The 55,394-nt window shown below is 70.4% G+C and carries 55 protein-coding genes and 1 pseudogene; 30 read left to right on the plus strand and 26 right to left on the minus strand.

The features are described 5' to 3' along the window. The first annotated feature begins 214 nt into the window (after nucleotides 1-214). Genes H4281_RS44190 through H4281_RS44205 form a run of 4 tightly spaced genes read left to right on the plus strand, consistent with a single transcriptional unit; the run spans nucleotide 215 to nucleotide 4,080 of the window. On the plus strand, nucleotides 215-1,123 hold the full coding sequence (locus H4281_RS44190; RefSeq protein ID WP_182896810.1) for an ABC transporter ATP-binding protein: 909 nt from the start codon (nucleotides 215-217) through the stop codon (nucleotides 1,121-1,123). After that, nucleotides 1,120-1,893 (plus strand): ABC transporter permease, encoded by a 774-nt coding sequence (locus H4281_RS44195; RefSeq protein WP_182896811.1) that lies wholly within the window; start codon nucleotides 1,120-1,122, stop codon nucleotides 1,891-1,893. The genes H4281_RS44190 and H4281_RS44195 overlap by 4 nt, the downstream gene beginning before the upstream one ends. A gap of 34 nt (nucleotides 1,894-1,927) precedes the next feature. After that, entirely contained in the window at nucleotides 1,928-2,623 is a 696-nt protein-coding gene (locus H4281_RS44200) for a response regulator transcription factor (RefSeq protein ID WP_182896854.1), read from the plus strand. 17 nt (nucleotides 2,624-2,640) lie between these two features. After that, nucleotides 2,641-4,080 carry a sensor histidine kinase gene (locus H4281_RS44205; protein WP_246412824.1) on the plus strand — a complete coding sequence of 480 codons (1,440 nt, stop codon included), beginning with the start codon at nucleotides 2,641-2,643 and terminating at the stop codon, nucleotides 4,078-4,080. On the opposite strand, the gene H4281_RS44210 is transcribed toward H4281_RS44205, so the two are convergent. Both H4281_RS44210 and H4281_RS44215 read right to left on the minus strand, forming a co-directional pair. Then, nucleotides 4,061-5,005 carry an oxidoreductase gene (locus tag H4281_RS44210; protein WP_182896812.1) on the minus strand — a complete coding sequence of 315 codons (945 nt, stop codon included), beginning with the start codon at nucleotides 5,003-5,005 and terminating at the stop codon, nucleotides 4,061-4,063. The two genes, H4281_RS44205 and H4281_RS44210, sit on opposite strands and share 20 nt — an antisense overlap. A 19-nt stretch (nucleotides 5,006-5,024) precedes the next feature. Beyond that, nucleotides 5,025-5,546 (minus strand): hypothetical protein, encoded by a 522-nt coding sequence (locus H4281_RS44215; protein ID WP_182896813.1) that lies wholly within the window; start codon nucleotides 5,544-5,546, stop codon nucleotides 5,025-5,027. Between the two features lie 132 nt (nucleotides 5,547-5,678). On the opposite strand from H4281_RS44215, the gene H4281_RS44220 reads away from it, so the two are divergent. Together H4281_RS44220 and H4281_RS44225 are read left to right on the plus strand one after the other, a co-directional pair. Then, entirely contained in the window at nucleotides 5,679-6,299 is a 621-nt protein-coding gene (locus H4281_RS44220) for a TetR/AcrR family transcriptional regulator (protein ID WP_182896814.1), read from the plus strand. A gap of 25 nt (nucleotides 6,300-6,324) precedes the next feature. After that, nucleotides 6,325-7,260, plus strand: coding sequence for an LLM class F420-dependent oxidoreductase (locus H4281_RS44225; protein WP_182896815.1), 936 nt, complete (start codon nucleotides 6,325-6,327; stop codon nucleotides 7,258-7,260). A 64-nt stretch (nucleotides 7,261-7,324) separates the two neighbouring features. Here H4281_RS44225 and lipB read toward each other — a convergent pair whose 3' ends face one another. The 7 genes from lipB to lpdA all read right to left on the minus strand — a co-directional run bounded on the left by lipB (nucleotide 7,325) and on the right by lpdA (nucleotide 14,525). Next, nucleotides 7,325-8,068, minus strand: coding sequence for a lipoyl(octanoyl) transferase LipB (lipB, locus tag H4281_RS44230; protein WP_182896816.1), 744 nt, complete (start codon nucleotides 8,066-8,068; stop codon nucleotides 7,325-7,327). Beyond that, nucleotides 8,065-8,694: a phosphatase PAP2 family protein gene (locus tag H4281_RS44235; protein ID WP_182896817.1), complete on the minus strand. Its 630-nt coding sequence runs from the start codon at nucleotides 8,692-8,694 to the stop codon at nucleotides 8,065-8,067. The genes lipB and H4281_RS44235 overlap by 4 nt, the downstream gene beginning before the upstream one ends. After that, nucleotides 8,691-9,569 carry a TIGR01777 family oxidoreductase gene (locus H4281_RS44240; protein ID WP_182896818.1) on the minus strand — a complete coding sequence of 293 codons (879 nt, stop codon included), beginning with the start codon at nucleotides 9,567-9,569 and terminating at the stop codon, nucleotides 8,691-8,693. The genes H4281_RS44235 and H4281_RS44240 overlap by 4 nt, the downstream gene beginning before the upstream one ends. Nucleotides 9,570-9,584: 15 nt before the next feature. Continuing rightward, nucleotides 9,585-10,070, minus strand: a complete 486-nt coding sequence (locus H4281_RS44245) for an ArsR/SmtB family transcription factor (RefSeq protein WP_182896819.1) — start codon at nucleotides 10,068-10,070, stop codon at nucleotides 9,585-9,587. A gap of 5 nt (nucleotides 10,071-10,075) precedes the next feature. After that, nucleotides 10,076-11,185: a serine hydrolase gene (locus H4281_RS44250; protein WP_182896820.1), complete on the minus strand. Its 1,110-nt coding sequence runs from the start codon at nucleotides 11,183-11,185 to the stop codon at nucleotides 10,076-10,078. Between the two features lie 111 nt (nucleotides 11,186-11,296). Then, a complete protein-coding gene (sucB, locus tag H4281_RS44255) occupies nucleotides 11,297-13,096 on the minus strand; it encodes a 2-oxoglutarate dehydrogenase, E2 component, dihydrolipoamide succinyltransferase (protein WP_182896821.1) in 1,800 nt (599 codons plus the stop codon). Between the two features lie 55 nt (nucleotides 13,097-13,151). Then, nucleotides 13,152-14,525, minus strand: a complete 1,374-nt coding sequence (lpdA, locus tag H4281_RS44260) for a dihydrolipoyl dehydrogenase (RefSeq protein ID WP_037809512.1) — start codon at nucleotides 14,523-14,525, stop codon at nucleotides 13,152-13,154. 193 nt (nucleotides 14,526-14,718) lie between these two features. On the opposite strand from lpdA, the gene H4281_RS44265 reads away from it, so the two are divergent. After that, nucleotides 14,719-15,066, plus strand: a complete 348-nt coding sequence (locus tag H4281_RS44265; protein ID WP_182896822.1) for an oxidoreductase — start codon at nucleotides 14,719-14,721, stop codon at nucleotides 15,064-15,066. A 458-nt stretch (nucleotides 15,067-15,524) separates the two neighbouring features. Here H4281_RS44265 and H4281_RS44270 read toward each other — a convergent pair whose 3' ends face one another. Both H4281_RS44270 and H4281_RS44275 read right to left on the minus strand, forming a co-directional pair. Continuing rightward, a complete protein-coding gene (locus H4281_RS44270; RefSeq protein WP_182896823.1) occupies nucleotides 15,525-16,508 on the minus strand; it encodes an SMI1/KNR4 family protein in 984 nt (327 codons plus the stop codon). Nucleotides 16,509-16,585: 77 nt separating this feature from the next. Continuing rightward, nucleotides 16,586-18,088 carry a leucyl aminopeptidase gene (locus H4281_RS44275; RefSeq protein WP_182896824.1) on the minus strand — a complete coding sequence of 501 codons (1,503 nt, stop codon included), beginning with the start codon at nucleotides 18,086-18,088 and terminating at the stop codon, nucleotides 16,586-16,588. A gap of 102 nt (nucleotides 18,089-18,190) precedes the next feature. On the opposite strand from H4281_RS44275, the gene H4281_RS44280 reads away from it, so the two are divergent. Next, nucleotides 18,191-19,048 carry a sulfatase gene (locus H4281_RS44280; protein WP_182896825.1) on the plus strand — a complete coding sequence of 286 codons (858 nt, stop codon included), beginning with the start codon at nucleotides 18,191-18,193 and terminating at the stop codon, nucleotides 19,046-19,048. After that, entirely contained in the window at nucleotides 19,041-19,667 is a 627-nt protein-coding gene (locus tag H4281_RS44285; RefSeq protein WP_182896826.1) for a ribonuclease FAU-1 family protein, read from the plus strand. Before H4281_RS44280 ends, H4281_RS44285 begins: the two co-directional genes overlap by 8 nt. A 1-nt stretch (nucleotide 19,668) precedes the next feature. Here H4281_RS44285 and H4281_RS44290 read toward each other — a convergent pair whose 3' ends face one another. Next, the gene (locus H4281_RS44290; protein WP_043827642.1) at nucleotides 19,669-19,971 is read right to left on the minus strand and encodes a hypothetical protein; all 303 of its coding nucleotides are present in this window, start codon (nucleotides 19,969-19,971) and stop codon (nucleotides 19,669-19,671) included. Nucleotides 19,972-20,067: 96 nt separating this feature from the next. On the opposite strand from H4281_RS44290, the gene H4281_RS44295 reads away from it, so the two are divergent. Then, a complete protein-coding gene (locus H4281_RS44295) occupies nucleotides 20,068-21,171 on the plus strand; it encodes a branched-chain amino acid aminotransferase (protein ID WP_182896827.1) in 1,104 nt (367 codons plus the stop codon). A gap of 64 nt (nucleotides 21,172-21,235) precedes the next feature. On the opposite strand, the gene cobT is transcribed toward H4281_RS44295, so the two are convergent. Next, nucleotides 21,236-22,306 (minus strand): nicotinate-nucleotide--dimethylbenzimidazole phosphoribosyltransferase, encoded by a 1,071-nt coding sequence (gene cobT / locus H4281_RS44300; RefSeq protein WP_182896828.1) that lies wholly within the window; start codon nucleotides 22,304-22,306, stop codon nucleotides 21,236-21,238. A 79-nt stretch (nucleotides 22,307-22,385) separates the two neighbouring features. Here cobT and H4281_RS44305 point away from each other — a divergent pair, with 79 nt between their 5' ends. Then, nucleotides 22,386-23,078, plus strand: a complete 693-nt coding sequence (locus H4281_RS44305) for an IspD/TarI family cytidylyltransferase (RefSeq protein WP_182896829.1) — start codon at nucleotides 22,386-22,388, stop codon at nucleotides 23,076-23,078. Here the strand turns inward: H4281_RS44305 and H4281_RS44310 are convergent, their stop codons facing one another. Then, a complete protein-coding gene (locus tag H4281_RS44310) occupies nucleotides 23,079-24,068 on the minus strand; it encodes an aldo/keto reductase family protein (protein WP_182896830.1) in 990 nt (329 codons plus the stop codon). Between the two features lie 54 nt (nucleotides 24,069-24,122). Next, nucleotides 24,123-24,782: a DUF3043 domain-containing protein gene (locus H4281_RS44315; protein ID WP_182896831.1), complete on the minus strand. Its 660-nt coding sequence runs from the start codon at nucleotides 24,780-24,782 to the stop codon at nucleotides 24,123-24,125. A 144-nt stretch (nucleotides 24,783-24,926) separates the two neighbouring features. On the opposite strand from H4281_RS44315, the gene H4281_RS44320 reads away from it, so the two are divergent. After that, nucleotides 24,927-25,304 (plus strand): HesB/IscA family protein, encoded by a 378-nt coding sequence (locus tag H4281_RS44320; protein WP_037809530.1) that lies wholly within the window; start codon nucleotides 24,927-24,929, stop codon nucleotides 25,302-25,304. A 99-nt stretch (nucleotides 25,305-25,403) separates the two neighbouring features. Here the strand turns inward: H4281_RS44320 and H4281_RS44325 are convergent, their stop codons facing one another. Then, entirely contained in the window at nucleotides 25,404-25,589 is a 186-nt protein-coding gene (locus H4281_RS44325) for a hypothetical protein (RefSeq protein WP_182896832.1), read from the minus strand. A 155-nt stretch (nucleotides 25,590-25,744) separates the two neighbouring features. Here H4281_RS44325 and H4281_RS44330 point away from each other — a divergent pair, with 155 nt between their 5' ends. After that, nucleotides 25,745-26,734 (plus strand): carbohydrate kinase family protein, encoded by a 990-nt coding sequence (locus H4281_RS44330; RefSeq protein WP_182896833.1) that lies wholly within the window; start codon nucleotides 25,745-25,747, stop codon nucleotides 26,732-26,734. 97 nt (nucleotides 26,735-26,831) lie between these two features. On the opposite strand, the gene asnB is transcribed toward H4281_RS44330, so the two are convergent. Beyond that, nucleotides 26,832-28,766 carry an asparagine synthase (glutamine-hydrolyzing) gene (gene asnB, locus H4281_RS44335; protein ID WP_182896834.1) on the minus strand — a complete coding sequence of 645 codons (1,935 nt, stop codon included), beginning with the start codon at nucleotides 28,764-28,766 and terminating at the stop codon, nucleotides 26,832-26,834. Between the two features lie 212 nt (nucleotides 28,767-28,978). Here asnB and ctaC point away from each other — a divergent pair, with 212 nt between their 5' ends. Together ctaC and H4281_RS44345 are read left to right on the plus strand one after the other, a co-directional pair. Next, entirely contained in the window at nucleotides 28,979-29,926 is a 948-nt protein-coding gene (gene ctaC / locus H4281_RS44340; RefSeq protein ID WP_182896835.1) for an aa3-type cytochrome oxidase subunit II, read from the plus strand. Nucleotides 29,927-29,958: 32 nt separating this feature from the next. Then, nucleotides 29,959-30,381, plus strand: a complete 423-nt coding sequence (locus tag H4281_RS44345) for a cytochrome c oxidase subunit 4 (RefSeq protein ID WP_037809532.1) — start codon at nucleotides 29,959-29,961, stop codon at nucleotides 30,379-30,381. Nucleotides 30,382-30,392: 11 nt separating this feature from the next. Here H4281_RS44345 and H4281_RS44350 read toward each other — a convergent pair whose 3' ends face one another. Then, nucleotides 30,393-31,301: a DMT family transporter gene (locus H4281_RS44350; RefSeq protein WP_182896836.1), complete on the minus strand. Its 909-nt coding sequence runs from the start codon at nucleotides 31,299-31,301 to the stop codon at nucleotides 30,393-30,395. An 83-nt stretch (nucleotides 31,302-31,384) separates the two neighbouring features. On the opposite strand from H4281_RS44350, the gene H4281_RS44355 reads away from it, so the two are divergent. Next, entirely contained in the window at nucleotides 31,385-32,344 is a 960-nt protein-coding gene (locus H4281_RS44355) for a GlxA family transcriptional regulator (RefSeq protein WP_182896837.1), read from the plus strand. 108 nt (nucleotides 32,345-32,452) lie between these two features. On the opposite strand, the gene trpD is transcribed toward H4281_RS44355, so the two are convergent. The 3 genes and pseudogenes from trpD to H4281_RS44370 form a co-directional block, all read right to left on the minus strand. Next, nucleotides 32,453-33,499: an anthranilate phosphoribosyltransferase gene (gene trpD / locus H4281_RS44360; RefSeq protein WP_182896838.1), complete on the minus strand. Its 1,047-nt coding sequence runs from the start codon at nucleotides 33,497-33,499 to the stop codon at nucleotides 32,453-32,455. 5 nt (nucleotides 33,500-33,504) lie between these two features. Next, nucleotides 33,505-33,918 (minus strand): hypothetical protein, encoded by a 414-nt coding sequence (locus H4281_RS44365; protein ID WP_009074814.1) that lies wholly within the window; start codon nucleotides 33,916-33,918, stop codon nucleotides 33,505-33,507. 61 nt (nucleotides 33,919-33,979) lie between these two features. Then, a pseudogene (locus H4281_RS44370) lies at nucleotides 33,980-34,406 on the minus strand (ribonuclease E inhibitor RraB). A gap of 107 nt (nucleotides 34,407-34,513) precedes the next feature. Here H4281_RS44370 and ctaE point away from each other — a divergent pair. From ctaE to qcrB, 4 genes are read left to right on the plus strand one after another with little or no spacing between them, the layout of a single operon-like run. Beyond that, nucleotides 34,514-35,140 carry an aa3-type cytochrome oxidase subunit III gene (gene ctaE / locus H4281_RS44375; protein WP_067577952.1) on the plus strand — a complete coding sequence of 209 codons (627 nt, stop codon included), beginning with the start codon at nucleotides 34,514-34,516 and terminating at the stop codon, nucleotides 35,138-35,140. 55 nt (nucleotides 35,141-35,195) lie between these two features. Continuing rightward, on the plus strand, nucleotides 35,196-36,014 hold the full coding sequence (gene qcrC, locus H4281_RS44380) for a cytochrome bc1 complex diheme cytochrome c subunit (protein WP_037809539.1): 819 nt from the start codon (nucleotides 35,196-35,198) through the stop codon (nucleotides 36,012-36,014). Beyond that, nucleotides 36,011-37,162 (plus strand): cytochrome bc1 complex Rieske iron-sulfur subunit, encoded by a 1,152-nt coding sequence (gene qcrA / locus H4281_RS44385; protein ID WP_182896839.1) that lies wholly within the window; start codon nucleotides 36,011-36,013, stop codon nucleotides 37,160-37,162. The genes qcrC and qcrA overlap by 4 nt, the downstream gene beginning before the upstream one ends. Next, on the plus strand, nucleotides 37,159-38,817 hold the full coding sequence (qcrB, locus tag H4281_RS44390) for a cytochrome bc1 complex cytochrome b subunit (RefSeq protein ID WP_182896840.1): 1,659 nt from the start codon (nucleotides 37,159-37,161) through the stop codon (nucleotides 38,815-38,817). The genes qcrA and qcrB overlap by 4 nt, the downstream gene beginning before the upstream one ends. Nucleotides 38,818-38,896: 79 nt before the next feature. Here the strand turns inward: qcrB and H4281_RS44395 are convergent, their stop codons facing one another. The 4 genes from H4281_RS44395 to H4281_RS44410 all read right to left on the minus strand — a co-directional run bounded on the left by H4281_RS44395 (nucleotide 38,897) and on the right by H4281_RS44410 (nucleotide 42,099). Further along, nucleotides 38,897-39,349 carry a GNAT family N-acetyltransferase gene (locus H4281_RS44395; RefSeq protein ID WP_182896841.1) on the minus strand — a complete coding sequence of 151 codons (453 nt, stop codon included), beginning with the start codon at nucleotides 39,347-39,349 and terminating at the stop codon, nucleotides 38,897-38,899. After that, complete coding sequence (locus tag H4281_RS44400) at nucleotides 39,346-39,831, minus strand: GNAT family N-acetyltransferase (RefSeq protein WP_312872295.1); 486 nt, start codon at nucleotides 39,829-39,831, stop codon at nucleotides 39,346-39,348. Before H4281_RS44400 ends, H4281_RS44395 begins: the two co-directional genes overlap by 4 nt. Nucleotides 39,832-39,864: 33 nt before the next feature. Further along, nucleotides 39,865-40,149, minus strand: coding sequence for an Lrp/AsnC family transcriptional regulator (locus H4281_RS44405; protein WP_009074830.1), 285 nt, complete (start codon nucleotides 40,147-40,149; stop codon nucleotides 39,865-39,867). Nucleotides 40,150-40,380: 231 nt separating this feature from the next. After that, nucleotides 40,381-42,099, minus strand: coding sequence for a DEDD exonuclease domain-containing protein (locus H4281_RS44410; protein ID WP_182896842.1), 1,719 nt, complete (start codon nucleotides 42,097-42,099; stop codon nucleotides 40,381-40,383). 120 nt (nucleotides 42,100-42,219) lie between these two features. Between H4281_RS44410 and H4281_RS44415 the strand changes: the two genes are divergently transcribed. The 4 genes from H4281_RS44415 (at nucleotide 42,220) to H4281_RS44430 (ending at nucleotide 47,723) form a co-directional block, all read left to right on the plus strand. Continuing rightward, the gene (locus H4281_RS44415; RefSeq protein ID WP_182896843.1) at nucleotides 42,220-43,617 is read left to right on the plus strand and encodes an NYN domain-containing protein; all 1,398 of its coding nucleotides are present in this window, start codon (nucleotides 42,220-42,222) and stop codon (nucleotides 43,615-43,617) included. Nucleotides 43,618-44,155: 538 nt separating this feature from the next. Next, nucleotides 44,156-44,434: a hypothetical protein gene (locus H4281_RS44420; protein WP_182896844.1), complete on the plus strand. Its 279-nt coding sequence runs from the start codon at nucleotides 44,156-44,158 to the stop codon at nucleotides 44,432-44,434. Nucleotides 44,435-44,863: 429 nt separating this feature from the next. Further along, entirely contained in the window at nucleotides 44,864-45,925 is a 1,062-nt protein-coding gene (locus H4281_RS44425) for a C40 family peptidase (protein WP_182896845.1), read from the plus strand. 640 nt (nucleotides 45,926-46,565) lie between these two features. Then, on the plus strand, nucleotides 46,566-47,723 hold the full coding sequence (locus tag H4281_RS44430; protein WP_182896846.1) for a glycosyltransferase family 4 protein: 1,158 nt from the start codon (nucleotides 46,566-46,568) through the stop codon (nucleotides 47,721-47,723). Between the two features lie 6 nt (nucleotides 47,724-47,729). Here H4281_RS44430 and H4281_RS44435 read toward each other — a convergent pair whose 3' ends face one another. Next, the gene (locus tag H4281_RS44435; protein WP_182896847.1) at nucleotides 47,730-48,344 is read right to left on the minus strand and encodes a nucleoside/nucleotide kinase family protein; all 615 of its coding nucleotides are present in this window, start codon (nucleotides 48,342-48,344) and stop codon (nucleotides 47,730-47,732) included. A 53-nt stretch (nucleotides 48,345-48,397) separates the two neighbouring features. Here H4281_RS44435 and H4281_RS44440 point away from each other — a divergent pair, with 53 nt between their 5' ends. From H4281_RS44440 to H4281_RS44465, 6 genes are all read left to right on the plus strand, one after another. Beyond that, nucleotides 48,398-48,805, plus strand: a complete 408-nt coding sequence (locus H4281_RS44440) for an SRPBCC domain-containing protein (protein ID WP_182896848.1) — start codon at nucleotides 48,398-48,400, stop codon at nucleotides 48,803-48,805. A 24-nt stretch (nucleotides 48,806-48,829) separates the two neighbouring features. Further along, nucleotides 48,830-50,059: a cytochrome P450 family protein gene (locus H4281_RS44445; RefSeq protein WP_182896849.1), complete on the plus strand. Its 1,230-nt coding sequence runs from the start codon at nucleotides 48,830-48,832 to the stop codon at nucleotides 50,057-50,059. Between the two features lie 45 nt (nucleotides 50,060-50,104). Then, nucleotides 50,105-51,391, plus strand: coding sequence for an adenosylmethionine--8-amino-7-oxononanoate transaminase (locus tag H4281_RS44450; protein ID WP_182896850.1), 1,287 nt, complete (start codon nucleotides 50,105-50,107; stop codon nucleotides 51,389-51,391). 140 nt (nucleotides 51,392-51,531) lie between these two features. Beyond that, the gene (locus tag H4281_RS44455) at nucleotides 51,532-53,706 is read left to right on the plus strand and encodes a SulP family inorganic anion transporter (protein ID WP_182896851.1); all 2,175 of its coding nucleotides are present in this window, start codon (nucleotides 51,532-51,534) and stop codon (nucleotides 53,704-53,706) included. 85 nt (nucleotides 53,707-53,791) lie between these two features. Then, nucleotides 53,792-54,517 carry a dethiobiotin synthase gene (bioD, locus tag H4281_RS44460; protein ID WP_182896852.1) on the plus strand — a complete coding sequence of 242 codons (726 nt, stop codon included), beginning with the start codon at nucleotides 53,792-53,794 and terminating at the stop codon, nucleotides 54,515-54,517. A gap of 237 nt (nucleotides 54,518-54,754) precedes the next feature. Continuing rightward, on the plus strand, nucleotides 54,755-55,294 hold the full coding sequence (locus H4281_RS44465) for a DUF2567 domain-containing protein (protein WP_446680400.1): 540 nt from the start codon (nucleotides 54,755-54,757) through the stop codon (nucleotides 55,292-55,294). Nucleotides 55,295-55,394: the final 100 nt, after the last annotated feature.

Below are 55,394 nucleotides of genomic sequence, written 5' to 3' on the forward strand. Positions count from 1 at the left end.
AATCCACGACGGCTTCTTCTCAATCGGCGTCTCACTGTTGCGCACCTCAAGCCGCAACAACTTCCGCCCCTCCGGTGCAGCACTCACGATCTCCACCCTACGCCGAGGTTTTCCTGTGAACGGGACCCAATCCACCCCGTGGACGGCCGGAACGCACAGGGTTCTCCCAGAAGCTCAGCGGATTCGCCCGGAAGGGCCCGGCACGCTCGCCGGCATGACAGCGATCGAAGTACGCGGGCTCACGAAACGGTACGGGCCCGACACCGTGGTGGACGATCTGTCGTTCACCGTCGAGCCCGGGCAGGTCACCGGGTTCCTCGGGCCGAACGGGGCGGGCAAGTCCACGACGCTGAAGATGATCACCGGACTCGCCGTCCCGACCCGCGGATCGGTGACGATCGGCGGACGGCGCTACCGGGACCTCGAAGTGCCGCTCACGGAGGTCGGCGCGCTGCTCGACGCGGGCGCCGTGCACGGGGCCCGCAAGGCACGCGACCACCTTCTCGCGCTCGCGGCCAGCAACCGGCTGCCCCTGAGCAGGGTCGGCGACGTGCTCGCCCGCACCGGTCTGGAGAGCGCGGCCGGGCGGAGGGCAGGAGGGTTTTCGCTCGGGATGCGGCAGCGGCTCGGCATCGCGGCCGCGCTGCTCGGCGACCCCCGGGTGCTGATCTTCGACGAACCGGTGAACGGCCTCGACCCCGAGGGCATCCGCTGGATCAGGGACTTCATGCGCTCGCTCGCCCGGGACGGCCGCGCGGTGCTGGTGTCCAGCCATCTCATGAGCGAGATGGCGCAGACCGCCGACCGGCTGGTCGTCATCGGCAGGGGAAAGCTGCTCGCCGATACCGCGACTGCCGAACTGGCTGGTCAGACGGGCACGGTGCTCGTCCGCGCCGCTGATCCGGACGGGTTCGCCCGCCATCTGCTCGCCGCCGGAGCCACCGTGCGGGACGGTGCCGGGCGCGCGCTGGTCGTTTCCGGCCTGACCAGCGACGAGATCGGAAAACTGGCTGCGTACCACGGGGTCGCTCTTGGGGAGCTCACGCCGCAGCGGGTTTCGCTCGAGGACGCGTTCCTCGCGCTCACCGAGGACAGCATCGAGTACCAAGGGGTCGCCGCATGATGGTCTCCGGCACGCTCCGGTCGGAGTGGATCAAGCTCCGCAGCCTGCGTTCCACCTGGTACACCGTGGCGAGCCTGTTCGCCGCCGGGCTCGGTATCACCGCGCTCGCGACCGCTTCGGCGGGCGCCGAGTACGCCAAGGCGACGGCCGCGGAACGCGCGGCTTGGGATCCGACCAGCCTCAGCTTGAAGTCCTTTATCGTCGCGCAGCTGATCATCGGGGTGCTGGGCGTCCTCATCGTCACGTCCGAATACGCGACCGGGTTGATCCAGATGTCGCTCACGGCGACTCCTCGGCGGTCTCGGTTGCTGGCGGCGAAGGTGGCGCTCGCCGCAGGCGTCGCTGTCGTGGCCGGGCAGATGTTGATGTTCGCTGCTTTCCTGATCGGGCAAGGGTTTCTCGCCGGGCAGCAGTTGCCGCACGTGAGCCTCGGCGACCCTGGCGTGTTCGGCGCGGTGGTGGGCGGCGGGCTGTATCTCGCCGCGATCGCGTTGCTCGCGGTCGGCCTCGGCACGCTGATCCGGGCGACCGCGGGTGCGCTGGCCGCGCTGGTCGGGATCGTGCTGCTGGTGCCCGCGGTAGCCGACCTTTTCCCGGCCTGGATGCAGTGGCTGTTCACCTTCTGGCCGTCCAAGGGCGCGGCGGCGATCTTCTCCGTCAAGCTCGATCCGGCGTACCCGAATCCGTGGCTCAACCTCGCCGGTCTCTACGTCGGCGTGGCCGTGGTGCTGGCTGTCGCGTTCGCGGCGTTCCGCAGGCGGGACGTGTGACCGTGGTCTCCGTACGCTGGCGTTCATGGCAGGGATGACGCCCGCTCGGCTGCTGGTGGTCGACGACGAGGCCACCGTGCGGCAGCTGTTGTCCGCGGCGCTGCGGTTCGCCGGGTTCGAGGTGAGTTCCGCGGCGACTGCGGGCGAGGCACTCACTTCCGCTGCTGAGGAGCCGCCTGACCTGGTGCTTCTCGATGTGATGCTGCCGGACGCGGACGGTTTCGAGGTTGCCCGGCGCTTGCGCGAACGGCATCGGCCCGGCCACAGCGGGCCGGTGCCGGTGCTCTTCCTCACCGCCCGCGACCGGCAGGCGGACAAGGTCGCCGGACTGTCCCTGGGCGCCGACGACTACGTGACCAAGCCGTTCGATCTGGAGGAGCTGATCGCGCGGATCCACGCGATCCTCCGGCGCACGCAAGGACATCAGGTGGTGGTGACGGTGGGCGAACTGGTGCTCGACGCGGAAGGACACCAGGTGACGCGGGCCGGGCAGCCGGTCCGCGTCTCGGCCACCGAGTTCCGGCTGTTGCGGTACCTGATGGAGAACGCCGGGCGCGTGGTGTCGAAAGCGCAGATCCTCGACCGGGTGTGGCAGTACGACTTCGGCGGCGACGCCAGCATCGTCGACACCTACATCTCCTACTTGCGGCGCAAGGTCGACACTGGCGAGCCCAAGCTGATCCACACCGTGCACGGCGTCGGGTACGTGATTCGGGAACCGCGGCGGTGAGGCATCCGCTGCGCCGGATGTCGTTGCGCACCCGGCTTCTGCTGATCACGGCGGGTCTGCTGCTGGCGGGGCTCACGCTGATCAGCGCGGTCGTCTCGGACAGCCTGGAGCGCTATCAGCTCGACCGGATCGACACGCAGCTGCGCGGTTTCACCGAGCTGATCGCGCGCGTGCCGTCCGGCGGGCTGCCCGCGGGCGACCCCCAGACGTCGGTGCTGGACCCGGCGCTGGACCTGATCGGCGCCCCGTACGTGGTCTATCTGGGCGCGAACGGCGCGGTGACCGGCGGGATCCATTCCTCGCGGCTGGCGGCGGAAACCCTGCCCGCGCCCGAGGATCTGCGGTCGATCCCGGTGCACGGCCCGCCCGTCGACCTGCGGGCCGCGAACGGTTCGGAACGCTGGCGTGCGGTCGCGGCTCCGGCTCCGGGCGGGACGGTGATCGCGGCGGCTCCGCTCGCCGAGGCGGACGCCCTGATCTCCCGGTTGCGGATCAGCAGCGTCGTCACCGGCTCCGTGCTGCTCGTGCTGCTGACCGGGGCCGGCTGGTTCGCGCTGCGCGGCGGGCTGCGTCCGTTGCGCCGGATCGAGCACACCGCGGCGGCGATCGCGGGCGGCGACCTCAGCCGCCGAGTGCCCGGGATCGCCGCGCCGGGAACGGAAATCGGCCGTTTGGCGGGGTCGCTCAACACCATGCTCGGACAGCTGGAGCGCGCCTTCGCCGACCGGACGGCCTCCGAGACGCGGATGCGGACCTTCGTCGCGGACGTGAGCCACGAACTGCGCACACCGCTTTTCGGGATCAAGGGCACCGCCGAGCTGTACCGGATGGGCGCGCTGCCGGAACAGTCCGATGTGGACGAAGCCATGCACCGGATCGACCGGGAAGCGGTCCGGCTGGCCGCGCTCACCGAGGACCTGCTTTTGCTTGCCCAGCTTGACGAAGCGCCGGAAGCGCAGCTCGATCGCGCGCCGATGGACCTGCGCACGCTCGCCGGGGACGCCCGGCACTCGTTGCGTGCGCTCGATCCGTCGCGTCCGGTCGAGTTGACCGGCCCCGGCGGCGAGGGCGGGCCTGGACCGGCACCGGTGAACGCCGACGAGGCGCGGTTGCGGCAGGTCGTCACGAACCTCGTCGGCAATGCTGCCGCGCACACTCCGCCGGGGACGGCGGTTCGCGTCGGGGTCGGGACGGTGGGCGGCCGGGCGGTGCTGGAGGTGGCCGACGAAGGCCCGGGAATGACCGCGGCGCAAGCGAAACGCGTGTTCGACCGGTTCTATCGCGCGGACCGTTCGCGGGCGAGGACGCCGGGTGCGGACGCGGGTCTCGGGCTTGCGATCGCCCGGTCGCTGACGCGGGCGCACGATGGCGAGCTCGAACTGGAGACCGCGGCGGGGGAGGGCGCGTGTTTCCGGATGGTGTTGCCGCTGCTGGAGTTCAGCGCGGATCGGGAGTGATGCCGGTCAGCTCGGCGGTCAGTTCCCACAGCGCGGTCCCGGCTTCCGGATTCCGGGCCGGAGCAAGGGTGCGCACCTTCGCCGGACGGCCGCGGACGGCGAAGAGCGGTCCGAGGTAGTCGCCGCCTTCGACGTCCGGGGCGGTCGCGGCGTACAGCTGCGGCAGCGCGCCGCGTTCGACGCGTTGGGCCAGCAGCATTCCGCCGAGCTTGCCGATTTCCCGGAGGGCGGTGCGGAGCACGGGATTCCGGTACGAGCTGGCCATGTTCGTGGTCAGGCCGGTCGCGCTGTAGCCGGGATGCGCGAGCACGCTCAGCACCGTGGAGTCCGCCGCGCGGAGGCGTCGGTCCAGTTCGATGCCGAAGGTTTGGTTCGACAGTTTCGCCTGGCCGTACGCGGCTGCCGCGCGGTACGGGCGGCGTTCGGCGTTCGGGTCGTCCAAGTGCAGGTGCGCGCCGACGGCGGCGACGCTGGACAGCGTGACGACGCGGCCCGCCGGTGCGCCGCGCAGGGCGGGCATCAGCAGCCAAGTAAGCGCGGCGTGTCCGAGGTGGTTCGTGCCGAATTGCAGTTCGAAGCCGTCCGCGGTGCGGCCTTGTGCGGTGGCCATGACACCGGCGTTGTTCATCAGCACGTCCAGCGCGTCGCCGGTGAGTTCGCGCACCTTGGCGGCAGCCTCGCGGACGGACGCCAGATCGGCGAGGTCCAGCTGGACGAGTTCGGGTTTGGCGCCCGAAGCCGCGGCGCGGACCCGGGCGAGCGCGGTTTCGCCGCGTTCCGGCGAACGGCAGCCGAGCAGCACGCGGGCGCCGTGCGCGGACAGGACTTCCGCCGAACGCAGGCCGAGGCCGGAATTCGCTCCGGTGATCAGGACGGTCCGGCCGCTCTGGTCGGGGATCCGGGCCTCGGTCCAGCGTTCGTTCATCGGGCCAGCTAACTACACGTCACGCGCTCGGCGCGAGCAGGCGCATCAGATGCCCGACCGGGCCGCGCCTGCGGACCGGGCCGGTGTCGCCGGCGCGCATGAGCGCGTCGAGCGTCTGCCCGACCTTGACGATCTCGTCGGCGGGCTCGTCCGGTTCGGCGAGGCCCGCGGTGAGCGCCAGCATGTGCAGTTCGGTGCGGTGCAGCGGTTCCAGCGCGGGGCAGCGCTCCAGGGCGCCGTCCAGTGCCGCACGAAGGTCTTCGTGGTCGTGCTGCGCCTGCCGCCACGCGCGGGTGACGGCGTCGACCTGGTCGCCGGGAAGGTCCGCCTCGTCGGGATCGGCGAACTCGGCGCGCAGGTAGCCGCTGAGCAGCTGCGTCCACTTGTACTGCAGTGCCAGCAACAGGTTCTCTTCAGTGCCGAACTCGTCGGCGGCACCCGGGATTTCGGCCAGCGACAGCGGTGCTCGCGGTGCACGCCGCGCCTGGCGGACAGCGGCATCGAGGATCTCTCGCCGCCGGTAGAAGTCGGTCCAGCTCATGGTGTGGCTCCCCTTCCGTGACCCGGGTCATACTGCCGGTCTGCGGCATACTCCCGGTACGGACCTGACGCAGCCAACATACCACGGGTATGGTCCGTCGGGTCCCGGCGTAAGGTTGTGAGCGTGCCGACAATGAGGTCCCGACGACTCGACTACTCCGAGTCGACCCGATCCGCCCTGGTCGACAGCGCGGTCGAACTGTTCACGAAACGCGGATACGCGGGCACCTCGCTCGACGAGGTGGCCAAACGCGCCCGCGTCACGAAAGGCGCGCTGTACCACCATTTCAGCGGGAAGCAGGCGCTCTTCGAGGCCGCGTTCGAACAGGTCGAAAGCCTGGTCTACGACCGGCTGCAGAAGATCATGACCGGCGACGGCGAGCCGTGGGAGCGCGCGATGGGCGGGCTGCAGGCGTTCATCCGCAGCTGCCTCGACCCCTCGTATCAGCGGATCGCCATCCACGAGGGACCGGTCGTGATGGGCTGGGAACGCTGGCGCGAGGCCGAGGAGCAGTCCAGCTTCGGGCTCGTGCGGTCCGGGCTGCAGTTGCTCGTCGACGCGGGCGAGGTGGAGCCGGTGCCGGTCGACCTCACCGCGCGGCTGCTGTTCGGCGCGCTGTCGAGCGCGGCCACCGAGATCGCCGGCGCGGCCGATCCGAAGAAGGTCGGCGCCGAGATCGAGGACGTCATCACGCGGATGCTGTCGCGGTTGCGCCGTCCCGCGGGCGACCAGGAGCGGCCCGCCGCGGGCTGATCGATCCGCCGTTAGGCTGGCGGACATGGACTTGAGGATCTTCACCGAACCCCAGCAGGGGGCGAGCTACGACGACCTGCTGCGGGTCGCGCGGACCACCGAAGCCGCGGGTTACGACGCCTTCTTCCGCAGCGACCACTACCTCAAGATGGGCAGCGCGGACGGTCTTCCCGGGCCGACCGACGCGTGGATCACCCTCGCCGGCCTCGCCCGCGAGACCGAGCGGGTCCGGCTCGGCACGCTCGTCACCGCGGCCACCTTCCGCCACCCCGGCCCGCTCGCGATCTCGGTCGCGCAGGTGGACCAGATGTCCGGCGGGCGCGTGGAATTCGGCATCGGCACCGGCTGGTACGACGACGAGCACACCGCCTACGGCCTCACCCTGCCGCCGCTCAAGGAGCGTTTCGACCGCTACGCCGAGCAGCTCGCGGTGATCACCGGCCTGTGGAAGACCCCGGCGGGCGAGACGTTCTCCTACTCCGGCGACTACTACACGCTCGCCGACTCGCCCGCGCTGCCGAAGCCCGCGCAGTCGCCCGCGCCGCCGGTGATCATCGGCGGCGGCGGCAAGAAGCGCACCCCGGCGCTGGCCGCGCAATACGCCGACGAGTTCAACCTGCCGTTCGTGGACGCCGAAACCGCGCTCGCGCAGTTCGAGCGCGTCGACGCGGCGGCGAAGGCGATCGGCCGCGACCCCAAGGAGATCCTGCGTTCGGTCGCGCTCGTGCTCGCGGCGGGCCGGGACGAGGCCGAGGTCGCGCGCCGGGCGGCCGCGATCGGCCGGGAGACCGACGAACTGCGGGCCAACGGCCTGGCCGGGACCGCGGCGGAGATCGTGGACCGGATCGGGCAGTGGCGGGAGAAGACCGGGATCACCCGGCTGTACTTGCAGGTGCTCGACCTGTCCGACCTCGACCACATCGAGTTCGTGGCCTCCGAGGTCGCCCCGCAGCTGGACTGAAAAGCCGTGAAGGACTCCTTGCGGGAATCAGATTCCCGCAAGGAGTCCTTCACCGACAGCTGGGTCAGTTCTGCAGGGCGAAGGTGACGCCGGGGGCCTTCGGGGCCTCCGGACGCGGCAGCCAGCGGTCGTCGCTCACCGGCAGTTCGCCTTCGAGCGCGGCCAGCACCAGCTCCTTCGCCAGCGGCAGCACCTCGGCGACCGGGACGTCGCGCTGCAGTTCCCAGGACAGCGAGGTGACGCCCGCGTCGCGGATGCCGCACGGCACGATGTTGTCGAACGCGGCCAGGTCGGCGTTGCAGTTCAGCTCGAACCCGTGCATCGTCACGCCGCGCTGGACGCGGATGCCGATCGCGGCGATCTTGCGCTCGATGCCGCGTTCGTCGGCCGGGATCCACACGCCGCTGCGGCCTTCGACGCGGCCGGTGCGCACGCCGAACCGGTCGCACACCGCGATCAGCGCCTCCTCCAGCCTGCGCACGTAGTGCATGACGTCGATCGGGTCGGCGAGCTTCAGGATCGGGTAGCCGACCAGCTGGCCGGGGCCGTGCCAGGTGATCTTGCCGCCGCGGTCGACGTCGATCACCGGGGTGCCGTCGGCGGGCCGGTCCTCGGGTTCGGTGCGCTTGCCCGCGGTGTAGACCGACGGGTGCTCCAGCAGCAGCATGGTGTCCGGCCCGGCGTCGTCCGCGCGTGCGGCGAGGATCTCCCGCTGCAGGTCCCAGGCCTCGGTGTAGTCGATCGTCCCGACCTCGCGCACGACGAGGGGTTCGGTGGCGATGCGGCAGCTTGCGCTCGAAGAACTCACCCGTCGAGGCTACGCCTTTCGCGCGCCGGAAAGGGGATCAGCCGGAGTGCGGTCGCTGACACCAGTCCCACGCCGAGCACCGCGAGCACGGCCCCGATCGTGTCGGTGACCCAGTGCACGCCGAGCACGATCCGGCAGGCCGCGGCCAGCACGGTCGCGGCGGCGGAAATCCAGATCGCCCACCGCACAAACCGCGGCCGCAGCCAGACGCAGAGCAGGACCACGACCAGACTGGTCGCCGCCACCGAGACGACGTGGCCGCTGGGATAGCTCAGATCCGGGTACACGCGCGGACGTTGCCGCTGGAACACCGGCTTGAACGCCAGGCTGGTCAGGCGGCACAGCACAAGCACCGCGGCGAGCCGCACGCACAGCGAGAGCTGCGAGCGGTCCCGCAGCACGATCGCCGCCAGCACCACGCCGAGCACGTACGGCAGCACCGGGCCGAGGACGTTCGTCACCACGCCCGCGACCTGCCCGGCCGGGCGAGTGTCCTGTCCCTGCAAGGAGGTGGCGACCTCGACGTCGAGTTGCAGCGGCTGCCGGTCCACCAGCGACCCGAGCCAGAGAAACGCGGCGAACAGCACCACTCCAGTGACGATCCACCGGACGCGCGGCATCGTCACGTCGCCGCGGCGAGCGCGCTGTCGACGGTGCGGTGCCGGAATGCGTAACCGCTCGCCTCCAGCTTCCGCGGCACTGCGCGCTGCCCGAACAACGCCATCTCCTCGGCGGCCTGGCCGAGGGCGATCTTCATCGCGATTTCCGGCACCCACCACGGCGCGGGCCGGTGCACCGCGTGGCCGAGGGCCTTGGTGAACTCGGCGTTGGCGATCGGGATCGGGCCGGTGAGGTTGACCGGGCCGGACAGCGTGTCGTGCTCCAGGATGTGCACGAGGGCCCCGATTTCGTCGTCCAGCGCGATCCACGGCATGTACTGGCTGCCGTCGCCGAGCCGCCCGCCGAGCGCGAACCGGAACAGCGGGCGCAGCACGTCGAGCAGGCCGCCGCTGCGGGCCAGGACGAGACCGGTGCGGACCGAGACCACGCGGGCATTGGCCGCCGCCGCGGTCGCGGCCTCCCATTCGGTGCACATCTCGGCGAGAAAGCCGTTGCCCGCCTTGGTGTTCTCATCGACCACAGTGGACCCGGTGTTGCCGTAGTAGCCCACGGCGGAAGCGTTCACCAGCACCCCGATGCCGTGCTCCGCCACCGCTTCGGCGAGCACTTCGGTCGGCTCCACCCGGCTGTCGAGCAGCTGCTGTTTGCGCATTCCGCTCCAGCGGCCGGGCAGCAGCGGGGCGCCGCACAGGTTCACCACCGCGTCGACGCCGTCGAACGCGCCGTCGTCGATCCGCCCCGACGGCGGGTCCCAGCCGCGTTCGTCTTCCGCCCGCGCGGTGCGCCGCACCAGCCGGCGCACGTCGTGCCCGGATTCGCGCAGCCGTCCGGTCAATGCGGTGCCGATAAGGCCGCCGGAGCCCGCGATGAGTACCCGCATGCCTCTGATCGTGTCCTATCGGCCCGCTTCGCGCACACCCGGGCGGAGCTGACCGGCGACGTCGGCGGCAGCGGTCAGCAGCACCAGCGCGGGAATCGCGGCGGTCGGCTTGAGCCGGTAGCTGCCGCGGCGGTCCTGCTCGACGAGCCCGGCCGCGGTGAGCGCTTTCAGGTGGTGGTACAGCCGCCCCGGCGAGCTGAGTTCGGCCGCTTCCTGCAGCGCGGCCCCGGTTTGCGCGCCGTCGCGGGCGAGCAGCCGGACGAGCGCGATCCGGTCGGTGTTCGCCAGCGCGGCGAGCACCTCGGCGCGCGGCCCGTCCGGCAGCGACAGGACCGCCGGGGTCGTGAGCCGGATTTCCCAGCGCAGCTCGGGGTCGGTCAATTCACCCTGATAGCCCACGATTCCCGGCGGCCCGTCCTGGACGGGTTCGGCGGGCCGCCCCTCCAATGCGGCCATCCGGCGTTCGAGCGCCGCGACACGCTCGGCGAGGTCTTCGGTCATGCCGGTCAGTGTCCCAGCGCACGCTCCAGAGCCGCGAAGGTGCCCGGAACGAACAGCGCGTCAATGCACATCCGCTGCAGCACCGGCACGTGCGCGAAATCCTCCGGAGTGCAGTTCTTCAGGAAGATCGTGCTGGTGCCGGGACGGCGGTCGGGCCACAGCACGTCGAACCCGAGCACGAGACAGCCGGGCAGGTTGCCGCCCTTGTACAGCAAGGCTTTCGAACCTGGCGGCTTGTCGCCCGAGAGCGGCACGCCGAGGATCTCCTGCGCGAGGACGGCCGCGCGATCGCGGCTGACGGAGATCTCCTGGTGCATCCGGAACAATTGCGCGGCGCTGCCGCGTCCGCTCAACTCCGTCCACGCCATGATCGCTTCGACCGAGGGCGGTTTCTCGGCGGCGCGGGGGAGCACCTTGGCGCGGAACGACGGATCGCACGCGAACCGGTTGGACAGCGCGTCTCCCGCCGCGCGGCGGACCGCGACCGGGCTGCCCGGCGGCGGGCAGTATTCCGGGAAGTACAGCAGCAGCACCTCGCCGCCGAACATCCGGACGTCCGGCATCCGCCAGCCGCCGCGGGCCGCGGCGGCCCGCAACGCCCGGTCGCCGAGCCGGGCCCGCAGATAGTCGGCGGCGGAATTGTCGCTGATGAAGATCATCATTTCCGCGATGTTCCGCAGCGGCACGCGCTGGTCCGGATTCTTCGCGACGCCGTACTCGTCGCACGGGACGCCCAGATAGGTCAACGCGGTGTGGTGGTTGCCCTTGCCGACCGCGCCGTCGCCGATATACGGATGCCGGGCGTCCCAGTCGCCGACTCGCACCTGTTCGTCCGGGTCGAGCCGTCCTTCGGCGACCGCTGTGGTGTAGGCGAGCAGATGCACCACCTTGATCGCGGACGCGACGACGAGCGACCGGTCCGCGAGATGGCCGAACCGGCGGCCGGCGCCGTCGGAGAAAACCGCTGCCACGTCGTCGCGATGCGCCGCGAGCCGGGCGAGCCAGCCTTCGGGAGTGGATTGGTCCGGGGGATCGGCCAGCGCGAGCGAGGGCAGAACGAAAGTGGCGGCCCCCGCTGCTGCGACCGACGTGAGCAAGCTTCGTCGAGTGAGCATGCGAAGCAGTCTACTCTGATATTCCGGAATTCCGGATAAGCCGAAAGTCGTAAACGCGCAGGCCCCCGCACCCGGGTGGGTGCGGGGGCCTGCGGCCGAGGAACTACCGGATCAGAGACCCAGCTCGTCCTCGAAGTTGCCCTCTTCCAGCCGCTGCTTGATCGTGGTCAGGAAGCGGCCGGCGTCCGCGCCGTCGACCAGTCGGTGGTCGTAGGTCAGCGGCAGGTACGCCATCGAGCGGACCGCGATGGTGTCGTTGCCCTCGGCGTCGCTCACCACGACCGGGCGCTTCACCACAGCGCCGGTGCCGAGCATGCCGGACTGCGGCTGCACGATGATCGGCGTGTCGAACAGGGCGCCGTTGGAGCCGATGTTCGTGACGGTGAAGGTGCCGCCGATCAGCTCGTCCGGCTTGATCTTGTTGGCCCGGGCCCGCGCCGCCAGGTCGGCGATGCGGTGCGCGAGACCGGCGAGGCTCAGCTCGCCCGCGTCGTGGATCACGACCGAGAGCAGGCCGCGCTCGGTGTCCACCGCGATGCCCAGGTGCACGGCGCCGTGGTAGGTGATCTCCTTCGTGTCCTCGTTGTAGGACGCGTTGACGTTCGGGTGCTGCTTGAGCGCCTCGACGGTCGCCTTGGCGAAGAACGGCAGGAACGTGAGGTTGACGCCCTCGCGCTCCTTGAACGCCGCCTTCGCGCGCTGGCGCAGCTTGGCGATCTTGGTGACGTCCACCTCGTGCACCTGCGTGAGCTGCGCGGAAACCTGCAGCGACTCGCGGGTCTTGGTGGCGGTGATCTGCCGGATCCGGCTCGCCTTCTGCACGGTGCCGCGCAGGGCGGCGACCTCCGGCGAGACCGCGGCGGCGCGCGGCGCGGACGGAGCGGCGGCGGCCGGAGCGGCGGCAGTGCTGGTCTCGGGGGCCGGAGCCGCCTTCTGCTTGGCCTCGGCCGCGGCGAGCACGTCCTGCTTGCGGATGCGGCCGCCGACTCCGCTGCCGGTCAGCGACGCGAGGTCGATGCCGTGCTCGGAGGCGAGCTTGCGCACCAGCGGCGTGACGTACGGGCCGTCCGCCGACTCCGCCGGGGCCTGGGCGGCCGGAGCGGGCTTGCTCTCCTGCGCCGGGGCCGGGGCCGGGGCCGGAGCCGGAGCGGCGGGCGCGGGGGCCGGAGCCGCCGGGGCCGGGGCGGGCTTGCTTTCCTGGACCGGAGCCGGGGCGGGCTCGGGTTCCGGAGCGGGCGCGGGCTTGCTTTCCTGCGCCGGAGCGGCGGCCGGGGCGGCACCGGCGTCGCCGATGACCGCGAGCACTCCGCCGACCTCGACGGTCTCGTCCTCGCCCGCGCGGATCTCCAGCACAGTGCCGGCGACCGGCGACGGAACCTCGGTGTCGACCTTGTCGGTGGAGATCTCGAGCAGCGGCTCGTCGACCTCGACCGACTCGCCGACCTGCTTCAGCCAGCGGGTGACGGTGCCCTCGGTGACGCTCTCGCCCAGTTCGGGCAGCTTCACCTCGGTGCCCGAACCGCCCGCGGCCGGAGCGGTGTCCGGCTGCGCCGGAGCGGACTCGGCGGGGGCGGCGGATTCGGCCTGGGCAGGGGCTTCCTGCTGCTGCGGGGCGGGCTCGGGCTCCGGCTCGGCCTGCTGGGCAGGGGCGGAGGACTCGGGCACGCCGCCGGTGCCGTCGTCGATCACCGCCAGCTCGCCGCCGACCTCGACGGTGTCGTCTTCCTTGGCGCTGATCTTCACGACCGTGCCTGCCACCGGCGACGGTACTTCGGTGTCGACCTTGTCGGTCGAGATCTCGAGCAACGGCTCGTCGACCTCGACAGTGTCGCCCTCCTGCTTCAACCACCGGGTGACGGTTCCCTCGGTGACGCTCTCGCCGAGCTCCGGCAGCGTGACGGAGTAGGCCATTGTTCGCTGGCTCCCTTGATCGCTAAGACGTGGTCTGGATTGTGCTGGTTGCGCGTCAGCTGTGCACGTGCAGCGGCTTGCCCGCGAGGGCGAGGAACGCTTCGCCGAGTGCCTCGGTCTGCGTGGGGTGCGCGTGGATCAGCGGGGCGACGTCCTCCGGGAACGCCTCCCAGCTGTAGATCAGCTGCGCTTCGCCGATCAGCTCGCCGACCCGGTCGCCCACCATGTGCACGCCGACGACGGGGCCGTCCGGGGCCTTGACCAGCTTCACGCCGCCGGAGGTCTTGAGGATCTGGCTCTTGCCGTTGCCGCCGAGGTCGTAGGTGAACGTGGTGACGTCCGAACCGTACTTCTCCTTGGCCTGCGCCTCGGTGAGCCCGACGGACGCGACCTCGGGGTGCGAGTAGGTGACGCGGGGGATGCCGCGCTCGTCGATGGCGCGCGGGTTGAGGCCGGCGATCTCCTCGGCCACGAAGATCCCCTGCTGGAAGCCGCGGTGCGCGAGCTGGAGGCCCGGCACGATGTCGCCGACCGCGTAGACGTTGGGCAGGTTGGTGCGCAGCCGGTCGTCGGTGAGCACGAAGCCGCGGTCGATCTGGACGCCCGCCTCCTCGTAGCCGTGCCCGGCCGAGTTCGGGCCGCGGCCGACGGCGACCAGCAGCAGGTCGGCTTCCAGCGTCTCGCCGGACTCCAGCGACACGCTGACGCCGTTGTCGTCCTGCTTCGCGCCGGTGAACCGGACGCCGGTCTTGAAGGCGATCTTGCGGCGGCGGAACGCGCGCTCGAGCTGCTTGGAGGCGTACTCGTCCTCGTTCGGGACCAGTCGCGGGAGCGCCTCGACCACGGTGACGTCGACCCCGAAGGAGGCCCACACGCTGGCGAACTCCACGCCGATCACGCCGCCGCCGAGCACGACGACCTTCTTCGGCACGTAGTCCAGCGTCAGCGCCTGCTCGCTCGCGATGATGCGGCCGCCGAGCTCCAGGCCGGGAAGCGTGCGCGAGTACGAACCGGTGGCGAGGATGACGTTCTTGCCGGTGTAGCGCGTGCCGTCGACCTCGACGGTGGTGCCGCCGACGAACCGGCCGGTGCCCTCGACGAGGTTCACCTTGTGCGCCTTGGCCAGGCCCTGGAGGCCCTTGTACAGCCGGGAGACGATGCCGTCCTTGTACTTGTTCACCCCCGCGATGTCGATGCCCTCGAACACGGCCTTGACGCCGAAGGTCTCGGCGTCGCGGGCCTCGTCGGCGACCTCGGCGGCGTGCAGCAGGGCCTTGGTCGGGATGCAGCCCCGGTGGAGGCAGGTCCCGCCCAGCTTGTCCTTCTCGATCAGCGTGACGGAAAGGCCCAGCTCGGCCGCGCGGAAGGCCGCGGCGTAGCCGCCCGATCCGCCTCCCAGGATCACGAGGTCGGCGGAGGTGTCGCTCACTTCAATAACTCCTCGGCAGCGATAGGGGTGGAGCTTCGGTCGCCGCGGCACCCGGTATAACCGCGCGCGCGACAACAGCCATCTTGTCACTAGGCCGATCGGCGTTGCGACCTAGCCGGGCCAAGGCGGTGCTGCGACACCGGCCACACACGAACCCGGGAATAATGAAGTCCGGACTCTCGCCGGAAGAAAGGTGGTCGAAGTGGGGATCTTCGACTCGTTGCGCCGCCGCGGCAGACGCGGCCCGGGCGCTGGAGCAGGCCGCTCCGGAGGCTCGGCCGACACCCGCTACCTGGAAGAATGGGCCGCCGCGCGGCGCGGGGTGGAGGCGTACGTCGAGCCGCCCACCACGGTGACTGACACCACTGTGGTGCTTGTCGCGCACGACGGCGAATGGACCCGCCGGCGGATCGGGAGCTTCGACGCGGCGCAGCGGTTCGGGCACAAGCACACGATTCCGGTGTACGAGGCCGCGCGGGTCGGGTATCCGAAGCGTATGCGGGAGTACACCGAACGGCAGAAGCGTCGTCCTGGCAGCTGAGCCGAGGGTTGCTCGCCGTAGCCGGTGGTGTTGCCGGGGTGCTGGATCCTTGTGGATCTTTGGGGGTGGCTCGTCGCCTGGCGGCGACATTGCACCCGGGTGGTGCGTGGGGCACCCCGTTAGCCCATTGTGCTGACGGTTCGGGGGTGCTTGTCAAGGCGGGAAAGATGCCTTGACAAGCACCCCCGAACCGCAGGGCGGCTTCGTATCGGGGTGCGGGGGAGGGGCTGGGTGCCTCGATGGTTGGGTGCGTCGGCTGCGGTGTCGTAGGTGGTGGGGGCTAGCGCCCCAATGTGGCATTGGGTGCGTCAGATGCACCCAATGTGGCGTTCGGTGCGTGCGACGCAACCAATGCCGCATTGGGTGAGCGCCGGGGGTGCCGGGGGTGGCTGGCGGGTGGGGCGTGAGGGAAGCTGGGTACGTGAGGGTTTCCTCGCGTACTTCAGCGTTCAGCCGGGTCAGGCGCTTGCCTCCAGCAGGCGGCGGTGGTGTTCCAGCAGCGCGCGAAACGAGTCGTATGCGGTGCTGCCGTACGTGAGGTCCACTTCGACTGCTCGCCAGCTGTCGCCGGTGTGGGTGAGCAGGACGGTCGCGGGGTCGGAGACGATCAGGACGGTTCCGTCGGCGCGCAGTTCGCGGGCGGGGAGCAGGCGTGGGAACACCACGTCGGCGGGCAATCCGTCCGCGAGGGTCAGGAACTCGCGGTAGTCGTCGGGCAGGCGGAAGCCCAGGCGTTGTTCGGTGGCGGCGAGATCGGCGGGAGAGGCCGGGGCGGGGGCGCGTTGCCCGCGCAGCCGGAGGATCGCCGCGACCAGGTCCGGGAGGCTGGCCGGGCCGGTCGGATGGCGTTCGCGCAGTGCGGCGATCAGCGCGCCCGCGCATTGGTCCGGCCATTCCTTGCCGAGGTCGAGAGGGTCCGCTCCCTCGACCAGCCGGGCGGCGAGCGGGCGGGTGGCGGCGAGTGTCGCGACGTCCGGGTTGGGATGGTTTTCGGCTAGGGCGGCCCACGCGTCGAGGTCGGCTGCGGCTAGTGCGTCGCGTACCGGATCGGGGCGCTTAGGGGCGATCGCGGAGACTGCGCCCGCGACTGGCGAACCGTCGAAGAGACCGTCCAAATCGGACGCTCGGCGGGCGAGGAAGGCTTGGTGGGCTTGTTCTTCCGCGTCCAGATCGAGCGGGACGAGTGCGTCTGCCCATTGTGGACGGTCGCCGCGCGCCTCGAAGAGCATCGCCCAGGCGCGGGCGCGGACCGCGTCGTCGGCGAGCACGGAGGTCGGGCGGCCGGTCACCGCGTGCCATTGCGTGACAAGGCGGTCCGCGGCGTCGGACGCGCCCGCGGTCGCCAGGAGGAGCGCGGCGTGGCCGATCCTGCGGTCAGCGGCGGCCTCGTCGGCGGTGAGCACGTCGCGGACGGCGGTTTCGAGGTAGTCGTCGCGCTGCATGAACGCGAGCGTGCCACAAAGGCCCGGACACGACGGAGGCCCCGCACCGGGCGTGGTGCGGGGCCTCCGGCACAACGTCAGCCCTGCTCGGCGATGTCCGCCAGCACCGCGGCGATGGTGCGGACCGGGACGCCGGTGCCGCCCTTGCCGGTGTAGCCCCACGGGCCGCCCGAGTTGAAGGCCGGACCCGCGACGTCAAGGTGCGCCCACGGCAGGTCCGCGGGCACGAACTCGCGCAGGAACACGCCCGCGACGAGCATGCCCGCCCAGCGCTGGCCGGTGACGTTCGCGATGTCCGCGAGGCGCGAGTCGAGGTCGCCGCGCAGTTCGTCGGGAAGCGGCATCGCCCAGCCGCCCTCGCCGGTGGCCTGCATGATGCTCGCGACGCGGTCGCGGAACTCGTCCGAGCCCATCACGCCGGAGATCCGGTTGCCCAGCGCCACCACCTGCGCGCCGGTCAGCGTGGCGGTCTCGATCAGGTAGTCCGGGTTCTCCTCGGCCGCGCGCACGATCGCGTCGGCCAGCACGAGCCGTCCCTCGGCGTCGGTGTTGAGCACCTCGACGGTCTTGCCGCCGTACATGGTCAGCACGTCGCCGGGACGGTAGGAGGTGGCCGAAGGCAGGTTCTCCGCCAGCGGGATGTGCGCGGTGACCTCGAGCGGGTACTTCAGCTTCGCGGCCAGCACGACCGACGCGAGCACGGCGGCCGCGCCCGACATGTCGGAGGTCATGTGGTCCATGTTCGCGGCGGGCTTGAGCGAGATGCCGCCCGAGTCGAAGGTGATGCCCTTGCCGACCAGCGCGACCTTCTTGCGCGCCTTCGCCGGCTTCCAGCTGACCCGCAGCAGGCGCGGCGGCCGCGACGAACCGCCGCCGACGCCGAGGATGCCGCCGAAGCCCTTGCGCTTGAGGACCTTCTCGTCGAGCACCTCGAACTCGAGGCCGTTCGCGTCGGCGAGCTTCTTCGCGCGGTCGGCGAAGGACGCCGGGAACAGGTCGTTCGGCGGGGTGTTGATCAGGTCGCGGGCGATGATCACCGACTCGGCGATGAACCCGGCCGCCTTCAGCGTGGCCTTGTGCTCGCGCGCGGTGCCCTCGGCCGGGCTGACCAGGTCGGCCTTCGCCAGCGGGCCGTCGCCCTTCTCCGAGCGGTACTCGGTGAAGACGTACGCGCCCAGCGCGATGCCTTCGGTGGCGGCGTGCAGGTCGACGGCCGACAGCGTGACGAACGCCCGCTCGGTGCCGTTCAGCGCACGGGCCGCGGCGCCGGCCGCGCGGCGCACCTGCTCGGCGGTGATCTCCCGGTCCTTCGGCTTGCCGAGGCCGACCGCCAGCACGACGCCCGCGGGCAGCTTGCCCAGCGTCGGCAGCTTCACGATCTCCTCGGCCTTGCCGGTCGCGCCGAGCGTGCCCAGCACCTCGGCGAGCTTGCCGTCGAACGCCGCGTCGGCGACCTCCGCGCCCGCGGCGAGCTCGAGGCCGTCCTCGCCCTGGACGGTGCCGATCACGACGACGTCGGCGCGGGTCTTGCCCAATGCCGCACCCGTGTTCTCGGAGAGGGCAAGCTTCGGCACGGTCACTTCTGGCTCCTCGCGACGTCGCGGTGGTGCCGGGCGATCTGCCCGGTCGATCGTGAGCCATGCTAATGACAAAGCCATCCGGACGGGGGAAGGGGGATCGCGGTGCGGCTCGCGGGAGCACTCCTGGTGACGCTGGCGGCCGGTGCCGCCGGAGCCGGATATTGGGTGCTCGGCGGGGTTGTGCTCGCCGCGCTGGCCGCGATCGGAGGCTCCCGGCTGCCCGCGCTCGGCGACGATCCGGCTGCCCGGATCGCCGGCGGATTATCCCGGCTGGCGCAGATCGTCGTGCTCGCGCAGGCCTTCGGCGCGTACGTGTTCCCGGTGCAGCCCGGATACGCCGCCGCCGCGCTGGTGGTGTTCGTCGCCGCGGCGGACTTCGCTGGGCTCCGGTTGCCGGATCTGCTGGTCAAGTGGCTGCTGGGCGTGCTGCTGGCCGCCGCGGCGGTGCTGGTGGCGATGTGTCTCGCAGTCGCTCCGGTGCCGCAAACGGGCGGAATCGGGACTCCGGACGCGGCCGGGATCGTCGTCGCGGCGTTGTTCCTGCTGCCGTTCCTGATTCCGGAACCGGGGGAGCGGAGCACCGGACGTGCGATCGTTCTGAGCCTCGCCGCGGTCGCGGTCACCGCGGTGACGCTGCTGCAGCTGGGTCCGGTCCGGCTCGGATTGTCCGGGACCGCGATGCGGGACCTGCTGTCCGCCGCGGACGCCGGACAGCTCCAGCCGTTGCTGACGGTGATCGCAGTGCTGGCGACTCTTCCCTCGGCATTCACGACTTTCGTCGGTGCGCGACAGCGGTTTGCGTCGTCCGGCGGGGCTCCGGTCGCGGCGGCCGCGGTGCTGGCAGCGGCCGCCGCGGCGTTCGTTCCGCTGTCGGCGGCGCTGCTCGTGGCCGGGCTCGCCGCGGTCGCGGAACTGCTGCTGCGGGTGCGGATCCGCCGCTACCGTGGCGTCCATGACTGAGCACCGCTGGGCGCCGGGACAGACAGTCGTCGAACGTTTCGTCCGCCCGGACGGCAGCATCGGCCAGCATCATCCGCTGCGCGTGCTCTCCGACGACGGCGAGACGCTGCTCGGCTGGCTCCCGCTCGGCACGCCGATCGTCGGCAGCAGGCTCGCGGACGGCCGGTCGCTGCGGGAAGCGCCGCTGGAACAACGGTTTCGCGAGCCGCGCGTCCGCGTGCCGGACATCTGGCACGGCACCTCGACGCTGCGGCTGATCCCCGACCGGGCCTGGTCGTCGGTGTGGTGGTTTTTCGAGGCGGACGGCCGGTTCCGCGACTGGTACGTGAACCTCGAGGTCCCGCGCGGCCGCACCGAAACCGGGCCGGACCGGATCGACGGCATCCTCGACCTGGTCGTGACGCCGGGCGCGGGCTGGCAGTGGAAGGACGAGGACGAAGCGGAGGCAGCCGTCGAGGCCGGGCGGCTTACCGCCGCCGAACTCGACAAGCTGCGCGCGGAAGGCGAACGGATGGGCGCGCTGGCCGAGCGGGGCGCGTATCCGTTCGACGGCACGCACACCGATTTCCGCCCGGACCCGGGCTGGCCCGCCCCCGCGCTGCCCGCCGGGCTGTGCTGACCTACTGGGCCAGCAGGACCAGTGCGATGAACAGCACGATGTTGACGACGAGCAGGATCACCACGGATTTGGTCGGCAGGTTCTTCGTGATCACCTTGCCGTGCAGGTTCTTCCACCAGTAGATGCCGAATCCGGCGACGACCAGGCCGAGGAAGAAGCCGAACCCGCTCGAAAGCAGGCCCCAGCCGACCATCCCGAGCAGTCCCGCGCCGAAGGTCAGCAGGGCAGCGGTGCCGAAGGTCTTGACGTCCGGCCCGGCCCCGGGCCCGGCTTGGCGTGCTGGTTGAGTGCTCACGGCGTCCATCGTAGTGGGGTGACGCTGCGAGCGGGGGCCGGTGCAGCGAGTAAAACCACAGGACTTCCGACTAACGTGCTTCCGACCAAGCGTTATTGTCTAAGCATGACAACAGCGACGCAGTTCACTCACGTTCCGAACCCGAGCCCCGCGAGTGCTGAACGCGTCGCCGAGGTACTTGCCAAGCCGGGGTTCGGCACGCACTTCACCGACCACATGGTCACCGTGCGCTACAGCACCGAGAAGGGCTGGCACGACGCCAAGGTCGGGCCGTACGAACCGTTCTCCCTCGACCCGGCCACGTCCGTGCTGCACTACGGGCAGGCGATCTTCGAGGGCCTCAAGGCCTACCGCCAGCCCGACGGCACGATCGCCGCGTTCCGGCCGGACGCCAACGCGCAGCGGTTCCGCGAATCCGCCGAGCGGCTCGCGATGCCGCAGCTGCCGGTGGAGACCTTCGTCGACTCGCTGCGCGAGCTGATCGCCGTCGACGAGCGCTGGGTGCCGACCCGCCAGGGCGATTCCCTGTACCTGCGCCCGTTCATGATCTCCACCTCGGCGGGCCTCGGCGTGAACAGCCCGGCCGACGAGTACGTCTTCGCCGTGATCGCCTCGCCCGCCGGTTCGTACTTCAGCGGCGGCGTGAAGCCGGTCAGCGTGTGGCTGTCCACCGAGTACGTGCGCGCGGCCCCCGGCGGCACCGGCGCGGCGAAGTGCGCCGGCAACTACGCGGCGTCCTTCGTGGCGCAGGCGCAGGCCGTGGAAAAGGGCTGCGACCAGGTGGTGTGGCTGGACGCGGTCGAGCGCCGCTGGGTCGAGGAAATGGGCGGGATGAACCTGTTCTTCGTCTTCGGCTCGGGCGACGACGTCCGCGTGGTCACCCCGGAGCTGACCGGTTCGCTGCTGCCGGGCGTCACCCGGAAGTCGTTGCTGCAGCTGGCGAAGGACGCCGGGCACAAGGTCGAGGAGCGCCGGATCTCCACCGACGAATGGGAGAAGGCGGCCGCCTCGGGCGAGCTGACCGAGGTGTTCGCGTGCGGCACGGCGGCGGTCATCACGCCGGTCGGCCACGTGAAGCACGGCGGCGGCGAGTTCTCGATCTCCGGCGGGCAGCCGGGCTCGGTCACGATGAGCCTGCGCGAGCAGCTCGTCGGAATCCAGGAGGGCACCCGTCCGGCCCCCGCGGGCTGGATGATCCCGCTCAGCTGAAGCCGGCTGTCCGGGAAGGGCTCCTTGCGGGAATCTGATTCCCGCAAGGAGCCCTTCCCGGCTTTCAGGACGTGAGCGGGCCGGAGACGCCGGATTGCTCGTGGGTGGTCATCTCGGCGAGCACGCGGCTGGCCATCATCAGCAGCGGCAACGCGGTGACCGCGCCGGTGCCTTCGCCGAGCCGGACGTCGAGGTCGAGCAGCGCGCCCAGGTCCAGTTGCTCCAACGCGAGCGCGTGCGCGGGTTCGCCGGTCAGCTGCCCGGACATCCACCAGCGGCGCGCGCCGGGCGCGAGTTCTTCGGCGACGAGCGCGGCGGAGCAGACCACGAGCCCGTCGAGCACCACCGGCGTGCGGCGGACCGCTGCCTGCGCGAGAAAGCCTGTCATCGCGGCGATATCGGCCCCCGAGGACGTCCGCAGCAGCGCGAGCGGGTCGGCCAGCACCGCGCGAGCCCGGCGCAGCGCGTCGCGGACCGCGGCGGCCTTGCGCATCCAGGTGTTGTCGTCGATGCCCGAACCCCGGCCGACCACGGCGACCGGTTCGCTGCCGGTCAGCGCCGCGACCAGCACCGACGCCGGGGTGCTGTTGCCGATTCCCAGGTCTCCCGCGATCAGCAGGTCCGCGCCGCCGTCGACCTCCGCGTCGGCGATCTTGCGGCCGGCGTTCACCGCGGCGCGCACCTCGGCGTCGGTGAGCGCGTCCTCGACGTCGATCGAACCGGAACCGCGGCGCACCTTGAACTCGCCGATCGACCGCATCGCGGATTCCTCGGTGTCCACGGCCATGTCGACCACGCGCACGCCCGCGCCCGCCGCCGCGGCGAGCACGTTGATCGCCGCGCCGCCGGTCAGCATGGTGCCGACGAGCTGCGACGTGACCTCCCGCGGATACGCCGAGACGCCCTTCTTCGCGATGCCGTGATCGCCGGCGAACACGACGACGCGCGGACGGGTGAACGGCCGCGGCGGGGCCTGGCCCTGGCACGAAGCGATCCAGACGCCCAGCTCTTCCAGCCTGCCGAGCGAGCCTGCCGGTTTGACGAGCTTGTCGTGCAGCGCGATCGCGCCCGACCGGGCCTGGTCGCTCGGCGGTTCGATCTCGCCGAACTCGATGCCCGTTTCGCCGGTGTCCACAGCCAGGTTTCCTTTCGCCGCTGGGCGTCCCGGCGCCCAACCTACCGCCGCGAGGGCAGGGCCCTTAGGGTCGGTCGGCGTGCGGGAATCGACGGCGGCCGGGGTCGTGCTGGCAAGTGGTGCGGGGACTCGGGTCGGGGCCGCGCTGAACAAGGTTTACCTGCCGGTCGCGGGCAGGCGGGTGGTGGCGTGGTCGCTGGATGCGTTCGCCGCGGCGGCCGGGATCGGCGTGCTGGTGCTGGTGATCCGGCCCGAGGACGCGTCGCTGGTCGAAGAAGTGCTGGCCGAGCTGTCGGTCCCGGTGGAGATCGTGCCCGGCGGCCCGACGCGGCAGGCCTCCGAGCTGAACGCGCTGCGTCATCTCGCGTCGCGGATCGCCGACGGGACAGTGGATTCCGTGCTGCTGCACGACGGGGCCCGCCCGCTGGTGACGCCGGAGCTGATCTCCGCGGTGCTGGAGCGGACCCGGGAAGACGGGGGAGCGGTGCCGGGCCTGGCCGCGGACGACGTGGTTTCGATGGCCGGACCGGACAAGGTGGCGGGCCCGCTGCCGGGCGCGATCCGGGTGCAGACTCCGCAGGGCTTCCGGGCGCGGCCGCTGCTGGCGGCCTACGAACAGGCTGCCGCGGAAGGGTTTCTGGGCACCGACACGGCTTCGTGCATGGAGCGGTTCTCCGCGCTGCCGGTGCGGTGGGTGCCCGGCAGCGCGGAGAACGTGAAGATCACCTATCCGCACGACCTCGCGGTGGCGGAGCGGTTCCTGCTGCGGTGATCAGGGGGAAACGGTGAGCGCCGGGTCGGTGACCACGACGTCGCCGAGCGCCTCGTCGATCGCGGTGAGCAGCTCCGGCTCCAGCTTGACGCCCGCCGCCTTGACGTTGTCGTGCACCTGCTCCGGCCGCGAGGCCCCGATGATCGCCGACGCGACGTTCGGGTTCTGCAGCACCCACGCGACGGCGAGCTGCGCCATCGACAGCCCGGCGTCGGCCGCCAGCGGCTCCAGCTTCGCGACCGCGGTGAGGGTCTTCTCGTCGAGGAAGCGCTTGACCATGTTCGCGCCGCCGTTCTCGTCGGTCGCGCGCGAACCGGCGGGCAGCGGCTGGCCCACCTTGTACTTGCCGGTCAGCACGCCTTGGGCCACCGGCGACCAGACGATCTGGCTCAGTCCCTCGCGCTCGGAAGCGGGCACGACCTGCGATTCGATGACCCGCCACAGCATCGAGTACTGCGGCTGGTTCGACACGAACGGGATCTTCAGCTCGCGGGCGAGCGCCGCGCCGCGGGAGATCTGCTCGGCATTCCACTCCGAGACGCCGATGTAGAGCGCCTTGCCCTGGCGGACCAGGTCGGCGAACGCCTGCATCGTCTCTTCCAGCGGCACCGTGCGGTCGAACCGGTGCGCCTGGTAGAGGTCGACGTAGTCGGTGCCGAGCCGCTTGAGCGACGCGTTGGCCGACTCCATGATGTGCTTGCGCGAGAGGCCCTTGTCGTTCGGGCCCTTCGGACCGGTCGGCCAGAAGACCTTGGTGAAGATCTCCAGGCTCTCCCGGCGCTGCCCCTTGAGCCCGCGCCCGAGCACCGACTCCGCCGCGGTGTTGGCGTAGACGTCAGCCGTGTCGAAGGTCGTGATGCCCGCGTCGAGCGCGGCCTTGATGCAGGCCTGCGCCTGGTCCTCCTCGACCTGGGACCCGTGGGTCAGCCAGTTGCCGTAGGAGATCTCACTGATGTTGAGGCCGCTGCGGCCGAGACGTCGAAACTCCATGCCGACAGCGTAAACGTTTCGTTCGCGAGGCTAACGACCTGTGTGCCGCACGGCTCAGTTCGGGATCGGGTCCCCGGCCTTCAGCCGCGGCTTCGGGACCCGCAGCTTGCGGATCTGGCTCGCCCGGACGAATGCGTACCAGCCGACGCCTCGGGTGGCCGTCGCCGGTTCCTTCGGGAAGCGCTCGCGGACCAGCTTCGAGATCTTGCGGCCGTTCACGAAGCCCTCGATGGCCATGACCAGCAGCATCGCCATGCAGACCAGGGTGATGTACTGCTGCACCGCCGGCGCGGGCACCAGCAGTGCGAGGAACACCAGGATCGCCAGCGGCATGAACAGGCCGAGGATGTTGCGCCGGGAGTCGACCAGGTCGCGCACGTACGCCTTGACCGGGCCCTTGTCGCGCGGCGGCAGGTACTTGTCGTCGCCGGACATCATCCGCTCGCGGCGCTGCCGGGCGGCTTCCTTGCGCTCTTCCTTGGTGACCGGGTTGGCCTTGCGCAGTTCCTTGTTGCGCTTCATCGCCTCGCGCATCGAGGTGGGCGGCGGCGCGACCGGCCCGCGCTTGCGTCCCTCGGCCTCGCGCCGCTTCGGCGTCGCCTTGCCCTTTCCCGGCGTGTACGACTTGTTCGCGGCCGGGGAATCGGCGACGGCGGTCTCGGCCGCGGACTCTTCGGCGGCGGGGTCAGTGGTGCTTCGGCGCAGGAACCTCACCTCACCAGGGTATTGCAGGCGTCACGGCTTTGTTCACCAGGTCGTTCCATATGCGACGATGGAGGGGAACAGATCGGGCGAGTCCCGTGTTGTGCCTAGGACACGAGATGTACCCGCAGCGAGTTCGACCAAAGAGGGAGTGCCATGACGACCGCTGAGCAGACCGGTGCGGCTGCGGCCGAGACCGCCGAGGAGACCCACGGCGTGACGTTGACCGACGCCGCGGCCGCCAAGGCGAAGGCGCTGCTCGAACAGGAGGGCCGCGACGACATGCACCTGCGCATCGCCGTGCAGCCCGGCGGCTGTGCGGGCCTGCGCTACCAGCTGTTCTTCGACGAGCGCACGCTCGACGGCGACCTGTTCCGCGACTTCGACGGCCTCCAGGTCGCCGTGGACCGGATGAGCGCGCCTTACGTGTCCGAGGCCGTGATCGACTTCGTCGACACCATCGAGAAGCAGGGCTTCACGATCGACAACCCGAACGCCACGGGTTCCTGCGCCTGCGGCGACAGCTTCCACTGAGCCCAGAGCCGGAAAACGGGCCCCGACGCGTGTGCGCCGGGGCCCGTTTTCGTCTTTCCGGCGCGGACGCCGTTCAACTGCTGCCGAGCGTTCGAGGGCTCAGACGTACGCGTCGAGATCGGCGACCTGCGCGTGGCAGGCGTCGTCGACCGTCCACGGCCGGGCGGCCCTCGGCCGGGGCAGTCGGGCCTGGTCAGCGGCGCGCTCAGGCTGCAGCGCGGACGGGAGATGGGCGCAGTCGGCGATCAGGTCGCCGAGGGTTTCCGGTTCGGTCGCGAGGTTCACTCCGGCCACGCTATTCAGCCGGACTTGAACGGGAAACGAGTACCGGCCGGTAGTGTCGGAACGTGGCGCGGAAACTACCCGGAAGGGTCATGACCAGCGGGTAACTTGCGTCAGGGCGCGAAAACGACAGCTCATCCACCCCGTGAGGAGAACCGGTGGCAGACAAGCCCAGGATCGCCGTGTCCGGCAGCATCGCGACGGACCATCTGATGCACTTCCCGGGGAGGTTCGCCGAGCAGCTCGTCGCCGAGCAGCTGCACCGGGTGTCGCTGAGCTTCCTCGCCGACGACCTCGTCGTGCGCCGCGGCGGCATCGGCGCGAACATCGCGTTCGGCCTCGGCGTGCTCGGCGTGCAGCCGGTGCTCGTCGGAGCCGTGGGCCAGGACTGGGCGGACTACCAGTCGTGGCTGCAGCGGCACGGCGTGGACACCGCGGGCGTGCTGGTGTCCGAGGTCGCGCACACCGCGCGCTTCGTGTGCACCACCGACGAGGACATGTGCCAGATCGCGACGTTCTACGCGGGCGCGATGGCGGAGTCCCGGAACATCGAGATGGGGCCGATCTCGGACCGGGTCGGCGGGCTTGGGCTGGTGCTGATCAGCCCGGATGATCCTGAGGGCATGGTCCGGCATGCTCAGGAGTGCCGTCAGCGCGGGTACACGTTCGCGGTTGACCCCTCGCAGCAGCTGGCCCGGATGGACGGGGCTCAGGTGCGGTCGTTCGTCGAGGGGGCCAAGTACCTGTTCAGCAATGACTACGAGTGGGAGTTGCTGCTGCAGAAGACCGGCTGGACTGAGGCCGACGTTCTGGAGCGGGTCGGGCTGAGGATCACCACGCTGGGGGAGAAGGGCGTGGAGATCGTCGGGCGGGACGGGACCGCGCTGCAGATCGGGGCCGTGCCGGAGCGGGGGAAGGCTGATCCCACTGGGGTGGGGGACGGGTTCCGGGCCGGGTTCCTTGCCGCGATCGACGGCGGGCTCAGTTTGGAGCGGGCCGCGCAGTTGGGGTGCTTGATCGCGGTTTTGGTGCTGGAGACGGTGGGGACGCAGGAGTGGACGCTGGAGCGGGCTGAGGCGTTGACGCGGTTGAGCGAAGCGTTCGGACCTGAGGCGGCTGAGGAGATCGCGGCGGTTTTGCCTGCTTGAGGGGTCTCGGGCGGCTCGTGCGCCGGTGCCGGGTTCAGAGCCGTGAGGGGGACTCCCAGGGAATCTGATTCCCTGGGAGTCCCCCTCACGGACTTCTCTAGAGCTTGACCGGGTAGGCCGGTTCCGGGATTTCCGGCTTGATGCGGTGTTCCACGAAGATGCCGTGCCACAGCATGAAGACCAGCAGCGCCCACAGCTGGCGGCTGCGGTCCAGCTGGCCTTCCTTGTGCTCGTCCAGCAGGCGCAGGACGGCGTTCTTGTCCAGGAGTTCGTCGGTCTTCGAGTCGTTGATGATGCCGCGGGCCCAGTCGTACATCTCGTTGCGCAGCCACAGCCGGATCGGGACCGGGAAGCCCAGCTTCTTCCGGTTCAGCACGTGGCCGGGGATGATCTTCGCCAGGGCCTGGCGAAGCGCGTACTTCGTGGTGCCGTGGGCCAGTTTCTGGTCCAGCGGGATCGACGCGGCGACCTTGAACACCTCGGCGTCGAGGAACGGCACCCGCAGTTCCAGCGAGTTCGCCATGGTCACCTTGTCCGCCTTGACCAGGATGTCGCCGCGCAGCCAGGTGTAGAGATCCACGTGCTGCATGCGGGCCACCGGGTCCCAGCCGCGGGACACGTCGTACCAAGGGGCGGTGACGTCCTTGAAGCCGACGCCTTCCTGGTAGGTCCGCAGCACGGCGCGCAGCTGCTCGTCGCGGAAGTTGCGGGCGTTGCCGTAGTAGCGGTCTTCCAGCGGGAGCGCGCCGCGGCGCAGCAGGTCCTTGCCCCGGGTGCCCTCCGGGATCTTCGTGGACACCTTGCCCAGCAGTTTCCGCACGCCGCCGGGGATTTTTTCGAACGGGGCCAGCGAGATCGGCTCGCCGTAGATCGTGTAGCCGCCGAACAGCTCGTCCGCGCCTTCGCCGGAGAGCACCGCCTTCACGTGCTTGCGGGCCTCGCGCGCGATGAACCACAGCGGGACCAGCGCCGGGTCGGCGACCGGGTCGTCCAGGTACCAGACGATGAGCGGCAGCGCTTCCATCATCTCGTCCGCCGACACCGTGCGGACCACGTGCTTCACGCCGATCGCCGCGGCCGATTCCGCGGCCACGTCCACCTCGGAGTAGCCCTCGCGCTCGAACCCGGTGGTGAACGCGATGAGGTTCGGGTTGTGCTCCTTGGCGAGCGTCGCGGTCGCGGTGGAGTCGATGCCGCCGGAGAGGAACGCGCCGACCGTGACGTCCGGGTCGGAGATCATGTGCTTGCCGACCGAGTCGCGCATCACATCGGCGATGCGCTCGTACAGCGCCTCGGCCTCGGCGGGGCCGTTCACCGGCTTCGCGGCGAACTTCGGGTGGAAGTAGCGGGTGAACTCGGGCTTACCGCCCGGCGAGAGCCGGAACGACGTGCCGGACTCGACGCGGCGGATCGCGGTGTGCAGCGATTCCGGCTCGGGCACGTACTGCAGGACCAGGTAGTGCTGCAGAGCCGTGCGGTCCAGCTCCTGCGCGACGCCGAGCGTGTCCGACAGCTCCAGCAGGCTCTTCTTCTCGCTGGAGAACGCGGTGCCCTTGGGGCCTTCGCTGTAGTAGAGCGGTTTGATCCCGAACGGGTCGCGCGCGCCGAAAACGACCTTTTCCGCCGAATCCCAGATCAGGAACGCGAACATGCCGCGCAGCTTTTCGACCGCTTTGTCCCCGAGGTAGTGATAAGCCGCGACGATCGCCTCGCCGTCGCCTTCAGTGGCGAATTTCGCACCGAATTTTTCGGCGAGCTCGTCGCGCAGTTCGCGGTAGTTGTAGATCTCGCCGTTGAAGTTCAGCGTATACCGGCCCGGGGCCTCCGGCGGACCCCACACCAGCGGCTGGTGCGCGTGGTCGACGTCGATGAAGGCGAGCCGGTTGAAGCCGTACACGACCTCGGCGTCCGCCCAGGTGTCCTGCTCGTCGGGGCCGCGGTGGCGCTGGCAGCGCATCGCCGCGCCGACGCTCTCACGGGCGTTCGAGGCGTCGTTTTCGGTCGCGCAGATCAGTCCAAGCAGGCCGCACACGTGTACTCACACACCTCAGGGTCGGGCCGGTCCGGGGAAGGGCCCAGTATGCCGGTGCGGGGCCCGTCGCCCGGAAAGCGGGTGACGCGTGGCGCAACTGGTCACCCCTTGGTCAGCGGGAGCGGCCAACTCGGCTAGGCTCCGCCTGTCACGAAGATCGGTCGAAGAAGGCCCGGTGTGAGAGGGCCTGTTGGGTGAAAGGGCAGGGCGCAGTGGGAAAACCAGAGCGCACCCCGGTGGGTAAGCGGGTCGGGCGTGTCGCCGCGCTGGCCGTGCTGGTGGCGCTGACCGCGACGGGCTGCTCGGGAGACGAGATCCTCCGCTTCGGCTGGCCCAAGGGCGTCACGCCGCAGGCCGACCAGATGCGCACCCTCTGGACGTGGACGGTCGTCGCCGCGCTCGTCGTCGGCGCGATCGTGTGGGCCCTGATCTTCTGGACCGCGATCTTCCACCGCAAGAAGAAGGGCGCGGCCGCCGAAGGCCCCGAGGACCTGCCCCGGCAGTTCCAGTACAACATCCCGCTGGAGATCTTCACGGTCGTCCTGCCGACGATCATGGTCTGCGTGCTGTTCTTCTTCACCGCGACGACCGAGAGCAAGGTCCTCGACAAGAAGCCGAACCCGGACGTCGTGGTCGACGTGATCGCCTTCCAGTGGAACTGGGAGTTCAAGTACGAGGGCGACGCCGCCAAGCGCGCCGACGGCACCCAGGTGAGCACCGTCGGCTCCTCCGGCGAGATCCCGCTGCTCGTGCTGCCGACGAACAAGACCATCGAGTACCGGCTCCGCTCGACGGACGTCATCCACTCGTTCTGGGTCCCGGAGTTCAACTTCAAGCGCGACGTGATGCCGGACCCGGAGAAGAACAACCAGGACAGCTCGTTCCAGAACTCGATCGACCGCGAGGGATCGTTCGTCGGCCGCTGCGCCGAGCTGTGCGGGACGTACCATTCGGTGATGAACTTCGAGGTGCGGGCCTTGTCCCCGGACAAGTACGACCAGTACCTCAAGCTGCGCACCCAGACGAACCCGAAGACCGGCAAGCCGAACACCGCGTCCGAGGCGCTGGCTTCGATGAACTGCGGCGAGCTGTGCAGCCCGTACGCGGTGACCACGAAGCCGTTCAACACCGACCGCACCGCGCGCACCGCGTCCAACTGACGGCGAACCAGAAGGAGCAGGGGACCAATCCCATGAAGGTCGAAGCCCGGATTTTCTACATGGTGGCGGGGTTTGCCGTCCTCATGACCGCCGTCTACTGGGTCATGACCGCGCTCTTCACCACCGACCAGAAGGCTGAGCCGGTCGGCATCGTCGCGCTGTTCCTGACCGGCGGCCTCGCGTTCCTCGCCGGCAGCTACATGCAGTTCGTGTCCCGCCGGATCGAAGAGCGCCCGGAGGACCGCGAGGACGCCGAGATCAGCGACGGCGCCGGCGAGCTGGGCTTCTTCAGCCCGGGCAGCTACTGGCCGGTCGCGCTGGCCGCGGCGGCCGGGCTGGCCGGCCTCGCCCTCGCCTTCTTCCACATCTGGCTGCTCGTGATGGCGATCGTGGCCCTGCTCATCGCCGTGGGCGGCCTGGTGTTCGAGTACCACACCGGTCCCGAGCACGACTGAGTTCTTCCGCTTCACCGCGACGCCCGGCTGGGAACTCCCGGCCGGGCGTTTCGCGTATCCGGCTTGGCGCGCTGCGGAGCCAGCGCGGCGGCGAGCACGGCCAGCATGCCCAGGCCCTCCGGCCAGGTGAGCTGGTGGCCGAACGCCAGCATGTCCACGACGACCGCGACCACCGGGTACAGGTAGGACAGCAGTGCCACCGTCGTGGTCGGCAGCTTGCCGATGCTGGCGTACATCAGCACGTACATCACCGCGGTGTGCACCGTGCCCAGGAGCAGGAGCCACAGCAGTCCAGGAGCTGAACTCGGCAGCGGAGTGAAGATCAGCGCGGGGGCGAGCACGATCGCGCCGACCGTCAGCTGCACGGCCGCGAGCAGATGCGGCCGGATGTGCTTGAGCTGCTTCGCGATAAAGGACGCACCGGCGTAGAGCAGGGCCGCGCCGAGCGCGAGCGCGATCCCGGCGAACCGGACGGGTTGGCCGTCATCCCCTTGTGCGGAAAGGGAAATCACCACGACTCCGGCGAACGCCACCCCCGCCCGCGTGAGGTGGGAACGGCCGACTTTCTCGCCGAGGAACACCGCCGCCATTCCGACCAGGATCAGCGGTTGGGTGTGGTAGACGACAGTGCTGACGCCGATGGACGACAGCGAGTAGGACGCGAACAGCAGCACCCAGTTGCCGACCAGCAGCAGTCCTCCGGCGACGGCGAGCAGCAGGTCGCGGCGGGTCGGCCGCCAGTCGCGGAACCAGCCTCGGGCAAGGGACCACACGACCAGCAGGACGCCGCCGACGAGGCAGCGGGCGAACGCCACCGCCGGGGCGGCCGCGCCGCTTTCGAGCACGACCGCGCCGATCGTGCCGGACAACGCCATCGCCGCGGACCACTGCAGGACCGGGCGGGATTCGGGGTTCTTCATGCGACCCAGATTCGTCGCAGCGGCGACGCTCAACCAGTGTCAGAGGTGACAATGACCGCAAAACTTGTGACATCCTGGGCGACATGGACGGAGAACGGGTCGCCGTGCTGCTCGCGGACCGGGTTTCGCCGTTCGAGCTGGGGGTCGCGTGCGAGGTGTTCGGCACTGACCGCAGCGCGGACGGCATGCCCGGCTGGGACTTCGGCGTGTGCTCGCCGGGCGGGGCGGAAGTGGCCAGCTGGTCCGGATTCGGCCTGTCCGGACTGCACGATCTGGACTTCGCGGCGTCGGCGGATTTGGTGATTGTGCCCACCCAAGCGCCGCGCACGGCACCGCCGCCGGAGCCGTTGCTGGACGCCTTGCGCGCGGCCCGGGAACGCGGCGCGTGGGTGGCCGGGTTCTGCGCGGGAGTGTTCTCGCTCGGCTACGCGGGCCTTCTGGACGGCCGCCGCTGCACCGTGCATTGGATCTACGAACCGGAATTCCGCCGCCTGTTTCCCGCCGCGGAAGTGGACTCGCAAGCCCTCTACGCGGACGACGACGGCGTCTTCACCAGCGCCGGAACGGTTGCCGCAGTGGATTTGTGCCTGCACCTCGTGCGGCGGTTGCGTGGGGTTGCGGCGGCTACCGCGTTGGCTCGGCGGATGGTGGCCGCGCCGCATCGCGCGGGCGGACAGGCGCAGTTCGTGCAGGCACCGGTGCCCGCGACGGCCGCACCGGACGACGCGGTGGTCGCCGAGGCGCTCGAATGGGTGGAACGGCGGTTGGATCAGCCGTTCACCGTCGCGGAGCTGGCCCGCCGCAGCGGATTGGGGGAGCGGACGTTCCTGCGCCGGTTCTCCGCGGCCACCGGGACGACGCCCCATCGCTGGCTGACCGAACGCCGTCTCGACCGGGCGCAAGCACTGCTGGAGGAAGGTTCTCTGTCGGTAGAAGACATCGCGGCGGCGTGCGGGTATGCGTCCGCGGCGGCGTTGCGGCACCAGTTTTCGCGGCTGCGTTCGACTACGCCCAGCGCTTACCGGACCGCCTTCCGCTCGTGACCCTGGGCCCGGACCGCCCCAATGTGGCATTGGGTGCATCTGACGCACCGAACGCCGCATTGGGTGCATCAGATGCACCCAATGCGGCGTTCAGATCGTTGCGGAAGATCAGCGGCTGGTCGAGGAGAACGCGATCCACCGGTCCAGCAGCGCCGCTGCCGCGCCGCTGTCGATGGCCTGGCGCGCTCGGTCCAGTCCGGCCGCCAAGTCGTCCTCGAGCGAATCAGAGAAGCCCGCGAAGGCGGCCAGCGCGGCGGCGGCGTTCAGCACCACCGCGTCGCGCACCGGGCCGGTCTTGCCGCTGACCAGTTCCCGGACGACCTCCGCGTTCGCCGCCGCGTCGCCCCCGCGCAGGTCCTCGGCCGTGGCGCGCGGGATGTCGAGCGACCGCGGGTCGAAGGTGCGTTCCGTCACCGTGCCGCCGGAAACCACCAGGACCGACGTCGTCGTGGTGGTGGTGATCTCGTCCAGTCCGTCGTCGCCGCGGGCCACCAGCACCGACATCCCACGCTGAGCGAAAATCTCCGCCAGCGCACGGGTTTTGTCGGCGTAGGCGCACCCGATCAGCGCGCTTTGCGGCTGCGCCGGGTTGGTCAGCGGGCCGAGCAGGTTGAACGTGGTCGGCACGCCCAGTTCGCGCCGCGGCGGGCCGGTGTGCCGGAACGCCGGGTGGAACGCCGGGGCGAAGCAGAACCCGATGCCGATCTCCTCGAGCGACGCGAGCACCGCTTCCGGCGGCAGGTCGATCTTCACGCCGAGGGTTTCCAGCACGTCGGCCGCGCCGGACTTCGACGACGCGCTCCGGTTGCCGTGCTTGGCCACCGGCGCGCCCGCCGCCGCCGTGACGATCGTCGCCATCGTGGAGATGTTCACCGAGTTCGACCGGTCGCCGCCGGTGCCGACGATGTCCACCGCCGGGCGGCTCAGCGTGATCCGCCGGGCGTGCGACAGCATCGCGTCGGCCATGCCGGAGATCTCCTCGGGCGTTTCGCCCTTGGCGCGCAGCGCGACCGCGAAGCCGCCGATCTGCGCCTGCCCGGCGCTGCCGGACATGATCTGGTCCATCGCCCACGCCGTGTCCTCGCCCGCCAGGTCCTCGCCTGCGATGAGCCGGGTGAGCAGCGCGGGCCAGGTGTGCTGCGGGGTGGCGCCCACCGGGCTCAGCCGCCGTTGACGGCGGGGACCCGCCCGGCGCGCAGCACGCCGGCGACGGTTTCCGCCGCGGTCAGCGGGTCGAGGGGGTGCACCAGCACGGCGTCGGCCAGCGCCCAGGTGGCGAGCCATCGGTCGTCGCGGCGGCGGACGGCCACCACGATCGGCGGGCAGTCGTCGATCTCGTGCTTGAGCTGGCGGGTCAGGCCGATGCCGCCGGTCGGCTGGGCCTCGCCGTCGAGGATCGCGAGGTCGACCGAGCCCGCGTCCATTTCGGCGAGCACGTCGGCGATGCCGGCCGCCTCGACCCACTCGACGCGGCCGAGGTCGGCCGCCGGGCGCCTGCCGACGGCGTTCATGATCGCCTCGCGGACCTCGGCCTTGTGGCTGAACACCAGGATCCGCTGGGACTGCTCGCTCATTGAGCACGCCTCCGTCTCGTCACGGGTGGAACAGCCGCGATCGTATCGGCCGAGACGCATCTCACGCGGACGCGGTGGGCGAGTCACCCGGTTGCCGCGCCTCCCAGCCCGGAGCGTCAGCCGCCGAGCCGCTGCGCCAGACCGGCCATCCGGGACCGTTCCTGGGCGCAGTGCAGGGCGTCCAGCACCTGCACCCGCCGGGCGTGCGCCAGCACCCGGTCGCCGTCGCGGCTTTGTTCGCGCAGGTCGTAGCCGTCCTGCGCGAGAATCGCCGCCGCCTCGTCGATCCGGTGCGCCGGAAGGACGAGGTGATGGACGAGCACCGCGGGCGCTTCGCTTGCCCAGCCGGGTGAATCAGCGAGCACCGCCGAATCCGCGACGGCCGGGTCGAACGCCGAAACGACGGTCGCCAGACCGGGCGCGTCCGGGTCGAGCACCGCTTTTTCCGGCTTTCTGACCAGGTCACGGAGCTTCTCCAGCCAACTCACGAGTAACTCCTTCCGCCGCTGGTCCGCGTCTCGCGCGCGGGTGTGACGCGAAGCTCCCACGACCCGCCGCAGACCCGGCGGGCGGGGTGCGGTCGCGAGAGGACATAATGCGATTCGTGACAACGGCAGCTCCCACCATCAGCCAGCGGGTCCACTCGCTGAACCGGCCGAACATGGTCAGTGTCGGCACCGTCGTGTGGCTGTCCAGCGAACTGATGTTCTTCGCCGGACTGTTCGCCATGTTCTTCACCGTCAAGGCGCAGAACCCGGCCGGGGCGTCCTGGCCGCCGCCGTTGCACGGCGAGGAGTTCCACCTCAACGTCGCGTACGCGATCCCGTTCACGGTGATCCTCGTGCTGTCGTCGCTGACCTGCCAGTTCGGCGTGTTCGCCGCGGAGCGGGGCGACGTCTACGGCCTGCGGCGCTGGTACATCGTGACGCTGATCATGGGCGCGATCTTCGTGTTCGGGCAGGCGAACGAGTACCACAACCTGGTCGAGGAGGGGCTCACCATCCCGTCCGGCCCGTTCGGCACGGTGTTCTACCTCGCGACCGGTTTCCACGGCCTGCACGTGATCGGCGGGCTCATCGCCTTCGTGTTCCTGCTGGTCCGCACGAAGCTCAGCAAGTTCACTCCGGCGCAGGCCACCTCGGCGATCGTCGTGTCGTACTACTGGCACTTCGTCGACATCGTGTGGGTCGGCCTCTTCGCGGTGATCTACATCCTCCCCTGATCTCCGCACCGCCCACCACAAAACGGCCTGAACTGACAGCAAGGGTTGCCGCAAGATGACCACCAGCACCAAATCCTCGGAGCGCCGGTTCCGCGCGCGCTCGAAGATGCGCAGGCGCCTCGCGGGCGTGCTCGCACTCGGCGTCGCCCTGGTGGGGGCCGGCGCCCTGTACGCCGTCTTCGCCCCGGAACCGCAGACCGCGCAGGCACAGGGCGACCCGGCGCTGCTGCGCCAGGGCGAGCAGGTCTACAACAACACCTGCATCGAATGCCACGGCGCGAACCTCGAGGGCGTCAAGGACCGCGGTCCGAGCCTCATCGGCATCGGCGACGCGGCCGTCTACTTCCAGACTTCCTCCGGCCGGATGCCCGCGGCGCGCCAGGAGGCGCAGATCGCCCGCAAGCCGCCGAAGCTGACCCCGAGCGAGATCGACGCGGTCGGCGCCTACGTGCAGGCGCACGGCGGCGGCGCGCAGCGTCCGGAGGAGCGCGGCGAGGCGCTGCGCGGCAACGACCCGGCGCGCGGCGGCGAGCTGTTCCGGCTCAACTGCGCCTCGTGCCACAACTTCACCGGCCGCGGGGGCGCGCTGTCGGCGGGCAAGTACGCGCCGCCGCTCGACCCGGCCACCGAGGAGCAGATCTACGACGCGATGCTCACCGGGCCGCAGAACATGCCGAAGTTCTCCGACCGCCAGCTCAGCGCGGAGGAGAAAAAGGACATCATCGCCTACGTCAAGTCGGTGTCCGACGGCAACAACGACCCGGGCGGCAACGGTCTCGGCGGGGTCGGCCCCGCCTCCGAAGGCGTCATCGCCTTCGTCGTCGGAATCGCCGCGCTCGTCGGCATTACGCTGTGGATTGGATCGAAGGCATGAGTGCCGAAGGGCCCAAGCCGCCCTCGGAGGCGGAGCTGGCTGAGATGGACCGCGACGAGCTGCTCAAGCTCGGCGGTCAGCTGGACGGCGTCGAAATCGTCGAGTACCCGGAGCCGTGGCCGGTCGAGGGCACCCGCGCGGAGCGGCGCGCGCAGCGTCTCGTCGCGTTCTGGTTCGCCCTGTCGGCGCTCGCCGGCCTGGCGTTCGTGGTCGTGATGGCGTGGCCGAAGTGGTGGGAGTACAAGGACCCGAGCGACCCGACCGGGCACTCGACCTACAGCCTCTACACCCCGGCGCTCGGCGTCACGCTCGGTCTCGCGGTGCTGTCGCTCGGCATCGGCGTGATCCTCTACACGAAGAAGTTCGTCCCGCACGAGGTCGCGGTGCAGCAGCGCAGCGACGGCCCGTCCGCGGAGGTCGACCGGGCCACCATCCTGGCCCACCTCGCCGACGCCGGGACCCGCAACGGCATCGCCCGCCGGTCGCTGATCAAGCGCACCGCCGGCGCGGGCGCGGGCGCATTGGGCCTCGCGGTGGCGGCGCTGCCGATCGCGTCCTTCATCAAGGACCCGTGGAAGGACACCGAGAACAAGGACGGCCTCTGGCACACCGGATGGCTGCCGAACTTCCCGGGCGAGAAGGTCTACCTGCGCCGCAACACCGGCAACCTCGAAGCCGACGTCAAGGAAGGCGTCGCGCTGGTCAAGGCCGAGGACCTGGACGCGGGCGCGATGGAGACGGTCTTCCCGTACCGCGAGTCGGAGAAGGGCGACGAGAAGAAGCTGGCCGAGGCGCTGATGCGGGTGGACAACCCGGTCATGCTCATCCGGCTGCGCCCGACCGACGCCTCGCGCGTGGTCAAGCGCAAGGGCCAGGAGGACTTCAACTTCGGCGACTACTACGCGTACACGAAGATCTGCAGCCACGTCGGCTGCCCGACCTCCCTGTACGAGCAGCGCACGAACCGCATCCTCTGCCCGTGCCACCAGTCGCAGTTCGACGCCCTGCACTACGCGAAGCCGATCTTCGGCCCGGCGACGCGTCCGCTCGCTCAGCTTCCGATCACGGTTGACGAAGAGGGATACTTGATCGCGAAGGGCGATTTCATCGAGGCCATCGGACCGGCCTTCTGGGAGCGTAAGTCATGAGTTCACTCACCACGCCGACCAAGGGCACGAGCGCACTCCAGAAGCACCTGGGCGAGGCCGCGGACAACGCGGACCAGCGGTACAAGCTGGCCAAGGGCCTGCGGCACCAGATGAACAAGGTGTTCCCGACCCACTGGTCCTTCCTGCTGGGCGAGATCGCGCTGTACAGCTTCATCGTCATCCTGCTGTCCGGGGTGTACCTGACGCTGTTCTTCGACCCCTCCATGCAGGAGGTCACCTACCACGGCAGCTTCACGAACATGCAGGGCATGCAAATGTCCCAGGCGTTCCGCACCACGCTGGACATCTCGTTCGACGTGCGCGGCGGCCTGTTCGTGCGGCAGCTGCACCACTGGGCGGCGCTGATCTTCGTCGCGTCGATGATGGTGCACATGCTCCGGATCTTCTTCACCGGCGCGTTCCGCAAGCCCCGTGAAGCGAACTGGGTCATCGGCGGCCTGCTGCTGATCCTGGGCATGTTCGAGGGCTTCTTCGGCTACTCGCTCCCGGACGACCTGCTGTCCGGCACCGGTATCCGCGCGACCCTGTCCGGCATCGTGCTGTCGGTGCCGGTGATCGGCACCTGGATCCACTGGGCGCTGTTCGGCGGGGAATTCCCCGGCGACCAGATCATCCCGCGCCTCTACACGCTGCACATCCTGCTGGTCCCGGGCATCATGCTGGCCCTGATCGGCGCGCACCTGGCGCTGGTCTGGTACCAGAAGCACACCCAGTTCCCGGGCGTGCGGCGCAAGGAGACCAACGTCGTCGGCGTGCGGATCATGCCGTACTTCGCCCTCAAGGGCGGCGCGTTCTTCACCCTGGTGGTGGGCGTGCTGGCGCTGATGTCCGGCCTGTTCCAGATCAACCCGGTGTGGAACTTCGGGCCGTACAACCCGTCGATGGTGTCCGCTGGATCCCAGCCGGACTACTACATGGCCTGGGCCGACGGCATGCTCCGGATCTGGCCCGCCTGGGAGGTTTACCTCGGGAACTACACGATCCCGGCGGTGTTCTTCCCTGGCGCGATCGGCATGCCGATCCTGTTCGCGCTGCTGCTGACGTACCCGTTCCTTGAGCGGAAGCTCTCCAAGGACACCGCGCACCACAACCTGCTCCAGCGGCCGCGCGACGCACCGGTCCGCACCGCGCTGGGCATGATGGCGCTAGGGTTCTTCGCGGTGATCGAGCTGTCCGGCTTCAACGACATCATCGCCGACCAGTTCGACATCTCGCTGAACGCGACGACCTGGGCGGGCCGCATCGGCGTGCTGATCGTGCCGCCGCTCGCGTACTACTTCACCTACCGGATCTGCCTGGGCCTGCAGCGGTCCGACCGTGAGGTGCTGGAGCACGGCGTCGAGACCGGCATCATCAAGCGGCTGCCGCACGGCGAGTTCATCGAGATCCACCAGCCGCTGGGCGGCACGGACAGCCACGGCCACGCCATCCCGCTCGAATACCAGGGCGCGGCGGTGCCGAAGAAGATGAACAAGCTCGGCACCGCGGGCCACGCCGTCCCAGGTTCGATCTGGACGCCGGACCCGGCGGAGGAGACGAAGGCGCTCGACCGCGCTCGCGGCAACGGCCACGGGAACGGGCACGGGAAGCTCGAGGGCTCCGAGGAGTCGACCGAGGTCGGTTCCGGGCACTGAGCCCGCTGAGATTCGCTGAACGCCGGAAGGCCCCTTCCTCATCGCGAGGGAGGGGCCTTCTCGCTGTGCCGGGAGGGTTTCAGAGCTGGATGCGGGCGACGATCTCGTCGTCGTCCATTTCGCCGGTCGGCCGGAAGCCCAGCTGCTGGTAGAAGGGCCCCGGGCTGTGTTTGCCGGGCATCCAGCTGACCGTGACGTATTCGGCGTCGCGGCGGCGCGCTTCGGCCAGCACCGCTTCGACGGCGAACCGTCCGTAGCCCTTCTTCTGGTGTTTGGCGGCGATGTTCAGCCGCCACAGGTAGTTGCGGTAGTAGTCGGTCGGGTTGTCCGGGTCGAAAGCGGCCATGACGAAGCCGACGAGTTTCTTCCCGGCGTAGATCAGCCTCGGCCAGGCGATTTCGTGCTGGACATAGGCTTCGGCGAGCGAGCAGGCGACGGATGCCACGTAGTCGCGTTGATGCTTCGCCACTTTGAGATCGCAGGCGTCTTCCACATTGTCGACCGTGACTTCGACCAGTCTCGGGGTCGTCATGCGAAATACGGTAGCGCTCTTCGGCGGGGTTCAGAGCCGCATGCGGGCGACGACCTCGCCGTCGTGAATCTGGCCGGTGGGCTGGAATCCCAGCCGCAGATAGAACGGCTCCGGACTGTGCTCTCCGGGCACCCAAAGCACCGTCGCGGACTCTTCGCCGCGGCGGCGGCCTCGGCGAGGACCGCTTCGACGGCGAACTTTCCGTAGCCTTTTTTCTGGTGCTCGGCAGCGATGTTCAGCCGCCAGATGCCGCAGCGGAAGTAGTCGATCGGACAGCCCGGATCGAAGGCGGCCATGACGAAGCCGACGAGGTCGTCTCCGGCGTAGACCAGCCTCGGCCAGGCGACGCTTGGCTGGGTGTAGGCCTCGGCCAGCGAGCGGGCGACCGGGGCCACGTAACGCTCCTGGTGCGGCGCCACCGACAGATCGCCCGCCGCGCCCACGTTGTCGCTGGTGACCTCGGCCAGCCGCAGTGCCGTCATGCCCCGGACGTTAGCCCGGGGGTACGACAATTCTCAGGCTCCTTCGACGCCGATCTCGAACGCGGAGTCGGTGTCGGCGCGCGAGTAGGACCGGAACGCGATGTGGGTGACGGTGTCGAGCACGCCGCGGACCTTGCCGATGCGGCCGGGAATGAGGTCGGCGAGGTCTTCGTGGGCCTGCACGCGCACGGTGGCGATGAGGTCGACGTCCCCGGCGCACGAGTAGACCTCGGACACCTGGTCGAGGTCCGCGATCGCCTGCGCGGCCTGCGGGATTTCCTCGGCCTCTACGTTGATCAGCACGATCGCCGTGATCACAGCGTTCCTCCCACTTCCTGGCGGTAACCGACGTGCGCGATCGTAGCCGGGAACACGCTCCCGCATGGTGTGGCGGGTGCGCTGTCTTCGAGGGAGCGGGCCCGGCGGCCGGGCGGTGCGGACAAGCCGCGCGGCAAGAACCCGGTGCGTTCGTCGAGGGGCTCCGTGCCGGGGGTGCGGTTTGCCGCTGAGCCGGAGCGTTCGAGGCGGTGTTTTGTCGCGGCGGTCGGCTCAGCCCGCGACGTGTTCGAGGGACCGGGCGTCGGCGACCCGCGCGAGCCAGGCTTGCCATCCGGCGACAGCGGCGGGCTCGGCCCACGGCCGGGTGGTGCGCACGAGCCGGGTCCCCGGACGGGCGAGCCAGCGCAGCAAGATCCCGACCTCCTCACCGGGAGCACCCCGCAGCGGGCCGTCGCCAGGCAACACCGTTTCCGCAGCAGCGACCAGGGATTCGACCACTGGCATCGGCGGCACCCCACGCCGGGCGACCCCAGCGGAAGCGAGCCTGCCGTAGCGGATCACCGACAGTTCCCAGCCGCCATTGCCGTCCGGGGCCGCGGCGATGAGTTCCGCGACCGACGCCAGCGCGGCCTGCCGGTGCGCGCGGCCGACAGCACGGACCAACCCGGCCAGTTCGTCGCGGTGGCGCGCGGCCTGTTCGTAATGCCGTCGCTCCGACATCTCCTCCAGCCGTGCCGCCGCCAGATGCAGCGGACGGCCGTCGTGACCCGCGATGAGCCCGCGGGCAGCTTCCACGGCAGGGGAGTAGTCGGCGACGGTCTGCCTTCCCGCGCACGGGGCTCCGCAGCGGCCGAGTTCCGCCAGGACACACGGCGTGCCGGACGCGGCGGTGGCGGAGATGCGTTGCGTGCAGGTGCGCAGCCCGGAAGCGTCGGCGAGAGTCTCGGCGGCGGTGCGCGCGTCGGCTTGGCTGCGGAACGGCCCGAGCGTGCCCGCGCGCGGCAGGCGGACCACGGAAAGCCGCGGGAAAGCCTCGTCGGTGAGGCTGATCCACCAGCCGTGGTGCGGGTTTTTCGAACGCCGGTTGTAGGCCGGCCGGTGCGCGGCGATCAGCCGCAGTTCGCGGATCTCGGCTTCGAGGGAATGCGCGCACTCGATGGCGTCCACCCGCTCCGCCAGCGCGACCATTTCCCGGATCCGGCCCCGGCTTTCGGAACCGGTGAAATACGTCCGCACGCGCCTTCTCAGGTCGCGCGCGGTGCCGACGTACAGGACTTCGTCGCGCGGTCCCTTGAAGAGGTAGACGCCGGGCCGCGACGGAAGGTCGGCGGCGAGGTTTCGCTTGCGCCGCTGTGCGGGCGTGACGTCCGGGAGGTAGTCGATCAGCTCCTCGACGGTGTGCACGCCGAGGTTGCCGACGCGCTCCAGCAACGCGTGCAGGACGTCGGTGGTGGCGCGGGCGTCGTCGAGCGCACGGTGCGTCGGCCGGGTGCGCGCGCCGAGCAGCATGGAAAGCGACGACAACCGGTAGCTGCGCGCTTCTTCGCGCGGGATGACGCGGCGCGCGAGCTTCACCGTGCAGACGACGGTGGGGCGCGGCCAGACGTAGCCGTGCCCCTCGCAGGCCGCCTTCATGAAGCTGGTGTCGAAGCCGGAGTTGTGCGCGACCAGGACAGTGCCGGCGATGAACTCCAGGAACGCGGGCAGCACGCGTTCGATCCGCGGCGCGTCGTAGACCATCGCCTGCGTGATCCCGGTCAGCTCGACGATCTGCGGCGGGATCGGCGTGCCCGGGTTGACCAGCGTCGCGAACTCGCCCAGCACCTGTCCGGCGCGGACCTTGACCGCGCCGATCTCGGTGATCCCGTCCGGCCCCGGCTTGGTGCCGGTGGTTTCGAGGTCGAACACGACGAACGTGGTGTCCCGCAGCGGGGTGCCGAGCTCGTCGAACGCCAGCTGAGCCTGGTCCGGCCTCGGTCGGGTCTCCATGATCGCGCACAGTAGGGCCGACCACCGACAATCTTGGCGCGCGCCGCCCGCGGCCCGATGGTGACCAGCGGAACGGGCCGGTGCGGCGCGGGATCCGGCGGCGGGGCCTACCCTGGACCAATGCACCCTCAGCCCGTCGAACCGGAAGAAGCCGCGGAGGCCGTCGGCCCCTCGGCGGTTCCGGCGCGGGCGGAAGAGGACGCCGAGGTCCCGGAACCGGGGACGTGTCCGGAACCGGCGACCTGGACGAGCCTGCCGGAGGCGGTGCGCGAGCGGATCGCCGAACTGACCGCGGCCGCGGTCGCGAAACTGCCGGTCGCGGACGTGCCCAGGCAGCTGCGGCCGGTCGCGAAGTTCGCCCCGGCCAAGCGCGCGAAGCTCGGCGGCACCGCGCTGCTGACCGCGTTGGGGGACTCCGCGCAGTTCCGGACCGCGGTCCTGGAATGGCTGCGCGAGCACCGGACCGACGCGCTGGACCCGAACGTTTCGGACTCCGTCGCCGCCGCTGCCGCCGCGGTGCTGCTCGGCGAATCCGGTGCGGCCGGACGCGTGCGGCTGGTCGCGAAGAACGCCGAGGAAACCGCGCTGCGCGCTGAGCGGGACGCTGCGCTGGCCCGGAACCAGCGGCTGGAAGTCGAAATCGCCGAGCTGCGAGCCGAACTGGAAGAGGCGCGCGGGGCGGTCGAGAGCGCGCGCGGCGAACGCGAGGCCGAGGTCGAGAAGCTGCTGCGCCGGCTGCGGGAGCAGGGCGTGCTGCTGCGGCAGGCCAAGGACGCGGCCGAGGCGGCGCGCGCGGAACTGGCCGACGGGGGCGCGACGCGGGAACGCGAGATCGAGATGCTGAACGCGCAGCTCGACCGGGAACGCCGCCGGGTCGCCGCCGAACGCACTCGTGCCGAACGAGCGGTCGCGGACGCGGAAATGGCCCGGCAGTCGGCGCGCGAGGCCAGGGAGGCCGACGAGGTCCGGCTGGCGTTGCTGGTGGACACGATCGACGGCGCCGTGCACGGCCTGCGTCGCGAACTCGCCCTGGGAGACCGCGGCGCGCGTCCTGCCGACATGGTGAGCGGCGCGCGGTCCGGACTCGGCCCGGGCGGGCGGATCCAGGACGTCACGGCGCTCGACCGGCATCTGGCGCTGCCGAACGTCCATCTCATCGTGGACGGCTACAACGTCACCAAAACGGGTTACCCGGAACTGGCGCTGGCCGATCAGCGCGACCGGCTGGTGCATCAGCTCTCGGCGCTGGCCGCGCGCACGTCGGCGGAGGTCACGGTGGTGTTCGACGGGGCCGGTGTGCTGTCGGTGCCCGCCGCGGTGCCGCGCGGGGTCAGAGTGCTGTTTTCCGAGCGTGGCGTGCTCGCCGACGATGTGATCCGGTCGCTGGTCGCGGCCGAGCCGAAGGGCCGCCCGATGGTCGTCGCGACGTCCGACCGGGCGGTCGCGGACTCGGTCCGCGCGGGCGGTGCGCACCCGGTGGCGTCGGCGGTTCTGGTCAGCCGATTGGGTCGGGTCTGACCCCTGCCCGGCGTGCGGGCTCCGGAAATTGTCGGTGGTGCTTCCTACCGTTTGTTCCCGAGGCGATTCCCGGAACCGGTCCGGGGCCTCGCGGACGAACGGAGGCCCGGTCATGGGCGAGAACAAGCAGGAGCGGTTCGGGGTCGGTTCCGGCGCGCACGCGGGGGATCCGGCTGTGGTCAGCGGGGGAGTTCGCTTCGCTGCGAGGTCGGGAGATCGGGACGGCAGGGTCGGTGGCGGGGCGGCAGAGCGCTCCCGGCCGCCGGACCATCGGCATGAGCGTGCGGCTGAACAGTCCCAGCCGCGGGACCGGGGCGGTCACCCGGGCGGGGAGGGGCCGGCGGTGAGTCTTGCCACTGGGGTGAGTCCGGCCACGGGCCAGGTGCGAGACCGGGATCTGGAGGCGTGCCGGGAAAGCGGCGTTTCGTCCGGTCCCGGCGGGAGCGCCGCTGCCGCGGCTTCGTCCGGCGAAGACGAGCGAGCGGAAGCGGGCAGCCGAAGGCGCGCGGCACCACCACGCCCGGGCGCGGCACGAAGCATGAAGCGGGCGAAACCTGGTGCCTCCCGCCAGGAAGAGCGGCGTCCGGCCGGTGCGGTGGACGTCGCGGTCGAGGACATCGACACGTTCGTCGTCGACTGCGACCGGTGTGCGGTGCGCGGGGCGGCGTGTGCCGATTGCGTGGTCAGCGTGCTGCTCGGGCCGCCGGTCGGGCTCGTCTGGGACGCGGACGAACGGCGGGCTGTCGACGCGCTCGCCGAGGCGGGGATGGTGCCCCGGCTGCGCCTGGTTCCGGAGACCGACAGTAGGTCGGCGTGACACCAGTGGGTGACACTGGCTCGCCGAGCGGTCGCCTCGGTGCGGTGAACGGTAAGTAGTCGAAGGGGTCGTTTGTGCTGCCAGAGCGTGTGACCTAAGTCACGTGTAACTGCCTTGCTGGTCCGATGGTGTTTCGCCGGACTACGGAGAGTTTTTACGGGGGGCCCGGTGGACGCGCCGACGGTCTTTTCGTAACCTGGCCGAGATCTCGCGCCAGGCAGCTGTCGGACGACGGCGACGCGGGATCGCCGCCGGTTCGGCTTTGTCGGGGAGTCAGGACCGGAACCAACCACCGTGCGCGGGAAAAGCTGTTGTGGCACACGACGGCCGGAACGCGGACGGGCAGCGTGCGCGAAGAGGGCCCCCGACCTCTTCCGCGCCGGGGTTCCGGCCACGGCGGCCCGACGAGCAAAGGAGACCCGCGCGGCCGTGCAGTCGCATCCAGTCAAGCGCGTGGTGTCAGGCGCCCTCGCGGCCGCCTCGGTGATCGCAGTCGTCACCGTGGCGCAGCCGGCGGGCACCGCAGCCGCTTCCCCCCTCCCCGTCCTCCAGGCCCCGCCGGACTCCGGTTCGGACGCTCTCGCCAAGTACCGCGACCTCGCGGCGCAGGCGGAGAAGGCGAACGAGGACCTCCTCAAAGCCAAGGACGACCTCGCCGCCCGCCAGGGCGACCTCGACAAGGCCAACGGCGACGTGGGCAATGCCCACAACCTCGCCGCGCAGGCCGCCGAGAACGAGAAGAAGTACAAGGTCGACGTCGACAAGTTCGCGAACGCGTCGTTCCTGTCCGGCGTGCAGATGAACAAGCTGTCCGCGCTGCTGGCGGGCACGTCGACGCAGGAGTTCCTCGACCGTTCGTCGGCGCTGGACCAGATCGCCTCGCAGAAGGCGGCCGCGCTGGAGAAGCTCCAGGGCGCGGTCGACCAGGCCAAGTCCGCCGAGAAGCTGGCCTCCGACGCCGCGCAGCGGGCCACCGCGGCGCGCGACGCGGCGGCGAAGCTGACCGAGGACATCACGGCCAAGAAGAAGACGCTCGACGACCAGGTCGCCGAGCTGAAGAAGACCTCGTCGGCACTGAGCCAGGCCGACCGCAACGCGCAGAAGGACACCGGCGGCGACATCTCGGTGGACCTCGCGAACGCGGGCCCGGCCGCGGCGGCCGCGGTCCAGGCCGCGCTGAGCCAGCGGGGCAAGCCCTACGAGTGGGGCGCCACCGGGCCGAGCTCGTACGACTGCTCGGGCCTGATGCAGTGGGCCTACCGGCAGGCCGGCATCTCGCTGCCGCGGTCGAGCCGCGAGCAGAGCACCACCGGCACGCCGGTTCCGCGCAGCCAGCTGCAGCCCGGCGACCTGGTGTTCTACTACTCGCCGGTTTCGCACGTGGGCATGTACATCGGCAACGGGATGATGGTGCACGCGCCGACCACCGGCGACGTCGTCAAGATCTCGCCGCTGCAGAGCCAGTACGTGGGCGCGCGCCGGGTCGCCTGACCGGACGTTCTCGCTTTCGCCGGGGTGGTGCCGCAAGTGCGGCACCACCCCGGTTTTTTATGGGGGCCTGCGAGTCGGTTCTGCGCGTGGGACTGCGCCGGCCACCGGCGAGGTCGTCAGATGAGGCGATGCGTGGGCGGGTGGCGGGCCCAGGTGAATCGCGTGCCGGTTTCATGTGCGGGGCTGCGCGCTGATCGTTGGCGGGCCGATGGCGGTGTCGAGGGTGGGCTGCGCGCTGATCGTTGGCGAGCCGATGTGCGGGCGGATGGCGGGTCGAGGTGAGCGGAGTGCCGGTGTCGCGGGTGGGTGGCGCGCCGACCGTTGGCGGGCTGATGGCGGTGTCGAGGGTGGGTTGCGCGCTGATCGTTGGCGGGCTGATGTGCGGGCGGCTGGGAGGCGAGGTGAGCCGCGTGCCGGTTTCGTGCGGGGTTCTGCGTGCCGGCCACCGGCGAGGTCGTCGGCTCAGCTGATGCGTGCGCGAGTGACGGGCCGAGGCGAGCCGAGCGTCCGTTTCGTGTTTGAGGCTGCGCGCCGATCCCCGGCGGCCGCGGTCAAGAGCCAGCCGGAGCCGGGCACCCGGCAAGACGTTCCCGCTTCACCGGGCCGGTGCCGGGCAACTGCTCGTCGGTAGCCTGCGGGGGTGCTGAGGACCCTGCTCGTGACGAACGACTTCCCGCCGCGCCCCGGGGGCATCCAGAATTACCTCAATTCGCTGGCCACCCGGCTGCCCGCGGACGACCTCGTCGTCTACGCGCCTTCCTGGGAGCGCAGCAGCGGCTCGCACGTCCAATTCGACGCGGCCGCGCCCTTTGAAGTGGTGCGTCATCCGACGTCGCTGATGCTCCCCACGCCGGACGTCCTGCGGCGTGCGAAGCAGATCATGCGTGCCCGCGACTGCGAGGCCGTCTGGTTCGGCGCGGCCGCTCCGCTCGCGCTGCTGGGGCACCCGCTGCGGCAGGCAGGCGCGCGCCGGATCGTCGCGTCCACGCACGGGCACGAAGTCGGCTGGTCGATGCTGCCCGCGTCGCGGCAAGCGTTGCGGCGTATCGGCGAGACGGTGGACGTCGTCACGTACGTCAGCAAGTACACGCGCAATCGGTTCGCCGCCGCGTTCGGGCGGCATGCTGGGCTGGAAATGCTGCCGAGCGGCGTCGACACCACGGTTTTCGCGCCGGATCCGGCTGGGCGGGAGGAAATCCGTGCTCGGCATGGGCTTGGCGACCGGCCGACCGTCGTGTGCGTTTCGCGGCTCGTTCCGCGCAAGGGGCAGGACATGCTGATCTCCGCGTTGCCCGCGATCCGCGAGCGGGTGCCCGGCGCGGCGTTGCTGCTTGTCGGCGGCGGTCCGTATCGCAAGCGTCTTGCTCAGCTGGCCGAGGCGCTCGATGTCGCCGGCGACGTGGTCTTCACCGGCTCGGTCCCGTGGGAGGAACTGCCCGCGCACTACAACGCGGGCGACGTCTTCGCGATGCCTGCCCGCACGCGCGGCAAGGGGCTCGACGTGGAAGGGCTCGGCATCGTCTACCTGGAGGCGTCCGCGACCGGGCTGCCGGTGGTCGCGGGGACGTCCGGCGGGGCGCCGGAAGCGGTGCTGGACGAGGTGACCGGGCACGTGGTCGACGGCCGCGACGCTGGCCAGCTCGCCGAAACCTTGGCGGCGCTGCTGTCCGACCCGGTCCGCGCCCGCAGGATGGGCGAGGCGGGCCGTTCCTGGGTCGCCGAGAACTGGCGCTGGGACACGATGGCGCAGCGCCTCTCGACGCTCCTGGACGGCGATCCGGTGGCGGCGGTGCGCTGACGCGGCTCAGGGTTCGTAGATCGCCGGGTGGCGCGGGTCGTCCACGCGGACCACGACGTCCGCGAGGGCGCTCGGATCGACTTCGTTTTCGTAGCGTTCGTAGGCGGGCAGCGCCCATTCGTCGGGCACTCGGCGGCGCAGTGCACCCGGCGAAAGCCACAAATGCACCACGAAATCGAACGCCAATCCCGCGCCGAGCAAGAACTCCCCGTCGACCAGGACGACGCCTCGGTCCGGGACCGGGACGCGCGGCAACCTGGTCGCGCGGTCGCGTTCGGCGTCCCACAGCGCGGGCAGCACTTCGCCGCTTCCGTCGTCGGCGAGCGGGTCCAGCACTTCCCGGCGCAGACCGCCTAAATCGAGCCAATCGGTATACCGTGCGTCCGGATTCTGTTTCCCGTGCTCGAAACGGAGTGACGCTGGTCGCAAAAAACCGGCGGCGGGCACGTGCAGCGCGGCTCGGCCGAGCAGCTTCAGCGGGTCGGTCAACGCCTCCGCGAGCGGGCCGGTTCCGGCCGCTCCGTCGATGGCGACGGCGATTCGCCTGCGGTGGGTGAGCGCGTCGACGCGCTCGGTCAGCTCGGCGGCGAGGGCGTCGGGGGAGATGGGGCGGTAGCGCACGATCGCATGATCCCGCACCGGTTTCCGTCGGTCCCCGATGCCATGATGGCGGCATGGCCAACGAGGAGGGCAAGACCGGGCGGAGTCGTTGGGAGACAGCCGTTTCCCGCACGATGCCGTACCCGGGCAGCCGGGTGTGGGAGTTCCTGCTGGGGGACGGCGTGGAGATCTGGCTCGGCCCCGGAGTCGACCTGCCGCGCGAACGCGGGGCCGGATACGAGACCGAACACGGCACGACCGGCGAAATCCGCAGCTATTCCGACGACCGCTTGCGGCTTACCTGGCGTCCGACGGACTGGGATCACGATTCCTTGCTGGAACTCGAGGTCGCGGATCTCGGCAAGCGCAGCACGCTGAAGATCCGCCAGGAACAGCTCGCGGACGTGGCGGAAAAGGCCGAGCAGCGGGCATATTGGAAACAAGTGGTCGAGCGCGTCGAGGCGGCATTGGCCGAACGCTGACCGAACTGCTCAGGGGGACTCGCAGTGAGCGTCGACGAACATGCCGAGGAACTTCCTTTCGCGGACGAGGAATTCTGGCAGAACACGCACGAATGGCTGGCGCGGCGGCGCGAATCCGGTGCGGTGTGCCCGATCACCGCCCGCCGCGGCATCCCGTCCTACCTGGTCAGCGGATACGAGCAAGCGCGCGAGCTGCTCAACGATCCTCGGGTCAGCAAGGACAGCGGCGACGTGCAGCGGGTGTACGCGGCGAAGGTCGGCCAGGACGTCCAGGTGCCGGACTTCGGCAATCTGCTCACCCGGCACATGCTCAACAGCGATCCGCCCGCCCACACCCGGCTGCGCAAGCTGGTGAACAAGGCGTTCACCGCCCGCACCGTCGCCCGGTTGCGGCCGCGGATCCAGGAGATCGCCGATGCGCTGCTCGACGAGATGGCCGGGCACGAGCAGGTCGACCTGGTGCAGGCGTTCGCCGAGCCGTTGCCGATCACCGTGATCTGCGAGCTGCTCGGCGTGCGCGTCGAGGACCGCAGCGAGTTCACTGCCTGGTCGCACATGCTGCTGTCGTTCTCCGAGGACCCGGAGGCCCAGGCCGTGGCGGCGCGCGAGATGCAGGAGTACCTGCAGCAACTGGTCGAGAGCAAGCGCGCCGAACCCGCCGAAGACCTGCTGTCGGACCTCGTGCACGCCAGCGACGAAGGCGATTCGCTCGACGAAGACGAACTGATCTCGATGGCGTTCCTGCTGCTGGTCGCCGGGCATGAAACGACGGTCAACCTGATCGCCAACGCCACGTTCGCGTTGCTGCGCGAGCCCGAACAGGCGGAGAAACTGCGTGCCGACCCGAGCTTGCTGCCGGGTGCGGTCGAGGAGTTCCTCCGGTTCGACGGGCCGATCAATTTCGCGACGCTGCGCTACACGGTCGAGGAGATCGAGGCGGGCGGCGTCACCGTGCCGAACGACGAGTTCCTGCAGATCTCGCTGCTGTCGGCCAACCGCGACCCGGAGAAGTTCCCCGACCCGGACAAGCTCGACGTCACGCGCCCGCCCGGCGGGCACCTCGCGTTCGGGCACGGCATCCACTACTGCGTCGGCGCGCCGCTGGCCCGGCTGGAGGCGCAGATCGCGCTGGGTTCGCTGCTGGCGCGGTTCCCGGAGCTGAGCTTGGCCGTGCCCGTCGAGAGGATCGTCTACCGGCCGAGTTCGCTGGTGCACGGCGTGCTGGCGCTGCCGGTGCGGACGAAGGGGGCGTAGCGGCTGTCACTGCGGTTCCGCCCGCTGCCCGGTTAGGGTCGGTGGGTGGAACCCAGTGCTGCCGATCTCCTCGCCCTCGACGCCGCGCACGTGTGGCATCCCTACGCGCCGATGCCGGGCCGGGTGCCGCCCTTGCTCGTGGAAGAGGCGAGCGGGGTGCGGCTGAAGCTCGCCGACGGACGGGAACTGGTCGACGGCATGTCGTCCTGGTGGGCCGCGGTGCACGGCTATCGGAACCCGGTGCTCGACGCCGCGTTGCGGGAGCAGGCCGGGCGGATGAGCCACGTGATGTTCGGCGGGCTCACCCACGAACCGGCGATCATGCTCGCGAAGACCCTCGTCGAGATGACGCCGGACGGGCTCGAGCACGTGTTCCTGTGCGATTCCGGCTCGGTTTCGGTCGAGGTCGCGGTGAAAATGTGCTTGCAGTACCAGCGTTCCCGCGGGCTGCCCGGCAAGCATCGGCTGCTGACCTGGCGCGGCGGCTACCACGGCGACACGTTCACGCCGATGAGCGTCTGCGATCCCGACGGCGGCATGCATTCGCTGTGGCGCGGAGTGCTGCCGGAACAGGTTTTCGTGCCGGCCCCGCCGTCCGGTTTCGGCACCCCGGTCGATCAGTCCTATGTGGACGAATTGGCGAAGGCGATCGAGCAGCACGCGGACGAACTGGCCGCGGTGATCGTGGAACCGGTGGTGCAGGGCGCGGGCGGCATGCGGTTTCACCATCCCGGTTACCTGCGCGCGCTGCGCGAGCTGACTCGGGAACACGACGTATTGCTTGTTTTCGATGAGATCGCGACCGGATTCGGCCGTACGGGAAGGCTTTTCGCGGCGGAGCACGCTGGCGTGACGCCCGACGTGCTGTGTGTCGGCAAGGCGCTCACCGGCGGCTACCTCACGATGGCCGCCGCGTTGTGCACGCCCGAAATCGCCGACGGCATCACGCGCGGCGAGCTTCCGGTGCTCGCGCACGGGCCGACGTTCATGGGGAATCCGCTCGCTTCGGCGGTCGCCAACGCCTCGCTCGGGTTGCTGGCCGACGGCCAATGGCAGACCGACGTCGCGCGGATCGAAACCGCGCTGCGCCAAGGACTTGCACCGGCCCGGGAGCTGCCGCACGTCGTGGACGTGCGGGTGCTGGGTGCGATCGGCGTGCTGCAGCTCGATCACGAGGTGGACATGGGCGTCGCGACCGAAGTGGTGACCGCGGAAGGCGCGTGGCTGCGGCCGTTCCGGGATCTGATCTACGCGATGCCCCCGTACGTCAGCACCGACGCGGACCTGGCGGTGATCACCTCGGCGATGTCGGCCGCGGCGGCGAAGGCCTGAGGTTACTTCGGGTTTTGCGTGGCTGCCCGTAGTGGATCTTGCCGGGTCACGCAACCCGATCGTGGGTTATTCGATAAAGATCCACTCCATAGAGTGGGACATAGCGGACATTTCACAGGAACATCGGTTTCCTGGTCAGCATGAGACGACTTGCCGTGCTTCGCCACGACGTGCCCGCCTCGCTCGTGGTATTCCTCGTCGCGGTCCCGCTTTCGCTCGGGATCGCCCTAGCGTCCGGCGCGCCGATCGTCGCCGGGCTGATCGCCGCTGTCGTCGGAGGTGTGGTCGCCGGCGCTCTCGGCGGCTCTCCGCTGCAGGTCAGCGGGCCCGCCGCCGGGCTGACCGTGCTGATGGCGGAGACGATCTCCACCTTCGGCTGGGCGGTCACCTGCCTGATCACCGTCCTCGCCGGGGCGCTGCAGATCCTGTTCGGCCTGAGCCGCGTCGCGCGGGCCGCGCTGGCTATCTCGCCGGCGATCGTGCACGGGATGCTCGCCGGGATCGGCGTCACGATCGTGCTCGGCCAATTGCACGTGCTGTTCGGCGGAAAGGCGCAGAGTTCGGCGCTGGAGAACATCGCCCAGCTGCCCGCGCAGATCGCCGCGCACCACGACGCCGCCGCCCTGATCGGCATCCTGACCCTCGCCATCCTGCTGGTCTGGCCCAAGCTTCCCGCGGCGGTGCGGAAAATCCCCGGACCGCTGGCGGCCATCGCGGTCGCGACGGCAGTGTCCCTGGTCGCCGGAATGACGCTGCCGCGCGTCGAACTGCCCGGCGACCTGCTGCAAATCCGCTTCACACCGCAGCTGCCGGACGGCGGATGGGGCCAGGTCGCGGTCGCGGTGATCACGATCGCGCTGATCGCCAGCGTCGAGAGCCTGCTGTCGGCGGTCGCGGTCGACAAACTGCAGAACGGCCCGCGCGCCAACCTGAACCGCGAGCTGATCGGTCAGGGCGCGGCGAACATGGTGTCCGGCGCGCTCGGCGGACTGCCGGTCACCGGCGTGATCGTGCGCAGTTCCACCAACGTCGCGGCCGGGGCGCGCACGCGGGCGTCGGCGATCCTGCACGGCGTGTGGGTGCTGGTGTTCGTGGTCGCGCTCGCCGGGGTGCTGAAGTCGATTCCGCTGGCCGCGCTGGCCGGGCTGCTCGTGCACGTCGGCGCGAAGCTGGTGAATCCCGGTCATCTGCGGCAGGTGCTGCGCCACGGCGATCTGCCGCTCTACCTGGTGACTGTCGCCGGGGTGGTCGTGTTCGACCTGCTGACCGGCGTGCTCGCCGGGATCGTGCTGGCCGTGCTGCTGATGTTGCGCCGGACCGTGTGGTCGGGCGTGCATGCCGAGCACCACGGCGGCGAATGGCGCGTGATCGTCGAAGGAGTGCTGACGTTCCTGTCCGTGCCGCGGCTGACGAAGGTGCTCGGCACGATCCCGGCGGGCTCGAAGGTGACGCTGGAACTGGTCGCCGATTACCTCGACCACGCGGCGTTCGAGAGTCTTTCCGCCTGGCAGCAGGCGCACGAACGGACCGGCGGCACGGTGGTCGTCGACGAGATCGGGCATCCGTGGTTCGCGAAGGGCAAGGAAGGCCGCCCGACGCTCCGGCGCACCGCCGCCGCCGGTGCGATGCCGAGGTGGCTGGCCCCGTGGTCGGCCTGGCAGGCGGTGGACGTGCGGGTGCCCGGGCAGCGCACGCACCGGGGCGCGACGGAGTTCCAGCGCCGGGCCGCGCCGCTGCTCAAGGACGTCCTCAGCGGGCTCGCGCACGCCCAGCAGCCGCACACGCTGTTCATCACGTGCGGTGATTCCCGGATCGTGCCGAACCTGATCACCACGTCCGGTCCGGGCGACCTGTTCACCATCCGCAACATCGGCAACCTGGTGCCGCCCGGGCAGGCCGATCCGTCGACGAACGCGGCGATCGAATTCGCGGTCGGGGTGCTGGGGGTGCGGGAGATCGTGGTGTGCGGGCACTCCTCGTGCGGTGCGATGGGCGCGCTGGCCAGCGGCCCGCCCGTGGACACCGCGCTCGCGACCTGGCTGGTGCACGCCGAACCGAGCCGGAAGCGGGCGGGCGCGGTGACCCTCGGCGGGGAACGGCCGGAGCGCGAACCGGACCGGCTGGCGTTGCACAACGTCCTCCAGCAGCTGACGCATCTGCGGCAGTACCCGCTGGTGGCCGAGGCCGAAGCACGCGGCGAGCTGGCGCTGACCGGGCTGTACTTCGACGTGGGCGAGGCGCAGGTGTACCTCGCCGACCCGGCGAAGGGCGAGTTCGTGGCCGCGGGAGCGCCCGCGGCGGCCCCGGCCGGCTGACCCGGGCCCTCGCGCGTGCCTCCGGGTGCGCGCGAGGGAACCCCGAGTGTTGACATCGGGGAGCACGGCAATATCTTGATGGCTCGTGACGACGCTCGTGATGACCGGAACCGGGACCGACGTCGGCAAAACGGTCGCCACCGCGGCGATCGCGGCGCTGGCCCTCGCGCAGGGACAACGCGTCGCGGTGCTGAAGCCCGCGCAGACCGGCGTGCTCCCCGGCGAGGCAGGAGACCTCGCCGAGGTGGTGCGGCTGGCAGGCAAGGACCTGACGATCCGGGAGCTGCGGCGCTATCCGGATCCGTTGTCGCCGGAAGCCGCTTCCCGGCGCTCCGGGCTCCCGACGGTCGGGCCCGGGGAGATCGCCGCCGCCGCCAGCGAACTGGACGCGGCGCACGACCTCACCCTGGTCGAAGGTGCGGGCGGGCTGCTGGTCCGGTTCGACCCGCAGGGGAGCACGCTGGCGGATGTCGCGTGGTCGCTGGGGGCGCCGGTGGTTCTCGTCGCGCAGGCCGGGCTGGGGACGCTCAACACGACCGCGTTGACCGCTGAGGTGGCCACTCGGCGCGGGTTGAATGTCGTGGGCGTGATTATCGGGTCCTGGCCTGCTGATCCTGATCTGGCCGCGCTGGAGAACCTGCGGGATCTGCCGGTCGCCGGTGGCGCACCTTTGCTGGGGGTTCTTCCCGCGGGCCTGGGCGCGGCGGACCGGGAGACCTTCGCCGAGCAGGCGCGGCAGGGGTTGTCGCCGTGGTTCGGCGGGGAGTTCGATCCGGAGGCGTTCACCGCCGCTGCCTCCGCGCAGAACTAGGACGGCAAATCGCCCCGGTTTCCGTGCTGGGCGATCCGATCGGCCCCGGATCGGGGCGGAAGAAACCGGGGCGTTTTCTTTGCCGCGACGGAGTCGTGGCGAGCAAACGCTCGGCCACCGGTTACTCTCAGTCCCGCACACTCGCAGGGAACGCACGCGCAGGGAAGGGAGCCTCGGGTGGTCGATTCCGCGGGCAAGGCGGCGCATCGGTCTTCGGCGGTCGCTGAGGGGTGGTCGGTGCCGGTGTTGTTTCCCGCGCAGCGGCCGCGGGTGGTGGTGAAAGCTGATCTGCTTCCCGCGGTGAGCGTTCTCTCGACTGCCGCGTTGCTGGGGATTCCTCTGGGGTGGTTGTGGTCTCTGCTGGCTCCGGCGGAGAAGGTGCGGGTGATCGGGTCCAACGGTCAGCTGGCGCCTTTGGAGCTGGAGAGCTGGCATCGGTTCGACGATCTGGCCGTGTTCGGGTTTTTGGCGATGGCTGCCGGGTTGTTGATCGGGCTGGTCGTGTGGTTCCTGCGGGAGCGGCGGGGGCCGGTGGTGTTGGTGGCCGCGGCCGGCGGGGCGTTGGTCGCGGCTTGGTTGGGGACGCAGATGGGGCCTGCGTTCGCCAATTCGAAGTATTCGGTGGACGCGCCGCCTGCGTTGGGGGCGGTGATTGAGCAGGCGCCTCGGATCGAGACGGGGTGGGTGGTGCTGGCCGCGCCGTTGGTGACTTGTTTGGTTTACGCGTTGATGACGGCGTGGAATGGGCGGGAGGATCTTGGGCGGCGGCTCGGGTGATCGGCTCGTCGCCTGGCGGCGACATTGCCTCGTGAGCGGTTGCGCGGGCACCCCGATTTTTTAGTGTGACTACGGCGCGGGGGTGCTTGTCAAGGCGGGG

The organism is Amycolatopsis dendrobii (genome assembly GCF_014145675.1).
GTDB classification, from domain to species: Bacteria; Actinomycetota; Actinomycetes; order Mycobacteriales; family Pseudonocardiaceae; genus Amycolatopsis; species Amycolatopsis dendrobii.

Bases quoted from the DNA above. Each gene is read 5' to 3' on its own strand.
- H4281_RS44400 (WP_312872295.1), bottom strand. From the start codon at position 39,831: ATGACGGCACTGCGGCTGGCCGAGGTCACCAGCGACAACGTGGGCGCG.
- H4281_RS44270 (WP_182896823.1), bottom strand. From the start codon at position 16,508: ATGCAGCGCGACGACTACCTCGAAACCGCCGTCCGCGACGTGCTCACC.
- H4281_RS44205 (WP_246412824.1), top strand. From the start codon at position 2,641: ATGTCGTTGCGCACCCGGCTTCTGCTGATCACGGCGGGTCTGCTGCTG.
- H4281_RS44220 (WP_182896814.1), top strand. From the start codon at position 5,679: ATGAGGTCCCGACGACTCGACTACTCCGAGTCGACCCGATCCGCCCTG.
- H4281_RS44215 (WP_182896813.1), bottom strand. From the start codon at position 5,546: ATGAGCTGGACCGACTTCTACCGGCGGCGAGAGATCCTCGATGCCGCT.
- H4281_RS44310 (WP_182896830.1), bottom strand. From the start codon at position 24,068: ATGGAGTTTCGACGTCTCGGCCGCAGCGGCCTCAACATCAGTGAGATC.
- H4281_RS44200 (WP_182896854.1), top strand. From the start codon at position 1,928: ATGACGCCCGCTCGGCTGCTGGTGGTCGACGACGAGGCCACCGTGCGG.
- H4281_RS44210 (WP_182896812.1), bottom strand. From the start codon at position 5,005: ATGAACGAACGCTGGACCGAGGCCCGGATCCCCGACCAGAGCGGCCGG.
- H4281_RS44455 (WP_182896851.1), top strand. From the start codon at position 51,532: ATGAGACGACTTGCCGTGCTTCGCCACGACGTGCCCGCCTCGCTCGTG.
- H4281_RS44395 (WP_182896841.1), bottom strand. From the start codon at position 39,349: ATGACGACCCCGAGACTGGTCGAAGTCACGGTCGACAATGTGGAAGAC.
- H4281_RS44320 (WP_037809530.1), top strand. From the start codon at position 24,927: ATGACGACCGCTGAGCAGACCGGTGCGGCTGCGGCCGAGACCGCCGAG.
- H4281_RS44345 (WP_037809532.1), top strand. From the start codon at position 29,959: ATGAAGGTCGAAGCCCGGATTTTCTACATGGTGGCGGGGTTTGCCGTC.
- H4281_RS44415 (WP_182896843.1), top strand. From the start codon at position 42,220: ATGCACCCTCAGCCCGTCGAACCGGAAGAAGCCGCGGAGGCCGTCGGC.
- qcrB (WP_182896840.1), top strand. From the start codon at position 37,159: ATGAGTTCACTCACCACGCCGACCAAGGGCACGAGCGCACTCCAGAAG.
- H4281_RS44355 (WP_182896837.1), top strand. From the start codon at position 31,385: ATGGACGGAGAACGGGTCGCCGTGCTGCTCGCGGACCGGGTTTCGCCG.
- H4281_RS44245 (WP_182896819.1), bottom strand. From the start codon at position 10,070: ATGACCGAAGACCTCGCCGAGCGTGTCGCGGCGCTCGAACGCCGGATG.
- H4281_RS44440 (WP_182896848.1), top strand. From the start codon at position 48,398: ATGGCCAACGAGGAGGGCAAGACCGGGCGGAGTCGTTGGGAGACAGCC.
- H4281_RS44295 (WP_182896827.1), top strand. From the start codon at position 20,068: ATGACAACAGCGACGCAGTTCACTCACGTTCCGAACCCGAGCCCCGCG.
- H4281_RS44250 (WP_182896820.1), bottom strand. From the start codon at position 11,185: ATGCTCACTCGACGAAGCTTGCTCACGTCGGTCGCAGCAGCGGGGGCC.
- H4281_RS44420 (WP_182896844.1), top strand. From the start codon at position 44,156: ATGAAGCGGGCGAAACCTGGTGCCTCCCGCCAGGAAGAGCGGCGTCCG.
- H4281_RS44410 (WP_182896842.1), bottom strand. From the start codon at position 42,099: ATGGAGACCCGACCGAGGCCGGACCAGGCTCAGCTGGCGTTCGACGAG.
- H4281_RS44350 (WP_182896836.1), bottom strand. From the start codon at position 31,301: ATGAAGAACCCCGAATCCCGCCCGGTCCTGCAGTGGTCCGCGGCGATG.
- H4281_RS44365 (WP_009074814.1), bottom strand. From the start codon at position 33,918: ATGAGCGAGCAGTCCCAGCGGATCCTGGTGTTCAGCCACAAGGCCGAG.
- sucB (WP_182896821.1), bottom strand. From the start codon at position 13,096: ATGGCCTACTCCGTCACGCTGCCGGAGCTCGGCGAGAGCGTCACCGAG.
- qcrA (WP_182896839.1), top strand. From the start codon at position 36,011: ATGAGTGCCGAAGGGCCCAAGCCGCCCTCGGAGGCGGAGCTGGCTGAG.
- H4281_RS44240 (WP_182896818.1), bottom strand. From the start codon at position 9,569: ATGCGGGTACTCATCGCGGGCTCCGGCGGCCTTATCGGCACCGCATTG.
- H4281_RS44290 (WP_043827642.1), bottom strand. From the start codon at position 19,971: ATGGACGCCGTGAGCACTCAACCAGCACGCCAAGCCGGGCCCGGGGCC.
- H4281_RS44190 (WP_182896810.1), top strand. From the start codon at position 215: ATGACAGCGATCGAAGTACGCGGGCTCACGAAACGGTACGGGCCCGAC.
- H4281_RS44195 (WP_182896811.1), top strand. From the start codon at position 1,120: ATGATGGTCTCCGGCACGCTCCGGTCGGAGTGGATCAAGCTCCGCAGC.
- ctaE (WP_067577952.1), top strand. From the start codon at position 34,514: ATGCGATTCGTGACAACGGCAGCTCCCACCATCAGCCAGCGGGTCCAC.
- qcrC (WP_037809539.1), top strand. From the start codon at position 35,196: ATGACCACCAGCACCAAATCCTCGGAGCGCCGGTTCCGCGCGCGCTCG.
- H4281_RS44285 (WP_182896826.1), top strand. From the start codon at position 19,041: ATGACTGAGCACCGCTGGGCGCCGGGACAGACAGTCGTCGAACGTTTC.
- H4281_RS44225 (WP_182896815.1), top strand. From the start codon at position 6,325: ATGGACTTGAGGATCTTCACCGAACCCCAGCAGGGGGCGAGCTACGAC.